Here is a 57,671-nt window from a genome sequence, read left to right as displayed (position 1 = left end):
TGCTCTGCGTGCTGACACCGTGCCGTGCGTCGTGAACGCGCAGATAGCCCTGGACGCGCCGGGCGTGGTGCACCGAGAGGGCGGCGATCCGCTCCTCGAACGGTGCCTCTGCCGGGTAGCCGCGCTCCGCGGCCAACCGCGTCAGCAGCGCCTCCGCCTCACCGAGCGCCCTGGCCGGGGACGCCACGAAGTCTTCCTGGACGGCTTTCCACTGGGCGAGGTAGCGCTCGCGCGCCCGGGACCCGAGCGGCAGAACTTCGAGCGAGCCGTAGCGCCGGAGCCGGGCGGCCAGCTCCCGCCGGGCGGCCTTGGCGTCGCCGTTGCGCCGGGCCAGGACCCGCTCGTACTCGGGGCCGAAGCGCCGCTCCATCTGCTGCCCGTCGAGGGCCGCTCGCTGCCTGAGACGGACCGCGAGGCCGAACGCGACGGCCAGGATCACGGCGAGGCCGACGGTGAGGAGGGTGGTGAACATGTGCGCCTTCTCCCGGCTCCCGGCGCGTCGAACTCGGGAGCCGTCCTGATGGGGGGCGAGCCTCGGAAGAGAGACCCGGCACAGGCCGCGTGCCCGAACTTCACGCCGATAAACCCACGGAATGGCCAATGCCGCCAACTCCCCTGGCGGCCTGATTTCCTGACGGCGCATCACCGTACCAGCGGTGTGACGCCCGGGGCTCAGGGGCACTCCCGGGGCGCTCTCGGGGGGTTCCTGGGGCCTGCCCGCCGCATCCCGCTCGCGGAGCCCGGTCGCTAAGATCCCGGGCAGGTGTCCGGGCAAGGGGCCCGGGGAGTGCGGTTTGGGGTGGATATGGTTGCTGGCCGAGTCGTCCGGTTCGACGGTGCACGGGGATACGGATTCATCGCCCCGGACCACGGGGGCGAAGACGTCTTTCTGCACGCGAACGATCTGATGATGCCGGAGTCGTTCGTCCACACCGGCGTGGCGGTCGAGTTCGAGATCGAGGACGGGGACCGGGGCCTGAAAGCCTCGTCCGTCCGGCTGCTGGAGCACCCCGATTCCCCCTCCTTCGAGTCACCGTCCGCTACCGGGAATCACGCTCCGCACGGGCCCGCGCCCTCCCGCGTGGAGGACGGCGAAGATCCGATGTGCGACGTGCTCAGCGTCGCGGAGTACACCAGGGCGGTCACGGAGCTGCTGCTGGAAGCCGGGCCGGGGCTGACCGGGGCGCAGATCCTCGACATCCGGCGCCGTCTGGTGCAGTTCGGGAAGAGCCACGGCTGGGCCGAGGACTGACCGGCCCGGCAGGCTCGGCGACAGCAGGCTGCCGTGCCCGTACGGAATGTCCCGTTCGAGCACGGCAGCACTGCTATGACTGCTGCACCGTCGCCACGGCAGCGTTGCCGTTGCCGGACGACGGAGCCGGAGCCGTCAGATCCCGAACGCGGGCGGGTACTGGATCACACCGGACGGCACCGGATCGGTGTGCTCGCCCAGGGTGAGGGCCATCATCGCCTCGTCCGGCACCTCGATCGGGGCACGGATGCCGAACCGGGAGGCCGGCCCGAACCCGAATCGCGGGTAGTACTCCGGGTGTCCGAGGACGAGCACCAGGTGCTCGCCCCGGTCCCGGGCGGCGGCCAGCGCCGCACGGATCGCCGCCGAACCGGCTCCCGTCCGCTGGAACGCGGGCAGCACCGCGCACGGGGCGAGGGTGAGCGCCGGGTGTCCTTCGACATGGCAGCGGGTGAGCAGGGCGTACCCGACGGGCGTGCCGTCGGGGGTCTCGGCGAGCAGCGAGAGACCGTCGATCCACGCCGCGGGATCGGCGCGCAACGCCTCGACGATCCCGGCCTCTTGCGGGGTCGGGAACGCCGCGAGGGTGATCCGGCGGATCGCTGCGGCGTCGTCGGCGGAGCCGGGCACCTCGGCGCGGGTGGTGAAGACAGTTGTGGATGATTGGGACAACGGGAACACCTTTGGTGAGGGGTCCCGGTGCTGGGGAGGAGCGTGGTGTGCGCCTCCGGAGTGGCGGAGCAGGCGTGTCCTTGGGCTCAGCTCAGCTCAGTTCAGGACCGGGACCCGGGAGATGGGAACTGTCCGGGCACCGCATGTCGCGGCGGTCTCCACGGCAATCATCAACTCATCTCCCCATTCGCTGTTCGCTCAGGTCAGCGGCCCCGTCGGCCCCGACGCGCGGAGGCTAGCACGCCCTTGGAACGGTGCCCATCCGTTTTCGGAAGCCACCGCCCCCGGCCCGCCGTGACGGTGGGCGGACCGGGGCCGGAACGGGCGGAGGGGCGCCTCGGGTGACGGTCAGTACCAGCCGTGCGCGTTGTGGAAGGCAAGCGCCGCCGCCCAGGAGCCGTACCGCTGCTCGACGTAGCGCTCGGCTCCGGCGTGCTGTTCGGCGACCGTGCCCCGGCCCCAGGGCTGGTCGGTCTGGAACAGCCCGTAGTACTTGCCGTTCTGGGCGTTCGGGTTGCCGCTGGACTCCCGGCGGATGATCTCCGCCTTGGCGGAGTTCTCCGCTGTCGAGGCGCTCGGGACCTGGGCCTTGCTGCGGCTCTGCGGCCCTTGCTGCGGCTGGGGTGCTGATTCCTGCGCCTGTGATGCCGTCTGCTGTTCGGCGCTGGGCGGGGCCGCGGTGTCAGGAGCCGTCGGGGCGGGCCGGGGTGCGGCCTCCCCGACGGTCAGGCGCTGCCCGGGGTAGATCCGGTCGGGATCCTCGAGGCTGTTCTGTCTGGCCAGTTCCTGCCAGTTGGTGCCGTGGTTCTGTGCGACCTCGGAGAGGGTGTCGCCGGGGCGCACCTCGTAGGTGTTGTTGGTCGTGGAGCCCTGAGCGGAACCCTGACGCTGCGTGGCCTCCGAGTGCGTGTGAGTGTCGGCTGACTGCCCCTCCTGCCCGAAGGCAGGTGCGGCCGGAACGGCAACGGCGGCCGCTGTCAGGACGCCGAAGGTGGCGATCTTGGTCTTACGCATCTGAATCAAGTCCTTACCGTCGAGCCCGGAGACTCTCTGTTGGGGTCAGAGGAAAGCCCGTCAGAGCCGTAGCAAACTCCGTCAGATGCGATCCGGGCCGACGATCCGTTCTGCTTTGCCGATCTTTCACTCGTCCAGAGGTACCGGGCGTCCCCGTTGGGCGGTACCTAGCGGGGATCGGCGCGCAACCAGTCGAGAACTCGGGCGGCGTGCCGGTCCGGAGGGAAGACGGGATAGAAGACGTGCTCGATCACGCCGTCGTGGACGATCAAGGTGAGGCGGCGGTAGAACCTCCGCCCGTCGGCCGTGAAGGTGGGCAGGCCGAGGGCTCCGGCGAGGGTCAGCGCGGGGTCGGCGAGCATCGCGAAGGGCAGCCGCAGCCGCTCGACGACCTCCCGCTGGTAGGGGCTGTCCTGGCTGGATACGCCGAACACCGCCGCGGCGCCCGCGGCGCGCAGTTGCTCGTGGTGGTCGCGGAATCCGCATGCTTCGGGGGTGCAGCCGCGTGCGCCGGGGATGCTGTCCCAGCCACGGGGCAGGTCGCGGTCCGGGCGGCCGGTGAGGGGATAGACGTAGAGGACGGTGCGCCCGGGGCCGAGCCGGTCCAGGGCCACCAACTGCCCGCCGGTCTCCGGGAGTTCGAGGTGTGGCAGTCGCATTCCTGGCAGGTGGTCCGCCGCACCGTCGTCCTCGGGCTCGGGCAGTCCTGCGGGCAGTCGCATCAGATCGTCCACAGGGGTCTCCTTCCCCGCCGCTCGGTGCCGTGCTGGTGCCGTTGCCCGAACCTAACCCGCGCGCCGAGGGTCGGAGCCAAGCCGCCGCGTGACCGTACGGCTCGGCAACGGAACGGACACCGAACGGGCGAACAGCTGCCCGGAACGGGCGGCGTCCTGCTGCGGTCGGCATCGAAAGTGCTGGTCACAAGCGCTTCCGTGCCATGCGGGAACGGGCAGAAATGGCCATGAACTCTTCCGCCGCAAGGCTGGCCGCTCCCGCCCAGGGCCTGTAGAACTCTCAACACGGGCAGGAACGGGCATGTCGGTGACCGAACGGAGAGGGTGCAGGAGTCATGAGCGCGGCGGAGCGGCAGCGGCAGATCGTCGGTACGGCACGACGGCTGGGCTCCGTCGAGGTGGCCCAGCTGGCTGTGGAACTGGGCGTGGCCAAGGAGACGGTGCGCCGCGATCTGCGCGTACTGGAGCAGCACGGGCTGCTGCGCCGGACGCACGGCGGCGCCTATCCGGTGGAGAGCGCCGGGTTCGAGACGACGCTCGCGTACCGCACCACCATGCATGTGCCCGAGAAGCGGCGGATCGCCTCGGCGGCCGTCGAGCTGCTCGGGGACGCGGAGACGATCTTCATCGACGAGGGATTCACCCCGCAGCTCATCGCGGAGGCGCTGCCGCGGGACCGGCAGCTGACCGTGGTGACGGCCTCACTGCCGGTGGCGAGCGTGCTGGCGACGGCCGGGGAGTTCACCGTCCTGCTGCTCGGCGGGCGGGTACGCGGCGGAACGCTGGCGACCGTGGAGCACTGGACGACGAAGATGCTCGCCGGGTTCGTCATCGATCTGGCCTTCCTGGGGGCCAACGGCATCTCCCGGGAACACGGGCTGACCACTCCGGACCCGGCCGTCAGCGAGGTCAAGGCCCAGGCGGTGCGGGCCGCGCGGCGGCGGGTCTTCGCGGGGCCGCACACGAAGTTCGGCGCGGTGAGTTTCTGCCGCTTCGCCGAGGTGGGTGACTTCGAGGCGCTGGTCACCTCCACGAGCCTGCCCGCGCCGGAGGCACACCGCTACGCGTTGCGCGGGCCGCAGGTCATCAGGGCCTGACCCGCGTTCCCCAGCTCGGCACGGGCGGCCGTGCCGTGCGCCCGCGAATGACCGGAATATCACGATTCGCCAGGAGTTCACATGCGCTGTCAGAGCAGTCCGCAGGGCCGGATACGTAGCCGACCACGACGGGCCGGGGCGGTCAGGGCGGCCACCGCCGCCGGCACGGCGGGCGTACTGCTCGCGCTGTCCGCCTGCGCAGGGGCAGGCGCTCTGGGCTCCGGAGGCGACACGATCAATGTCCTGATGGTGAACAACCCGCAGATGCTGGAGCTCCAGAAGCTCACCGCCAAGCACTTCACCAAAGAGACCGGCATCAAGGTCAACTTCACGGTGCTGCCGGAGAACGACGTCCGCGACAAGATCAGCCAGGACTTCGCCAACCAGGCCGGGCAGTACGACGTGGCGACGCTCAGCAACTACGAGACGCCGATCTTCGCCAAGAACGGCTGGCTGCGCTCGCTGACCCCGTACACGCGCAAGGACAAGGGTTTCGACCAGCAGGACATCCTCCCGTCCGTGCGCGAATCGCTCAGCGGCGAGAACGGCCAGGTCTACGCGCAGCCCTTCTACGGCGAGTCGTCCTTCCTGATGTACCGCAAGGACGTCTTCGAGCGGGAGGGCCTGAAGATGCCCAAGCACCCCACCTGGCCGCAGGTGGCGAAGCTCGCGGCCGCGGCGGACGGTGCCGAGCACGGCATGAAGGGCATCTGCCTGCGCGGGCTGCCCGGCTGGGGTGAGCTCGTCGCCCCGCTGACGACCGTCGTGAACACCTACGGCGGAACCTGGTTCGACAAGGACTGGAAAGCACGGCTGAACGATCCCGCGTTCCGCAAGGCGACCAAGTTCTATGTCGATCTGGTGCGCAAGCACGGCGAGTCCGGGGCAGCCCAGTCCGGCTACGCCGAGTGCCTCAACAACATGACCCAGGGCAAGACCGCCATGTGGTACGACGCGACGGCGGGCGCCGGCTCACTGGAGAGCGCGAAGTCCAAGGTGAAGGGCAAGATCGGCTACGTACCCGCGCCGGTCGTCAGGACGAAGAGCTCGGGCTGGCTCTACAGCTGGGCCTGGGGCCTCCAGAAGGCGAGCCGCAACCCGGACAAGGCGTGGAAGTTCATCTCCTGGGCGTCCGGCAAGGAGTACGAGAAGCTGGTCGGCAAGGAGTTCGGCTGGGCCAACGTCCCGGCGGGCAAGCGGGCCTCGACGTACGAGCTGCCCGAGTACAAGAAGGCCGCCGGCGCCTTCCACGAGGTCACCCGCGAGGCCATCACCGAGGCCGAGCCCCGGAACCCGGGCGTGCAGAAGCGCCCCACGATCGGCATCCAGTTCGTGGACATCCCCGAGTTCTCCGACCTCGGCACCAAGGTCTCCCATGAGATCAGCGCCGCCATCGCGGGCCGCCAGTCGGTGGACAAGGCGCTGCAGAAGGCCCAGCAGCTGGCGCAGGAGGTCTCCGACGACTACGAGGGAAGAGGCCGATGAGCACTCCGACCACCACTCCGGCCCCGGGCGCGCACGAGGACAAGCCCGTGCCGACCGCTCCGCCGGCAACCGCCGCACCGAAAGGACCGCCGAACCGGCTGCGGGCCTGGGTCACCCGGGCTCCGCTGCTGCCCGCGCTGGTCTTCATGATCGTCGTCACCCAACTACCGTTCGTGGCCACGCTGGTGGTCTCGTTCTTCGACTGGAACGCGCTCTATCCCGAAGCGCGGTCCTTCGGCGGCTTCGAGAACTACCAGGAGGTGCTCGGCGATCCCGAGCTGCGCGACTCGGTGCTGACCACCGCGCTGCTGACCGCCGTCGTCGTACTGGCCAGCCTCGTACTCGGGCTGCTGCTTGCACTGCTGCTCGACCGGAGCTTCCGGGGACGCGGACTGGTGCGCACCCTGCTGATCGCACCCTTCCTGCTGGTGCCGGTGGCCGCGGCGCTGCTGTGGAAGCACGTGCTCTACAACCCCGAGTACGGGCTGTTCAACGGTGCGCTCAACTGGCTGTTCGGGGAGAAAGCGCCGCAGCCGGACTGGGTGGCCGAAATGCCGCTGGGCGCCGTGGAAGTGGCGCTGATCTGGCAGTGGACGCCGTTCATGATGCTGATCCTGCTCGCCGGACTGCAGAGCCGTCCCGCCGACGCCATCGAGGCCGCACGGATCGACGGGGCGGGGGCCTGGCAGATCTTCCGCTATCTGACGCTGCCGCATCTGCGCCGCTATCTGGAGCTGGGGGCGCTGCTGGGGTCGATCTACATCGTGCAGAACTTCGACGCCGTCTTCACCATCACCTCCGGCGGGCTGGGCACCGCGAACCTGCCGTACACCATCTACCAGACCTTCTACCAAGGCCATGAGTACGGCCTGGCCTCGGCCGCCGGGGTGCTCGTCGTCATCGGCTCCCTGCTCATCGCCACCCTCGCGCTGCGGGTGGTCTCGTCCCTGTTCCGCGAGGAGGTCCGCGCATGAGCGCTCTGACCGCAGGCGCACCCGAGGCGGCACCGTCCGCCGCGCCGCCGAAGGCCGCGTCCGCCGCGCCGAGAAGTGTCCGCCGGAAGAACGCCGCGCTGGGCCTGCTGGCCTGGGTGTGCGGGCTGCTCTTCGTGCTGCCGATCGCCTGGATGGTGCTGACCTCGCTGCACTCGGAGTCGGACGCCGCCACCAATCCGCCCTCGCTCGCGGCGCCGCTGACCCTGGACGGCTACCGGGAGTTCTTCGGCGCGGGCGGCGGCGCCGGGCCGTGGCCCGCGCTGGCCAACTCGCTGATGGCCTCGGTCTTCTCCACCCTGCTGGTGCTGGTGCTGGCACTGCCGGCCGCGTACGCGCTGTCCATCCGGCCGGTACGCAAGTGGACCGACGTGCTGTTCTTCTTCCTGTCGACGAAGATGCTGCCGATCGTCGCCGGGCTGTTGCCGATCTATCTGTTCGCGAAGAACACCGGCTTCCTCGACAACATATGGCTGCTCGTCATCCTCTACACGTCGATGAACCTGCCGATCGCGGTGTGGATGATGCAGTCCTTCCTCGCCGAAGTGCCGACCGCGCTGATCGAGGCGGCACAGATCGACGGGGCACGACTGCCCACCGTCCTCACCCGGGTCATCGCACCGGTCGCCGCGCCCGGAATCGCGGCCACCGCACTGATCTGTTTCATCTTCTCCTGGAACGAGATGTTGTTCGCACGGGTGCTGACGGGGGTCGTGGCGCAGACCGCGCCCGTCTTCCTGACCGGCTTCATCACCAGCCAGGGGCTCTTCCTGGCCAAGGTGTGCGCCGCGTCTCTCGTGATCTCCCTGCCGGTGCTCGCCGCGGGGTTCGCCGCCCAGGACAAGCTGGTCCAGGGCCTGTCGCTAGGAGCCGTGAAATGAAGGCCGCACTCGTCGAGTCCGTGGGCAAGGTGTCCCTGACCGAGATTCCCGACCCGGCCCCCGGACCCCGCGAGGTGGTGGTGAAGGTCGCGGCATGCGGGCTGTGCGGCACCGATCTGCACATCCTCCAGGGCGAGTTCGCCCCCTCGCTGCCGCTGGTGCCCGGGCATGAGTTCGCCGGGGAAGTGGTGGCGCTGGGCAGCGAGGTGACCGAGCTGGCCGAGGGCGACCAGGTGGCCGTCGACCCGTCGCTGTACTGCCACGAATGCCGCTACTGCCGACGCGGCCACAACAACCTGTGCGACCGGTGGGCGGCGATCGGCGTGTCCCGCGCGGGCGGCGCCGCCGAGTACGCCGTCGCACCCGTCGCCAACTGTGTACGCCTCCCCGCGCACGTACGTACCCAGGACGCCGCGCTGATCGAGCCGCTGTCCTGCGCGGTACGCGGTTACGACGTACTCAAGAGCCAGCTCGGCTCACATGTGCTGATCTACGGCTCCGGGACGATGGGGCTGATGATGCTGGAGCTGGCCAAGCGGACCGGTGCGGCAAGCGTGGAGATGCTCGACCTCAACCCCGACCGGCTGGCCACGGCACGCCAGCTGGGGTGCAGCGGCGCGGCGGCCACCGCCGAAGAGCTCGACCGGCCCGAGGGCTGGGACCTGGTGGTGGACGCGACGGGCAACGCGGCCGCCATCCAGGACGGCCTGAGCCGGGTCGCCAAGGCAGGCACGTTCCTGCAGTTCGGCGTCTCCGACTATGCGACGCGGGCCACCATCGAGCCGTACCGCATCTACAACCAGGAGATCACCATCACCGGTTCGATGGCCGTGCTGCACAGCTACGAGCGGGCCGCCGAACTGTTCGCGGGTGGAATCCTCGATCCGGACGTGTTCATCTCGGACCGGATGCCGCTGGCCTCCTACCCGGAGGCGCTGGGGCGCTTCGCCGAGGGGAAGGGCCGCAAGATTGTGGTGGTCCCTTGAGAGGGTGAGCTCTCCTGATCACGGGCTGCCCCTGTCCGCCGTCCGCAGTCTGCGGGCGCGTTGTGGCCGTTCGCGCAGTTCCCCGCGCCCCTTCGGGGCGCGGGGCCCCTAGAGGCAGTCGCGGGGCACCTCTTCGTTCCAGGTGCGGGAGAAGACGCGGTTGCCGGACTCGTAGGCGTCCAGTGTGGCGTGTACGTGGAAGGCGGTCTCGGTGCAGGTCAGCACCGTACGGGTAGCGGTCTGCGTCTCCCAGCCGTCGCGCCGGAACGTCATCGTCCAGACGGACTCGCCGGCCACGGAGGTGAAGTCGTCGGCGATCGCCGTGTACCGCTCGTACGCGCGGCGGCCGACCTCCAGCCCGATGTGGTCCAGCCGCTCCGTCCCCCGGTCCTTCACGATCTCCAACTCCTGGTGGTAGCCGATCAGATCGCGCTTGACGTCCCAGCGCTCCTCCGGGGGCTTGAGCGTGGTGGTGGGCAGCGGCGGCGCCCCCTCCGGTTCGCCGAACAGACCGCGCGGTGCCTCTCCCTCCTCCTGCGGGGTGCGCACCGGCAGGGTGAGGGTGCTGGAGTTCTCGTACACGCTCAGCAGCGAGGGCCTGGGCGGCGGCCAGGCCAGCGGCCAGTACGAGGTGGACAGGGACAGCCGGATGCGGTGGCCCGGCGGGAACGCCTGTGCCACCCCGTTGAGCTGCACGGTGGCCCGGTAACGGCAGCCGGGCTCCAGCGGCTCGGGGTCGTCGGTGCCGCTGTGGCGGGTGAGGTTCAGCAGGCCGTACGTGATACGGGTGGCGCTGCCGTCGGGCGCCACATCGGACAACCGCGCGGCGACCTGCGCCACCGGCTCGCCGACCGACAGCTCCAACTCGACGCTCGGCGAGCCGAGGATCTCCAGCCGCTCGGTGAGCGGCGCCGTCTCGAAGACCAGTGATCCGCCGTCCTCCTCCCGCTGGTCGTAGGGCAGATCCGGAGGCGCGTTGTAGGAGGCCCACTTGCCCGCGAACTGGCCGACCGAAAGGGGCGAACGCACCGTCAGCGCCGCTCCCGGCACCGCGTCGTCCTGCTCCTCCGGGGAGCAGATGCGGTAGCGGGACAGCGGGTGGTCGACCTCCGTGACGTGCGGCGAAGGCCACTCCGGCTCCACCACCCAGCGGCCGGGCCGCTCTTCGTAGGCGGTGGACGGAGGCACGCTGTCCTGCATCCAGGTGCTCAGCATGGGGTCTTCCATGACGCCGTTGTCGACGCCCTTGAGCCAGCGGTCCCACCAGCGGACGACCTCCTGGAGATAGCCGATGGCCGGGCCCGGCTCGCCCAGGTGCGGGAACTTGTGCGACCAGGGACCGATGAGGCCCTTGCGCGGGACGTCGAGGTGGGCGAGGAGCCGGGTGACGGCGTTGGAGTACCCGTCGGCCCAGCCGCTGGAGGCCAGCACGGGGCAGCGCACGGCCTGGTAGTCCTCGCAGACCGAGGCGTGCCGCCAGTAGTCGTCGCGCCGCTGGTGGCGCAGCCATTCCAGTACCCACGGCTCGCTGTGCTCCAGCCGCTCGAACCACATGTCGCGCCAGCGGTCCCCGACGACAGCGGGGTCGGGCGGACAGGTGCTGTAGGCGAACATGGTGCCTGCCTCGGCCAGGTTGTCCGACAGCAGCGTGCCGCCCATGTAGTGCATGTCGTCGGCGTACCTGTCGTCGGTGAACGAGGCGATGACGATGGCGCGCAGGCTCTCCGGCCGGTGCGCCGCGACCTGGAGGGCGGCGAAGGCACCCCAGGAGATGCCCATCATTCCGGTGGTGCCGTCGCACCAGGGCTGTGCTGCCAGCCATTCGAGGACGGCCTCGGCGTCCTGCTGCTCCTGCTCCAGATACTCGTCCCCGAGCACTCCGTCGGAGTCCCCGGTGCCGCGCAGGTCGACGCGCACGCAGTTGTAGCCGTGGCCGGCGATGTAGGGGTGGTGGATCGAGTCCCGTACGGCGGTCAGGTCGCGCTGTCGGTAGGGGATGTACTCCAGCACCGCCGGCAGGGGCTCCTCGTCCGAACAGACGGGACGCCATACCCGGGCCGACAGCCGGGTGCCGTCCGGGAGCGGCACGGTGGTGGGCTCTTCCTTGGTCTCGTAGGGCAGGTTGTGCACGCTGCGCATGGCGCGGTCTCCGCTCGACGGTCGTGCTGCGGTGCGGTAGTGCTGCGGTGCGGTTACGCGGGCCGGGCCGCATCAGCATCACTGGAGGCGGTGCCGGCCGGGGCCGTGGCATGAAGGCCCAGGGCCGCGATGGCGCGGTCGTACTTCTCTCGCAGGTGGGTCTCGTCCTCCCCGGCGGTGAAGATGTGCGCGATCTCGTAGCTGTAGCTGTCCTGCTGTGCAAGGTTCCGCAGCCGCTGGCCCTCGTCGGGCACCACGTCGATGCGCACGCCGGGAATCTCCTCCTCCACCCTGGCGACCTCCTCGTCGGAGGGCACCTGCCGGGCCACACCGTCGGTGAACCAGCGGTGGTACCACTTGGCCGCGCACAGGTAGGGGCCCGCGCGGTGCGGAAGGGCGGGATCCCGGCCGAGGGCGAGGGCGAGCATGCAGTGATGGTTGGGGACGCCGTCCACATAGTCGAACAGCTCGGCGTGGGACTGGGAGTGCCGCGGGTTGATCTCCAGCAGCTTGATCTCGCCCTTCCCGGGGTCGTAGAAGAACTCGATGCTGAAGGTGGCGGCCTCCATCCCGATCTGCCGGACGACGCGCCGGGAGACCTCGGCCAGCCGCTCCTGGACGGGCTCCGGGAGCCTGCTGGGGTACTGGTGGCGCAGGAAGGAGGACGTTTCGGGGTAGTTGATGGAGTCGAGCACCCCGTAGACGGTGACGGCGCCCTGGTGCACATAGCCCTCGACGGCGACCTGGAGGCCGGTCAGCCTCTCCTCGGCGAGACAGACCATGCCGCCCACCCGGGCCATCTCCTCCGGGAGCTCGATCTGGTCGAGCACGTACTCGAACGGCTTGCCGAGCCGGGTGATGCCCTCGCGGATCTTGTCGACGGCCGCGCGGAACTCCTCCAGGTCCGCCACTCCGTAGGCCAGTTCCGAGGAGTAGGACAGCGCCGGCTTGACCCACATCGGGAAGCGCACCCCGGCGGGCGGCTCCGGCCGCGCGGTGTCCAGATCCACCGGGCCGAACCTCGGCACCTCGTCGACGACCTGCTGCTGCTCCAGCCTGCTCCAGTACTTGTGCTCGCACTTGACGACCGAATCCAGGCTGGTGCTGCGCGTGCCGTACTGCTCGGCCAGCAGCGGGATCATGGTGCTGACGGGGAAGTCCCAGTACCCGACGACGGCGTCGATGCGGCCGTCGAAGGAGTCCAGGACGCCCCGCGCCCGGTCCAGCAGCGCGGGCACCGAGATCTCGTCCCCCTGCAATTCCTCCGGGGCCAGCAGCGGATGGAAGCGGTAGCGGGCCGCGTCGGGGACCGCTTCCAGGGTGGTGCGGTTGGCGTCGTCCATGCCCAGGACGAAGATGTTCTTCTCCTCCTGCGTGGCCGCGTTGCCCGTGGTGTTTCCTGTCGCGTTCTCGGCCGTGGTGTTTCCCGTGGTGTTCTCGGATATGGACACGTGCCCTCTCCACATCAGTGTTCGGTGGTCCCGGGCGGAGCCCGGGGCCGCCGGCGCACCGGCCCGATCCCGGCAGCCGGGACCGGGTTGCCGGGCAGCGGAGCGGAGAAACGTGCGCGTCAGGCCGGGTGGTGCCTCGTTGCCGATCCGCAGCTTGATCGTTGGAGCCAGTGCGAATCCGGAGCACTGGGTTCCGGAGCGAGGAGAGGAGAACTCGTTGACACGGAGGAGTATCGCGCTGGCAGCAGCCGTTGCGATGAGCGGCGTACTGCTGGCGACCGGGCAGGCCACCGCCACGTCCCACACCCAGGCGCGGGCCGGCAAGCCGCCTTTCCCGTACGTCGACTGCATCAAAGAGGTGAAGAAGCAGCACAAGGCCAGTGACGCAAGGGCCAAGAACATTTGCGACCAGCTGGTGAAGAAGGGCTGGATCAAGCCGCCGAACGCCTGAGCCTGCCGAAGAGCCCCCGTCGGACAGCGGATGTGCTGTCCGACGGGGGCTCTTCGCGTCGCGCCCGGTCAGTGGTCAGCGGTCACCTGTCATCAGTCAGCGGTCATCAGCCGTCAGCTGTCATCGGTCGGCGCTCAGCGGTGGACGGCTGCCTGATTCACCGTGCCGCACCGGCGGGTGTCCGCCGAGCGGGTGCCTGCTGGGCGCGGGCCGCCTTGGCGACTGCTGTCTGCCAGGCCAGCAGGCCGGGGACGGCGACCAGTTCGAGGCCGAGCGCGGCGATCATCGTCGGGTACGGGCGGCCTGTCCTACGCCAGGAGACCACGCGTCCGATGCCACCGGCGAACGCAGTGCCGAGCACCAGGCGCAGCACGCCGCCGCGCTGTTCCACGCGGGGCAGCGAGGACCAGATGAGCGGTGCGGCTGCCAGCCAGAAGGCGTTGACGAAGCGGTACTCGCTGTCGAGCGTCGCGCTGACCTGCCCGCTCTGCCCGGGAAGCGCCGAGGGGCCGGCGAGCATCCCGGCCGTACCGGAAGCGAACGGGATCGCGGCGAGGGTCCCGAGTGTGAGCTGGAGGGCCCGCCGTCCGCAGTCCCCCTGTGCTGAAGAAGAAGCCATGCCCTCATGGTTGCGCACCACCTCGGCCTCCGCCTCAACTTCCGTCCCCGCCTTTACCGCTGTTTCCGCGGACCGGCGTTTCCGCGCCGGGCGGCCCCGCCTGGTTCGGCAGGGTGTCGACGAGGGTTGCCGCGCAGTCCTCGACGAGGGTCTCGGCGTGCGGGGGGAGGGTGCCGCCGCTGCGCAGATGGCGCCGGACGACGGCGAGCGGAAGGTCGATCAGGGCGAGGGTGAGGCGTTCGGCGCCCTCGGGGCCCTCCGCGCCCAGCGCCGTGGTCAGGGAGCCGATCGCGGCGAACATCCGCTGATTGCCCCGGTCGGCGCGTGATCGGTGTTCGTCCGACCAGTCCTCCCGCCCGAAGTCGCCCGGGCCGCAGAGGAGCACGGCCGCCTCGCCGGGGTGGGCACGGCACCAGACGACGACATGCCGGGTGGCGGCGCAGGCGCCCTGCCGCGCGTCGTCGTGCGCGGAGAGGACGCGTAGATAGCTCTCCTGGAAACGTTCGACGGTACGCAGCCACACCTCGGCCAGCAGCGCGTTCCGTCCGGCGAAGCGGTGGTAGAGGGAGCCGCTCGGCGCGCCCGCCTCCTTGGCGACGGCTGCCATGGTCACGCCTGCCGGACCGGATGCGGCAGCCAGCCGGACGGCGGCATCGAGGAGCTGTTCGGTATCGAATCGGGGTGGCCTCGCCATGGTCGGGAGGGTAACCTGCCCGTATTAGAGAGCCCTCTCTAAAACTGCTTCGCAAGCCCTACGGAGGTCCGATGGACGTCTACAACGTGCACGAACGGCTACTGTCCGCACCGCCGAGCCAGGTGGGCACCCTGCTCGACTCGCTGGCCGGCGACGACGACCGGCTGTGGCCGCACGGCTGGCCTGCCATGGCGTTCGACCGGCCACTGGGGGAAGGTGCCGCGGGTGGCCACGGCCCGGTGCGCTACACGGTCGCCGCCTACGTTCCCGGCACCTGGGTGCGCTTCACCTTCACCGCTCCACGGGGCTTCGACGGCTTCCACGAGTACGCGGTGTTCGCGGCGGACGGCGACCGCACGCTGCTGCGGCACACCCTGGCCATGAGGGCGCGCGGCGCCGTCCGCCTCAGCTGGCCGGTGTTCTGGGGCCCGCTGCACGACGCCTGTCTGGAGGACAGCCTGGACGGCGCGGGGCGCAGTTGCGGAGGCGAGCCGGCCCGCCCCGCGCACCACAGCGGGTATGTGCGGGCCCTGCTGCGGCTCGCCGCCCGCCAGAGCCGGAGGGAGGAGCGGCGCTACACCGGTTCCCCGTCGGCCCAGGCGGTCACCTCCACCTTGTCCCCCACCGCGAGCGTCCCGGGCCGCAGCACCGAGAACTTGGCACCGAAGGTGACGCCGCCCTCCGGGGAACGGCGGTAGGTCGCCAGCGTGCGGAGGGGCTCCGGACCCGCCTTGTTGCCTGAGCCCTGTTCGACCAGGGTGACCGCACAGCGCACGGCGAGCTTGGTGAAGCCCAGCTCCGCGTCACCGATCCGCAGCAGCCGTGCCCTGTCCTCGGCGTGCGGTTCCGCGTCCCAGCCGTCCACCACGACGTTGGGGCGGAAACGGGCCATCGGCAGCGGCGCTGCACCGCGTTCGGCGAGCCGCGCGTTGAACCGGTCCAGGGTGGCCCGGGAGAGGAGGTGGACGGCCGAACTGTCGGCGTAGCGGGAGGTGCCGGGAGTGAGACCGTCGGTGACCCTGTCGTTCCGGGGCGGGACCCGGACCAGTCTGCTGGGGGCGCCGAGCACCTCCGAGAGCCAGTCGGCGGCGTCCGCCCCCTGGTCGATACCGCGCAGCGGCTGCCCCAGCATGTCCACTTCCCGCGGCTCTCCCTCGAGCTCCACGTCGACGTGCAACGCCTCTGCGCCGGGTGCGCGCAGCGTCAACCGCTCACCGCCCGGTCCCGTTTCGCTCACCTCGGGGCGGATGACGGCGAGCTTCGGGTCCCGTCGCTGGGTACGTCCCACACCTTGCGGCGAGACCACCATGAAGCCGCGGTCGTGGGTGAGTCCGGCGGGCTGCATGACCGCGCTCCTGGTGGAGACGGCGGCACACCCCTTGACGGGGTAGTAGGCCAGCTCGACGACCTCGGCCATGTGCTGCTCCCTTGGTTGTGTGTCGGTTGGCTGTGCGCACGCTCCGTCGATTATGTGTGCGGCCCCCCGCCGCTCATCCCCCGGCCCGCTCTCGTGCACGGGCGCCGACAGGCAGGGCGATCACGACGGGGGCAGGGTCGCATAGCCTGGTCGTCAGGAGGAGAGTTCCGTGACCGACTCAGGACCCCGTCCACGCGCCGAGGGGCAGCCGGCGAGCGAGACACACCCGCGCCGGGCCGCGCCGGAGCATGTGCGCGAGTGCGTCCTGCTCAAGCACGGCGAGGTCTTTCTGCGCGGCCGTAACCGCGCCCGCTTCGAGGAGCTGCTCTACCGCAATCTGCGGGACGCGCTGCGCACGCTCCCCGGCCCGACGTGGGTCGAGAAGGGCCGCAGCGTCACCCTGGTGGGCGGCGCGCCTCCGCTGGAGGAACTCGTGGACTGCGTACGCCGCGTGATCGGCTTCAGCCTGGTGCAGCCGGCCGTGCGCATCCCCAGCACCGTCGAGGACATCGGCGCCCACGCGGTGCGTGCCCTGCGCCGGGTGCGGGACGAGCGCACCGGCGGCGGCGGAGAGGTGAGTTTCGCCGTACGTCCGAAGCGGCGGGACAAGTCCTTTCCGCTGACCTCCACCGAGCTGGCCGTCGCCATCGGTGAGCGGGTGCGGCTGGAGACGGGGGCGCGGGTCAACCTCTCGGCGCCGGACGTCGAGCTGGCGGTGGAGGTGGACCGGCACGCCAGCTATCTGTCCTGGAGCCGGATGCCGGGCCAGGGCGGACTGCCGGTGGGCTCCAGCGGCCGGGCGCTGGCCCTGCTGTCCGGGGGCTACGACTCGCCGGTCGCCGCCTACCGGGCCATGCGCCGCGGACTGGCCTGCGATTTCGTGCACTTCACCGGCGCTCCGTACACCAACGCTTCCTCCGTCTACAAGGCGTACGCACTCGCCCGCGAGCTCAACCGCTTCCAGCCGGACCGCGCCCTGTGGGTCGTCCCGCTGGGCAAGGCACAAAAGCAGCTCGCGATCGCGGGGGCCGGGCGGCTCCAGGTGGTAGCCCAGCGCAGACTGATGGCGCGGACGGCGAGCGCGCTGGCCCGGCGGCTGGGCGCGGAGGCGCTGGTGACCGGGGACAGCCTGGGACAGGTGGCAAGCCAGACGGTGGCCAATATGGCGGCCGTCGACGAGGCGGCCTCGGTTCCGCTGCTGCGTCCGCTGCTGGGCTGGGAGAAACAGGAGATCATCGACGAGGCGCGCGCTCTTGGCACCGCCGACGTCTCGGTACTGCCCGACGAGGACTGCTGCTCGCTGCTGGCCCCCCGCCAGGTCAGCACCCGGGCCCGGGTCCCGGACCTGCAACGGGTGGAGCGCCGCCTGGAGCTGGACGAACTCGTCGAGGAACTGCTGGCGGGCGCCTGGTCCCTGGAACCCGGCACGGACCCGGCGGCGACGGGCGTCGCCGCCGGGCAGGCTGTCATCACGCCGGGCACCTGATCGGTCAGCAGGCCGTGTCCGGTGGATCTTGCCGCGCCCTCGCCTGTGCCGGGAAGGGGCGCCCCTGCCTGCCGCCGCCGGGCTGCGGAGCTCGTCGTCGTTGATCGCGCCGTTCCCCGCTGGACAAGCCGCGAAGGAGTATCGCCTGTGTCCCGTTCCGGACAGCGGGGATCTGGGGCTCGGCGTGTGAACGTGACGTTTCCTGTGGGAAATTGCCGATGGCCGGCGGATGACCGACGGGCTGCCCATGCATTTCTCACATTCGGTTCATGACAGAATTGACTACCCATTCCCCTTCCCGTGCTGCACGCTTGATCCCGTGCTTCCCAGGGGAGGGAAACGATGGACAAGCGGTACGAGATTTTCTGTCTCGCCGACCCGTATTTCTACGACACGCCGGACCGCTTGTCGCATTCCGCATCGAGCACCGCACAAGGCGATGCACCGGCCTCCGCACCGGGCGACGACGACGCCCCGGAGCCGGACCCCGGAGAGTTACCGGTGGCCAGCCGCCCGGTGCCTGCCGGATGGCGGCAGACCAGGTCCGGCGACTGGCTGGAACTCCGCCCACTGACCGGCGAGTTCCCGCTCCAGGGCTGGAAGATCCACGCCTCGGCCACACTGGAGAACGCGAACGAGATCGGCACGGCCGTCCGGGACTACTGCGTACCCCGCAGAATTCCCTTCAAATTCGTACCGCACCGCACTCTGCTGTACCTGCGCAATGCCAAATACGCCGGGCGCGGCACGAGCGGGAAATTTGCCACCATCTATCCGGCCGACGAAGCGCAACTCGAAAGTATTTTGCGCGAGTTGGGGGAAATACTGGACGGCCGGCCGGGCCCGTACATTCTCACGGACCTGCGCTGGCGCAAAGGGCCGCTGTACGTACGGTACGGGGGCTTCGCACCGCGCTTCTGCGTCGACGGCCAGGGCAGGCTCGTGCCCGCCGTGGAGGACGCGCACGGTCGGCTCGTACCCGACCGCAAGGACCCCGCGTTCCGGGTGCCGGACGGTGTGGAGCTGCCCGCGTTCCTGCGCCCGCAGCTGGCGGCGCGTGCCGCGGCCAGTGTGACGGACCTGCCGTACCGCATCGAGCGGGCCCTGCACTTCTCCAACGGCGGTGGGGTGTACGGCGGTACCGACACCCGCGACGGGAGCCGGGTCGTGCTCAAAGAGGCCCGGCCGCACGCCGGGCTCGCCGCCGACGGGGCCGACGCGGTGGCGCGGCTGGAGCGGGAGAAGGCCGCGCTCGACCGGCTCGCCGGGCTGCCGGTGGTTCCGGCCATACGCGACTGGTTCGAGCTGGACGGGCACCGGTTCCTGGTGATGGAGGAGCTGGCGGGCCAGACCCTCAACTCCTTCTTCGCCAAGCGTCACCCGCTGCTGAGCGCCGAGCCCGATCCGGAAGCAGTGGCCCGGTACACCGAGTGGGCGCTGCGGATGCACCGGCTGGTCGAGCAGGCCGTAGCGGCGGTGCACGGGCGGGGCATCGTCTTCAACGACCTGCATATGTTCAACATCATGGTCGCGCCGGACGAACAGTCCGTCGCACTGCTGGACTTCGAGGCGGCGGCGCCCGCGGCGGACGATCCGCGGCAGATCGTCGCCCACCCCGGCTTCATCGCCCCGGCCGACCGTACCCGCTACGACATCGACCGTTACGCGCTGGCGTGTCTGCGGCTGGCGCTGTTCGTCCCGATGACGACGCTGCTGGCCGTCGACCGCGGCAAGGCAGCACATCTGGCCGGGATCGCGGCCGAGCAGTTCCCCGGCATCCCGGAGGGGTTCCTGGCCGAGGCGGTCGCCACCATCGAGGGTGCCCGCACGGAGGATCCGGCCTCCCGCACCGCCACCAGTGCGCGCGCCGCTGCGGACGCCCTCGCGGCCCGTTCCCCAGCGCCTCGCCGGCCGGTTCGCGCCGCTGCTCCCGTCGCACTCGGCGACTGGCCGACAGCGCGTGCGGCAATGACGCGGGCGATCCTCGCCTCGGCCACGCCCGAGCGCGACGACCGTCTCTTCCCGGGCGACATCGCACAGTTCGGCGACGGCGGCGGACTCGGCCTGGCGCACGGTGCCGCCGGGGTGCTGCACGCACTCGCCGAGACCGGCGCGGGCCGGTACCCGGAGGGCGAGGAGTGGCTGCTGCGGCATACCGATCCCCCGCCGCGCGGCACCCCGCTGGGGCTCTACGACGGACTGCCCGGAGTCGCCTGCGTACTGGCCCGGTTCGGACACACCAAGCGGGCACTGGAGCTCACCGAGCAGGTGCTGGACGAGAAATGGCAGCGTCTGGGCAGTTCGCTGCACGGCGGACTCGCCGGTCTGGGCCTCGCCCTGGAGCAGCTCGCCCACGACACCGCGGAGCAGCAGCTGCGCTCCGCCTCCGACGAGGCCGCACAGCTGCTGGCCCAGCGGCTGGACGAGCCGGACGACCGGGCCCCGGGCGTCAACAGAGCCGGACTGCTGCACGGTGCGACCGGAGCTGCGCTGCTGTTCCTGCGGCGGTACGAGCAGCACGGTGACCCCGCGCTGCTCGATCTGGCGGAACGCGCGCTCGACCGCGATCTGGCGCACTGCGTCCAGGACAGCGCGGGGACCTGGCAGGTGGACGAGGGCAGCCGCGTCATGCCGTACCTGGGCGCGGGCAGCGTGGGGATCGCCATGGTGCTGGACGACTTCCTCGGGCACCGGCCGGAGCACGCCGGGTTCGCACGCGCACGGGAAGCGATCCTGCCCGCTGCCCGGATGCGCTACTACGCGCAGCCCGGCCTCTTCCAGGGCCGCGCCGGAATGCTGCTGCACCTCAGCAGGACCAGCACTCCCCAGGTCACCGAGGCCGACCGGGAGGCGCAGCTCGCGAGGCTCGGCTGGTACGGCATGGCCTACCAGGGGGGCCTCGCCTTCCCCGGCGACCAGATGATGCGGCTGTCGATGGACCTGGCGACCGGCACGGCAGGCTGCCTGCTCGCCGCGGGGGCTGCCGCCGGCTCGGGCGGGGCAAGCCTGCCTTTCCTCGCACCGCCGTCGCCGCCCTGAGCCGTCTCCGGCGCATCTGCCGGCAAGGGGGTGCCCCTGCCCGCCCCGCGCTGCGCCGAGCTTGGGCAGTCTGCGCCAGGGGCGCCGGGTGGGCAGGCGCAGCCCCCCATGCCGGGTACGCAAGAGCCGCCGGGCAAAGCCCTGGGCGGCGCTCATAGACCGGCCTCCGGGACGGGGGCCGTACTGAACCACCACCGTCCCTGCAACACACACAACCCAACACCCCGATAGGGAAGGAAACCACCATGGCACTGCTCGACCTGCAGACGATGGAGCCCGAGGAGCGGACCGGCGGCGGCGACGACAGTAGCGCGAGCCTCCTCCTGTGCGACAAGCACAGCTCCCACAGCACGCTCCTGTGCCTGTGACCGGGTGACACAAACACCCGGTGCTCCTGGGCGGGGTTCTCCCCCCGCCCAGGGGCGCTCTTCTGTCTCCGGGCGGCGGACCGGCGGGGCCCCGGCGGCGGCCGACCGGTTGCTGCTTGCCGCGTCACGCCCGCAGCTGCGGCGTACGGTGGCGCTCTTTCTCTCGGCAACGGCCGCAGCAGGTGCCGGACTGGCGCTGCCCGCCGCCCTCGGCCGTACTCTCGACCTGCTGCTCGCCGGCGAAGGGGCCGGCAGTGCGGAAGCGTCCCGCTGGCTCGCCGGATGCGCGGTGCTGACGTGTGCGCTGGTGGTGCTGGACGCCGCCGACACCGTGCTCACCGGCACGCTCAACTCCCGTACCACGGCGCGGCTGCGCTCCCGCCTCGTCGGCCGTCTGCTGGCGGTCGGCCCGCTGCGTGCGGAGCGCTTCGCCCACGGCGACCTGGTCACCCGCTGCACCGGCAACGCGGCGCACGCGGGCACGGGGCCAAGCAGTGTTGCCTCGGCGCTGGCCGCCGCGGTGACGCCGGTGGGGGCGCTGGTGGCGCTCGCCCTGCTCGATCTGCGGCTCGCCGCCGTCTTCCTCGCCGGTACACCGCTGCTGGTGCTGCTGCTGCGCGCGTTCTCCCGCACCTCGACCGACTGTGTGGCCCGCTACCAGGAGACGCAGGCCCGGCTCGCGGGGCGGCTTGTGGAGGCACTGGCCGGGGCCCGCACCATCGCGGCGGGCGGCATCCGGGAGCGCGAACGGGCCCGGGTGCTGGAGCCGTTGGCGGAGCTGTCCGCGCACGGACACCGCATGTGGCACGTGCAGGGCCGCGCCACCGCACAGGCCGCCGTACTGGTGCCGCTGCTCCAGGTGGCTGTGGTCGCGGTCGGCGGGCTGCTGTTGAGCGAGGGAGAGCTGAGCGTCGGCGGGCTGGTCGCCGCCACGCGCTACGCCGTTCTGGCGGCGGGCGTCGGCACGCTCGTCGGACAGCTCAACGCCCTGGTGCGCGCCCGTACCGCGGCGCAGCGGCTGGCGGAGGTACTGAACGTCGCCCCCATGCCGGGCGGGCGGCGGATGGTGCCGGAGCACACCGCGGGCACCGGTGCGGGTCGGCTGGAACTGTGCGGTGTCCGGGCCTCGTACGGCGGGGAGGCGGTGCTGCGCGGCGTGGATCTCGTGGTGCCCGGCGGGACGACGGTCGCGGTGGTCGGCCGGTCCGGCGCCGGCAAGTCGCTGCTGGCGGCGGTCGCCGGGCGGCTCGTCGAACCGGAGGCCGGGCGGGTGCTGCTGGACGGCGCCGACCTGGCCGAGCTGGAACCGGCGGCGCTGCGCCGGGCCGTCGGCTTCGCGTTCGAGCGCCCCGTCCTCTTCGGCGCCACCGTCGGTGACGCCGTCGCCGCGGGTGTCCGCGCCGAAGGGGCGGCTCGCGAGGCGCGCATCCGGACGGCGGCGCGTGCCGCCTGTGCCGAGGAGTTCGTCCGCACTCTGCCGTACGGCTATGACACCCCTTGCGAGCAGGCGCCGCTCTCCGGTGGCGAGTTCCAACGTCTGGGTCTCGCCCGCGCACTCGCCCAGGGCGGCCGGGTGCTCGTCCTGGACGACGCCACCTCCAGCCTGGACACGGTGACGGAGCTGAAGGTGACGCGGGCACTGGTGGGCGCGGGGGGCGCGGACGGAGGGAACGGAGGGGCCGTGGGGCCGCGGACCCGGCTGGTCGTCGCGCACCGCGCCTCGACCGCCGCCCGCGCTGACCTGACCGCCTGGCTCGACGGTGGCCGGATCCGTGCGCTGGCACCGCACGAGCAGCTGTGGGAACGGCCCGCCTACCGGGCCCTGTTCGGCAGCGGGAGCGGCGATGGCTGAGTCCGGGAAGGGCAGCGGAGAGGGCAGGGGGAAGGCGACGGCGCGCCTCCGGGTGGCACCGCGCAGTGCTCGGCGAGGGCTCGGGCGGGCAGGGGTGGCCTTCCTGCTGCGGCGCCCCCGGGTGCTGGTGGCGCTCGCGGGCTGGTCGGTGCTGGAGGCGGCGTACACCTTCGCGCTGGGCTTCGCGCTCGCCCGCGCCCTGGACGACGGTTTCCTGGCGGGCCGCCCGGCAACGGGCCTGGCATGGCTGTCCGGCGCCGCTTCGGGGCTGCTGCTGGGGGCGTGGGGAACGGCGCGGGTCTACCGCCAGGTTGCGGCGCTCGCCGAACCGCTGCGGGACGAGCTGGTGCGCCGCGTGGTGGGGCGGGGACTGTACGAGGCCGTCGCCGCCACCGGCGCGCCGGGGCGTGGCGCGGGCGACGCGTCCGGCACCGGCGTCGTCTCCCGGCTGACGCACCAGGTGGAGATAGCCCGGGACAGCTTCGCCGGACTGGTGATGGTCTCGCGATCGTTCGTCTTCACGCTGACGGGGGCGGCCTTGGGACTGGCCGCGCTGGCGCCGGTGCTGCTCCTCGTCGTCGTACCGCCGCTGGTGGCGGGGCTCGCCGTCTTCGCGGGGACGCTGCGGCCGCTCGCCCGCAGACAGCGGGACTTCCTGGTGGCCGACGAGGAGTTGGCACGCGAGGTGGGCACGACCGTACGCGCGCTGCGGGACGTGACCGCGTGCGGTGCGCAGGAGACGGTACGCCGGTCGGTGGAGCGGCGCGTGACGGCGGAGCGGCGGGCGGCCGACGCACTCGCCCGCTGGGGCGTCACCCGCGCCCTGGCTCTCGGCCTCGGCGGGCGGCTGCCCGTGGTGCTGTTGCTGCTGCTCACTCCCTGGCTGCTGCGGCACGGGGTGAGCGCCGGGGCGCTGGCGGGAGCGCTCACGTATCTCACCCAGGCGCTGCTGCCCGCGCTGCAGAGCCTGGTGCACGGGCTGGGAGGGGCCGGTGCCCGGCTCGCGGTGGTGATCGGCCGACTGCGGGAGGGCGCGCCGGGCCCGGGCCCGGAGGCGCCGGATACGCCCTTGCCGAGCCTGCCGGGACCCCGTAGGACGGCTGCTGTTGCGGCGGCCGGGCGGGGAGTTCCCGCACTCGAACTGCGGGGCGTCACCTTCGCCTACGGCCCGGCGGCGGCGCCGGTGCTTTCGGGGCTCGATCTCACCGTCCCGGCAGGCGGGCGGCTGGCGGTCGTCGGGCCCAGCGGCGCCGGAAAGTCCACACTTGCCCTGCTGGTGGCCGGACTGCTGCGGCCCTCGGACGGTGAGATCAGGCTGTACGGGCAGCCGGTCGCCCCCGAACAGCCGCTGTTCCAGCAGCAATTGGCCGGGCAGCGGGTGCTGATCCCCCAGGAGTCGTACGTCTTCACCGGCAGCGTGCGGGACAACCTGTGCTGTCTGCTGCCGGAACGCTCCGGACCGTTGCCGTGCCCTGTGCTGCTCAGCGCCGTCGAGACGGTGGGTGCCCAGGCGCTGGTACGGCGGCTGGGCGGACTCGACGGGTGGGTGGATCCGGTGGCGCTCTCGGCCGGTGAGCGGCAGCAGTTGGCGCTGGCCCGCGCCTATCTCTCCCCCGCGCCGCTGGCCGTCCTGGACGAGGCCGGCAGTCATCTGGACCCGGCTGCCGAGGAGGTGGCCGAGAGTGCCTTCATCCGGCGCGGCGGTGCGCTGGTGGTGATCGCGCACCGGATCAGCTCGGCGCTCCGTGCCGAGCGGGTGCTGGTGCTGGACGGGGAGCGCACCTGCTGCGGCACGCATCCGGAGCTGCTGGAGTGCTCCGCGCTCTATCGCGACCTGGCGGCGGGCTGGGCCACGCGCTCCCGGGCGTAGCGGTGTTCACGGTCACTTCCGCGCCTTTGCCGTGCCCTCGGCCGGGTGCTCACAGCCAGCCGGCCCCCCGAGAGATACGGATGGCGTCCACCCGATTGCGGGCACCTGTCTTGCGGGTGATGGCGGACATGTAGTTGCGCACCGTGCCGGCCGACAACCCCAGGCGGCGGGCTATCTCGATGACGGGCGCGCCCTCGGCCGCCGCCGACAGCACGGTCAGCTCCCGTTCGCTGAGCGGGACTTCGGAGGCCCGCAGGAGCGTGTTCGCCAGCGCGTTGTCCACGAAGCGCTCACCTGCTGCGACCCGCCGGATGCCGGTCACCAGTTGCTCGGGCAGCGCGTCCTTGCACACGAATCCGCGTGCCCCCACGTCCAGTGCCCTGCGCAGGGCACCGGGACAGTGCTGGCTGACCAGCACCAGCAGCCGGTGTGCGGCACCCGTCCGGGAGAGCCCCGCCAGCTCGTCCAGCGGGGAACGCGCCGTCACATCGGCGTCCACGACACACACATCGGTGGTCCGCGTCCGCGCCAGTCGCGCCGCGTCCTTCGCGGAAGCGGCTTCGATGGCCATGTCCGGCTCCCTGCCGACCAGGGCGGCAAGCGCGCATCGCAATATGCGCACGTCGTGCACCAGCAGTACCCGGATCACACTCGGTCCCCCCTTGATGCCTGATCCCCACCTGTCAGGCGCAGTTCAATACATACAAGCTCAAGCCACCGAAAGCCGCACAGTTTTGGCCACAGATTGAGATCAAGTGTGTGCGATGTGTCATCGGGGGCGCGCGCGAGGGGCGCACTTCACCGGAGCAGCGAAGTCACCACACCAGCGCGGCCAGCAGTGCGATTCCGACGAGCGCACAGGCCACGTAGTCACCGACATGTCCGGAGTGCAGCCGGCGCAGCGGTACGGACCAGCGGGGGCGCAGGCCGCTGGGCACGGTCCGCAGCGCAGCGTACGCCGCGCCGACGGCGAGCGCGGCCGACAACAGCCCCAGCAGCACGCCTGCCGCCGACCAGTGCGGGGCGGGTGAGTGGATGCCGGGCTGCTCCGTGCCGTACAGCACGGCCATGGCATAGCCGGTGTGGTCGGTGAGCGTGTCGGCGGCGCGGCTGACGGCCGGCCACAGCGGGGGCACACACCCCACCGCGAGACCGCCCGCGAGGAGGGCGCCCGCGGAGGCGAGCATCGTGTCCGGCACCCGGGTCACCCGCCCCGGGGTCTCGGCCGGTTCGTCCGCGCCGGTCGTCTCCTCGCCTTCGCCGTCCGGTTCCTCCCCCTCCGCCGCCGACTCCGACGCCGTACGTGGTGACTCTTCCGCCGGCTTTCCCGCCGCCTTACGTACCGCACGGTTCAGCTGCTGCCCCGACGCGGGCTCCCCCAGCCCCAGGAAGACCCCGCCCGCGACCCGCAGTACGGCGGCGCCGGTGGTGGCGGAGACGAGTACGAAGACGACCGTCTGCCAGCTGCCCGCGGCCTCCTCCGAGACCGCCTTCCCCAGGCCCGTACCGAACGGCGGCAGCCCGGCGAGCGCCAGCCCGCCGAGACAGAACAGTGCTCCGACGCGCGGCAACTCCCGCCCCCTGCCGTGCAGTTCTCGCTCGTCGACGCTGCCGAACCGGTCCACCAGGATGCCCGCGCAGGCGAACAGGGCGGCCTTGACCCCGGCATGACCCAGGACGTACAGCGTGGCGCCCGAGACGGACTCCGGGGTGAGGACCGACAGGGCGACGAGGAACAGCCCGGTATGGGCGATGGTGGAGAAGGCCAGCAGCCGTTTGATGTGCCGCTGCAACCAGCACAACAGCGCGCCCGTCAGGGCCGTCAGCACGCCCAGCGCCAGCAGCGCACGGTGCACACCCGCCTCCGGGACGCCGCCGGGCCCGGCGAACACCGTCCAGTACAGCCGCGCCACCCCGTAGACGCCCAGCTCCACCATCACCCCGGACAGCAGCATGCACACCGGGGTGGGCGCCACCGTGTGGGCGTCGGGCAGCCAGAAGTGGAAGGGCACGGCAGCTGCCTTGATCAGGAACCCGGCGGCCACCAGCACGAACGCGGCCTTCACCAGCACGCCGGAGCCGTCAGGGGCCGCGTCCAGCCGCTGCCCCATCTGGGCGAGACCGAGCTCTCCGGTGTGCGAGTACAGCAGCCCGACGCCCAGCAAGGTGGCGTAGCCACCCAGCGAGTTGAGGAAGCCGAAGGTGAGCGCGCCCTGGACGGCGCGGGCCTCCTCTACCCGGTAGCCGGTCAGCGCGTAGGCGATCACGCCCATCAGCTCGAAGAAGACGAAGGCGTTGAACAGGTCGCCGGTCAGCGTGAATCCGCACATGCCCGACTGGAAGACCAGGATCAGCGCCGGGAAGGCTCCGGCCTGGCGGGGCGGCGGGTCGTCGAAGAACCGCCATGAGTAGACCAGCACGGCCACCACCAGCACCGAGACCAGCGCTGTCAGCCCCAGCCCCGTACCGTCCCCGACCAGCACGATCCCCACGCCCGAGCCGTGCCGGGGCCGCCAGCCGCCCAGCCACTCCACCGGCACCGGGCCGTCCGCGGCGGTCACCAGCAGCCCCAACGCCAGCGCGGCCGTTCCCGCGGCGACCGCACAGCCGAAGACCTCCGCGACATACCTGGGCAGCCATCGGCCGGTGGCCACCAGCAGCGCGGCACCCAGCAGCGGCGCCACGACCAGCAGGGGCAGGGCCTGAGCCGCCGTCATCCCCGCAGCTCCCGCAGCTCGTCGGGGTCGACGGTGCCGTGCCGCTTGGCGACCTGGACCACGAGCGCGAGCAGCAGCGCGGTGACCGTGGCGCCGACGACCACATCGGTCAGGGTGAGCGCCTGCACCACCGGGTCGACGACGGGCCGCGAGCCCGGCGGGATGTCGGAGTGGACCGGCGCGGTGCCGCCGCGCCGGTAGCCGACGGCCAGCAGCAGCACGTACGTCGACGCCTGGCAGACCGCCAGCGAGCCCACCGCGTGGATCAGGTTCCGGCTGGTGGCCAGCCCGTAGCAGCCGGCCAGGAAGAGCCAGCAGGCGACCAGGTACGGCAGTACGCTCACGCGCCGCTCCTCTCGCCGTCACGGCCCCCGGACCCGCCCGCCTGCTCCGATCCGTCCCCGCCCTCGATCACGATGGCCTGGTCGAGGAACTGCGCCAGCAGCACCACCACGGCGGCGGCCACCTCCACTCCGATCGCGGCGTTCAGCAGCGGCACGGTGCCGCCGGAGGAGAGCGTGTTGAACGTCCCGTACGGCAGGACGTTCTCCAGGAAGGCCGCGCCCGAGAGCACAGCGCCGAGACCGACCAGCAGATAGCCCGCCTCGCCCGCCGCGTCGGCCAGTGTGAACAGTGTCAGCGAGCGGACCCGCTGCAGGGCGCGGTAGTCGATGGCGATGTAGAGCAGATGAAGCGCTGTCGCTGCCACCACCCCGCCCTGGAATCCGCCGCCGGGGCTGAGTTGGCCGTGCGCGGCGATGTAGAGCCCGGTCAGCAGGGTGACGGGCAGCACCAGCAGCGCGTAGCGGCGTACGAGGGACGGGACGAGGGCCGGTGCGGGCTCCACCCGGCGCTCGTCGCGGGTGGTACGCAGGATGACGACGGTGCCGAGCACCGAGCCGAAGAGGACGGCCTGTTCGCCGAGGGTGTCGAAGGCCCGCTGGTCGAAGTTGACCGAGGCGACGGTGTTGGCGGTGTGCCTGTCGAGCGCGGCTTCCACCGCGTGGGCGCCGTACGGATGCCAGGCGCCGCCGAAGCCGGGCAGTGCGAAGCAGGCGGCGGCCAGCAGCGCGGCCACCCCCAGCCAACCGACGGCCATCACCCACATCCGCACCCGGCGGCTCACTGCTGCTCCTCCCGCCGCTCGCTGCGCGCGGCCTTGCGCCGCACCTTCCGTACGGACAGCAGCACCATCAGCGGGGTCAGCGCGGTGCCGACGGCGAGCTGGGAGAGCGCCACGTCGGGTGCCTGGAGCACGGCGAACAGCAGGGCGAGCGCCAGCCCGAGGCCCGCCAGGACGGTGGCCTGGCGCACCGGGTCACGGGTGAGCACGGTGGCCGTACCCGCCAGCGTCACCAGCAGCAGGGCGAGCGCCACCGGCAGTTCGCTATCCAACCGGCTCACCTCCTCCGGGAGGTGACGTCAGGGCCCGCATGCACACGGCGCTGCCCGCCATCAGCAGACATCCGACGAGGAGCAGTTTCACCGTCGTCCTGCCGGGGGTGGCCGCAGCGCACACCGGCACCACGACCAGCGGCACGGGCACCGTGCTGAGCACCGTCATGGCCCGGGTCACCGCCGCGGGCGGCCGGTCGGCCCGCAGTTCCTCGCCCAGCAGCCGCTCGTACACCAGCGTGCCGGCCGGGCCGAGTACGGCCAGGGCCAGCGCCATGTCCGTGTAGGCGGGGCGGGCCCAGCCCTGGGAGAGCAGCAGCAGGGCGAGCGCTGCGAGCACGGTGACGAGATTCTGCGCCAGGACCCGGCGCCGGACGGGGCCCGTACACACGCCGCACAGCGCCGGGAGGACGCCGCACAGCAGCAGCGCGCAGCCCCCTGCGAGCCAGCCGTTCACCGCCGCACCGCCGCCCTGCGGGCCGCCCGCCCGGCGACCGCCGCGAACAGCGCGGCCCCCGCGCCGACGCAACACTCCAGGATGTCGACCGTCTGGATGAGAACGAGCCACAGCCCGGCCAGTACCACCCACCAGGCCGCCACCTCCGAAACAGCCGTCAGCCGACTGCCCATCAGTTCGCCTCCCCTCCACGGTGCTGGAGTGCCCGGCGAGGTGCGCCGGCCGCCGCAGCACGCCGTCGGGGCCTGCCTCCGCCGCGACCCGCTCGGACGCGTCAGTGGGTACCACCGGGTCCCGGGTGGCAAACGGTGTCGCCGCGCGCGTCGTTTCGCCCGATTACCTACGGGTACCGCGACCCTCTTGGAAACGACGCACCCGACAGCGCGGCCGGTGCACCTCCGGCCCGCGGAGCGAGCGGAGTGAAGATGCGACCGACCCAGAGCAGCACGGAAGCGCCCGGGAAGCCGAGCACGCCGAACCCGGCGGACACCCCGGGCGGCCCGGCGGAGACACTGCCCACGCTGGGCGCCCGGGAGGCGGCGGGCGTGGTGGGGGACGTACTGCTGCCGGTGCTGGCGGGCGGCGTCATCGTGCGCAGGCCGCGGGCGATGTCGCTGGTGGAGCGCACCGGCTGGGACCGGCGCGGCGTCGAACGGGTGCGCGCGCTGCGCGAGCGGCACGGCCCAGGACCGCTCCCGCTGACGGTGCGGGGCCGGTCGTACGCGATGGTGCTGGACCCCCAGGACGCGCGTCGCGTCCTGCTGGAGACGCCGGAGCCCTTCAGCCCGGCGACGCCGGAGAAGCGCAGCTCACTGGCGCAGTTCCAGCCGCACGGCGTGCTCATCTCCGGCGGCGCGGAGCGGACACGGCGCCGGGAGTTCGTGGAGCAAGTGCTGGAGACGCCCCGGCCGTTGCACGACACCGCCGGGCGGCTGACCGGAGTCGTACGCGAGGAGGCGGCGCTGCTCCTGGAGGGGGCCGAGCGGTCCGGACAACTGCTGTGGGAGGAGTTCGACGCCGCGTGGTGGCGCACGGTCCGGCGCATCGTCCTCGGGGACGCGGCCCGCGACGACGCCACGCTCACCGCGCAACTGGGCGCGCTGCGCTCGGCCGCCAACTGGTCGCTGGCCGGTCCGCGCCGCAGGCGGCTGCGGAGCGCGTTCCTCTCCCGCGTACGCTCCTACGTCGCCCATCCGGAGCCCGGCAGCCTCGCGGAGCACGTCGCGCGGACCCCCGCGCCGACGGGCACCGACCGGGCGGGCCAGATCCCGCACTGGCTGTTCGCCTACGACGCCGCGGGCATGGCGACCGTGCGGGCGCTGGCACTGCTGGCCACCCACCCGCAGCCTGCCGCACGTGCCTACGAGGAGGCGACGACCGGAGATCCGGACACCCCGCGCGAGCTGCCGTTCCTGCGCGGCTGCGCGCTGGAGTCGGTACGGCTGTGGCCCACGACGCCGCTCATCCTCCGGGAGAGCACCGCGGAGACCGGCTGGAAGGGCGGCACCCTGCCCGCCGGCACGGTTTTCGCCCTCTACACGCCCTATCTGCACCGCGCCGAGCCCGCCGCACCGTACGGGGACGCCTTCGCACCCCAGCAGTGGACGGAGGAGACGGGACGGAAAGCGCGGGCCAACCCCGCGCTGATGCCGTTCAGTTCGGGCCCGGCCGGGTGCCCGGGCGAGAACCTGGTGCTGTTCACCGTCAGCACGCTGCTGGCCGCGCTGCTGGAGCGGCACGCGTACTCTCTCGCCTCGCACCCCCAGCTGCGGGCCTCCGTGCCGGTGCCCGCGACGCTGGACCACTTCTCTTTGCGGCTGCGGCTGGACCCGGCGTAGGTCCTGCGACGGGGCGCGGGCTCACATCTGCTCCTCGTCAACCGTATGCAGCGCCTGCTCCTCCGGGGAGAGGCCGGGGCCCTCGCCGGTCTCGCGGCCGTAGACGTCCTGGCGGCGGGGCGGAGCCGCTTCCGGGTCGGCGCTGAGCACTCCGGCCTGGTCGTCGGGCGGGCCGGAGACGGCCTCCCGCTCGGACTCCTCGGGCTCCTCCTCGGCGAGCCGTTCGTCCAGCGTCTCGCCCTCCCGCATCTCGGCGGGCGTGGGCGCTGAGCGGGTGACGGCGGTCGGGGTGTCGCCCGGCACCGACTCCTGCTGCGGGTCGCTGGACCGCTGCTGCATCGGGGCACCGTCCCCGAGATCGGGGATACCTTGATCCTCGGGCTCGGCGCCGGGGTCGGCGGGTTCCGCGTGCTCCTCGTCGGCCTCCGCCTGCGGGGTCAGGAACGTGGTGTCCGGGCCGCCGCTGTCGTCTCCGCTCACCCTGGGCGGCGGGTCGGATTCCACGGGTGGCTGCCACTTGCCGCGCTCCTTGCGCTCGTCCGGCTGCCTGCCCTCGACGGGGCCCGCCTGCATCTCGGCGGCGTCCTCGGTGGTGACGCCCTCCTCCGCGGGGATGTCCCTGCCGTCTCCCGTCATGGTGGCCTCCTCTCGTGCTGATGCTCCGGGTACCCCTCCGATACGCGGGCTACGCGGACGCCGCCCAGGTCAGGCTGGGCGCCGCGGGCGGGCGGCCGTCCGAGAGGGCTCTAGCGGCGGCGTTCGCGGGGCGTCTCGCGTATGACGTCCTCGGGCTTCTTGTCGTCGCGCAGCCCCAGGAAGCGGGGATGCCGCAGCATTCCGTCGCGGGTCCACTCGGTGAAGCCGATCTGTGCCACGAGCCGCGGCTCCACCCAGTGTGCGCCGCGCTCGCGGACCGGGTCGGCGAACGGGGAGCGCCGTACCTCCAGCTCGTCCAGACCGCGGCGCAGGGACAGCAGCGTGGCGTGGTCGTAGCCGGTGCCGACCTTGCCCGCGTAGCGGAGCGTGCCGCCCTCGTAGTAGCCGAGCAGCAGCGCGCCGAAGCCCACGCGCGTCCCGGCGGGCTCGGTGAAGCCGCCGATGACCAGCTCCTGGCCGCTGGCGCACTTGAGCTTGAGCCAGTCGGGCGACCGGCGCTGCAGATAGCGGCCGTCGGCACGCTTGGCGATCAGCCCCTCCCAGCCGTGCGCGCACGCCTCGTCCAGCAGCCGCTGACCGCCCTCGTTGCGGTGGGTGGTGAAGCGCAGCGGAGCCCGGAAGTCCAGCGCTCTGCGCAGCAGCGACTTACGGGTGCGCAGCGGGAGCCGGGTCAGGTCCATGCCGTCGAGCCGCAGCAGGTCGAACACGTAGTAGGTGATGGCCACGCCGCTGGCTCTGGCCTGCCGTTCGGTGCTCAGCTGCATGCGCTGCTGGAGGCGGGCGAAGTCCGTGCGGCCGTGCGCGAAGGCGACGATCTCGCCGTCGGCGGTGAAGTCGGACCGGGTCTGTGCGGCCAGTGCGTCGACGATCTCGGGGTACGTCGCGTCGACGCGCCGCCCGGAGCGGGACAGCAGCCGTTCGCGGCCGTCCTCCCGTACGGCGAGCGCCCGCACCCCGTCGAGCTTGCGCTCGAAGATCCAGCCGCCGGCGGGGAAATCCCGTCTGTCGCTCAGCTCGGCACGCATCGGCTGCTCGGCCAGCGTCGCACCCGGCGGCGACCGGCGCAGCAGCGCTCGCTGGTCGTCGGGCAGGGTGTCGAGCAGACCGCTCACGACCGCCCGCCCTCCCGGGTCCACTGCTCGGTCGCCTCCTCGGCGACCTGTTTGAGGGTGCGGTCGCTGCGGGCGGAGCGGACGCGCCACGGGTCGGGAGTGCCGCGCGAGGAGGCATGGCTGTCGTTCTTCTTGACCAGCAACCACGCCTCACGCTCGCCGTCGTCGCCGCTGCGGAAGCGGGAGAGCGCCCAGTCGCCGCGCAGCTTGCCGCCGTGCATCCGGAAGGAGATGTGGCCCTTCTCCAGCGCCTTGCCGAAGTCGCGGGAGAGCGGTTCGTAGGTGCCCTCGTCCCACACGATGACCGGCCCGGCCCCGTACTCGCCCTTCGGGATGACGCCCTCGAAGGTGCGGTATTCGAGCGGATGGTCCTCTACCGGCATGGCCAGCCGCTTGTCGTGCGGATCCGTCGAGGGCCCCTTGGGAACCGACCACGACTTCAGGACGCCGTCCCACTCCAGCCGGAAGTCGAAGTGCAGGCTCGTCGCGTCGTGGATCTGCACCACGTAGTGCGGCTCATCGCTGCGCTCTGCGCGCTCGCCCTCGGGCTCCGCGGTCCGGTCGAAACGCCGCTTGCCGCGGTATGTCCTGAGCGTGTCGTCGTCGCCACTCACGCCTGGTCCTCACCGTTTTGTGCCGCCTCGTGTGCGCACGCCGCGCTCCGTGTGCTCCGTGCGCTCTTCGCATCCCCCGCGTTCCCACTGTCGCGCGGGCGACACGGGTGCGCAGCGGGAGCGGTGCCGTGGCACAGGAGGGCGGGTCAGTGCGCGGGGCCGAGCTGGGAGGCCCAGGGGATCAGCGGGAGGGTGAGCGGGGGCGGGTGGACGGCGCCGGGGCCGACGATGTGGCTGCCGAGCCTGCCGCCGAGGTGGACGAGGCGCCCGTCGTCCTCCCGGAAGTGCCAGGCGCCGTCCCCCCGCTGCACCGCCGCCACTGCTTCGGCCAGGAATCCCAGCTCGCCGGTGTCCTGGTCGGACCACTCGTACTCGCTCCACATGTACCGGTCCACCCAGAGCGTGGCCACATCGTCGAAGTAGACGGCGATCATGGAGGAGGCGTTGCCGGGCCCGATCAGCACACAGAACTCGTCGGTCACCAGAGGGGCGAGCGGGTAGCCGGGAACGGCCCGCGCGGCGTCGTCGAAGATCTGCACTACAGGGTGCACGGGTTGCGCTGTGGTCTCCCGCCGGGTGTCCAGGCCCGGCCGTACGTGGATGTGCGGGCGGGCGGCCGTGCCGGGGGCCGTACCGGACGGGGACGTGCCGGGAGCGGTTCCCGGGGAGGACGGGGACGTACTGGGAGCCGCGCCCGGGGACGAGGACGTGCCAGGAGCCGCATCCGGGGATGTGCTCGGGGCGCCGCTCCCCGCCAGTTCTCCACCCACCTGTTCGCTCAGTTGTTCGCCCACCGTCGCGTTCCCCTCGTCGTCCGGTCCCGGCGCGGCATCTCTTGGTGACGCCGCTTCCTCGCACCGCGCCGTTGCGTTCCGCGCTTGTCAGCTGTCATTGCCGAATGTCGACGCTATGCATGTTTTGTCCGTTCAGCAGCCCGGGGCACACGGTTGGCGGCGCGACCGCTGAGCCGAACGAGCGGCGTACCCAATTCCGCGGCGGGTCAGTTGACTTCACAGGAGGCGCGCGCACCGTACCGGGCGGCCTCCGCCACCGGACACGAGGAGGGCCGCATGACGTCGACACCCAGCACGCCTGCCACCACCACCGCACCCGCGTCCACGCCGGCCCTCGAGACATCCGGCACGGTGGCACTGCCGAGCCCCCAGGACGAGCTCGCCGCCTACCTCGCAGCGCACCCGGCCCCGGCCGCCGCCGTGGACGCGGTGATCCGCGACGAGCGGGGCCGGCTCCTGGTGGTCGACCCGGTCTACAAGGCGGGCTGGGACCTGCCCGGCGGCATGGTCGACGACGAGGGCCTGGTCGACGGGCTGGTGCGGGAGCTCCGCGAGGAGCTGCGGCCCACGGCACTCCGGGTCGGCCGGCTGCTGGCCGTCGACAACGTGCCGGCCACCGTGTACGGCAGGGCGCTGACCGCCTGTGTGTACGCCGTCCATCTGCCGCACCCGGTGTCCGCCCAGGATCTTCGCCTCCAGCAGGACGAACTGCGCGCCGCCGAGTTCGCGCCCCCGGACGAGGCGCTGGCCCGGCTCCCCGAACGGTTGCGCCGCCGCACGGCCGCCGCCCTCGCCGCCGAGCGCGGTGCCCATACGGCGCACCTGCTGGACGGCCACCCGGCACCGCTGGACGAACGGGACCGCCGCGCCCTGCTGCCCGCCCCTGCGGTCGCCGCCGCGGCACTGGTCACGGATGCGAGGGGACGGGTGCTGGTACGGGAGGTACGTGACGACGATGGGGACGGCGAGCGGGACGACGGCGAGCGGCACGACGGCGGATGGGGCGGCGGCTCCTCCTGCCGACTGCCCGGAGCCCTTGTGTCGGCGACCGAGACCCCCGGCGAAGCCGCAGCCCGCGCCCTGCACACCCAGCTGGGGCGCGCGGCACGCGGATCGACGGGCCGACTGCTGGCCGTCGACAGCACCCGGTGCCCGTCAGGCGGCCGCACGCTCATCACCCACCTCTTCACAGCTCGCCTCGCCGCACCGCACCTCCCCACCACCGCCCGCTGGCTCGCCCCGGACCAGGCCCTGCGCACTCTCCCCGCTCACGAGGCCCGTCTGCTGCGCGGCACCCCGGCACGGGATGCCGGTGCCCATGGCCACACGGACGAGTGAACGGACGAGTGAGAGAAGCGGGACGCACAAGCCGTCCGGACCGGAGGGGTCCCCAGCGCTGGAGCCGTACGCCCGTGGCGGGCGTGCCCGGCCGACGAGCGCGGTGGGGGGCTCGTGAATCACCATGCGCACGGCGCGCACGGCGCGTTCAGGACGGGATAAATAGCCTGGCTCGGGGTCGGGCAGGATGAGGCGGTGACTTCCCGATCCCGTGCCATGTCGTTCAATGCGGCGGCAGATCGCTACGCCGCGTACCGGCCGTCCTACCCTTCCCAACTCTTCGGTGCCGTCGAGGAGTTGACCGGAATACCGTTAGCGGGGGCCCGAGTCGCCGATGTCGGAGCCGGCACGGGCATCTCCACCGAGCAGTTGGTCGAGCGCGGCGCCGAGGTGATCGCCGTGGAGCCGGGCGAGGGCATGGCCGCGTGGTTCCGAAAGAGCCTGCCGGACGTGCCCTTGGTGCGGGGGGACGCCAACGCGCTGCCGCTCGCGGACGGGTGCTGCGATCTGCTCACCTACGCGCAGTCCTGGCACTGGACCGACACATCACGCTCGGTCCCCGAGGCGCTGCGCGTGCTGCGCCAGGGCGGCTCGCTCGTCATCTGGTGGAACACCACCGCACACGACGTTCCGTGGATCGCCGAACAGACGGAGCGCATCACACGCCACACCGGCGCCACCTCCCCCTCACTGAGCCCCATCGACGACCCGGAGGCGGTACGGAAAGCAGGACTTGAGGGACTGCGCGTCGGCCGCCGCCATGTGCGGTGGAGCCGTACCGTCCCGGTCGAGACCCATCTGGGCAACCTCGCCAGCCATTCCGGGTTCCTCGTCATGGACGACGAGGCGACGGAGTCGTTCCTCGACGCCGAACGCGGGCGGCTGCGCCGGCTCTTTCCGGACGAGCGGGTGGTGGAGACGTATGTGGTGGACCTGTGGGTGGCGAGCGCCGGCTAACCCAGGGCCGCCCGGACCACTCCTACCAGTTCTTCGGTGCGCTCGTCGACGAAGAAGTGGCCGCCGGGCACCGGCCGGAAGGTGAAGGGCCCGGTGGTCAGATCGCCCCAAGCCCGCATGGAGCCGGGCGGGAGGGTGCTGTCGGCAAGTCCGGGTAGCGCCGTCACCGGGCAGCTCAGCAGCGGCTCGGGCGGGGGCCGATAGGTCTCGACGATGCTGAAGTCGGCGCGCAGTCCGGCCTCGGCCAGTTCGACGGCCGTCGAGTCGTCGAACAGTTCGGCGGGCACCTGCCCGTAGAGACCGAGCGTGGTCATGAATGCGGCACGCGGCAGGTCGTGGGCGGGTTCCCGGCCCAACGGCAGTTGGGGCGGGCGCTGCGCCGCGACCATCAGGGCCAGCGGTTGCAGCCCCTCGGCCTCCAGCCTGCGCGCGGCCTCGTATGCGACCAGCGCGCCGAGGCTGTGGCCGAAGAATGCGTAGCCGTCCACGCCGCGCACCTGGTGGCGCAACTGCGGCAGCAGCTCGTCCATCAGGCCGTCCATGGTGGTGTGCGGCTGCTCCATGGCCCTGCTTTCCCGGCCGGGGAGCTGTACCGGGAACGCCTCTATGCCGGGTGCGAGCAGCCGCTGCCAGGCGCGGTAGCCGGAGGCGCCCTGCCCGGCGCACGGGAAGCACAGCAGCCGCACCCGCGCCCGCCCTCCGGGCCCGGGCGGCGGAAAAGGGAACCAGGCACTGGGGCCTTCTGCCGGGATGGTGGCGCTCATGCGGTGATGATCCCTGCGATGGCTCGTACGGTGGGGTTCTCGATGAGGGCCGCGATCGGCAGATCGGTGTCGAACTCCCTGCGTACGCGGGCCGCGAGCTGTATGCCGACCAGCGAGTTGCCGCCGAGCGCGAAGAAGTCGTCGTCCATGCCGATGTCGTCGATACCCAGCGCCTCGGACCACAGCCTCGCCAGGCGCTGGTGCATATCGGCCGGTGCGGCGCCGGATTCCCCCGGCTCATGGGCCCCCGGCACGGGAACCGGACTGCTGCCGGTGGCGCCGCCGGTCGGGGGCGTGGCAGGTTGTCCCGCGTCCGCGATGACGTTCTGGGTGAGCGCTTCGACGGCGCGCAGCCGCTGGTCCATGCCTTCGGGGATGACGACGACCTGGGGCCCTACGCGGTCGCCCAGGATGTGCCAGAGCGCCTGGATACCCTCCTCCGGACGGATCGCGAACGCACCGCCGAGCCCCTGCGGGGCGGGTTGATCGGAGGCCGGGGGAAGGTCGGCGCCCCCGGTGTGCCCGGGGTCGTCCGGAAGGTCCGGAGCGGTCCGGGACGAGGCGGAGGCGATGACTCTGCGCCGGAACTCCTCCCTGTCCCAGACCCGCACGGTGTAGCCGGTAACATCCACGACCTCGCGTCCGTCGTCGTCGGTGAGAGTGATGTCGAAGGTCACCATGTTCTGGTGCGCCCCGCGCCGCCGCGAGTACGCATGAACCGTCGGGGGCAGCGGGCCCCGCACCGTGATGCTGCTGATGGAGAACGGCAGATAGCTCTCCCCCCTCGGACCGAGCTCCGGCAGGTACACGGCGTTCGAGGTCGCCGCGTCGAACAGGGCCGGGTGCAACGGGAAGTGGGTCAGCTCGCCGAGGAACGGGGCAGGCATCTCGATCCGGGCCAGCGTCGAGGAGTCGTCCCGCCGCAGCTCCGCGATGTTCGACCAGTGCGGCCCGAAGTCGATGAGGCCGAGCTCCGGGTAGAAGGACTCCGTGTCCGGCTTGACGACGGGGAAGCACTCCCGCAGCACCTCCAGGTCGTGCACCGGCGCCCGTGCCTCGGGTGCCGTACGAACCAGTCCCGTCACATGCTCCGTCCACTCCGCGCCATCCGTGGTGCTGGCGATGGCGAAGCGGTAGCCGCCACGTTCGGGGGCGAGGGTCGTCCGCAGGACGGTGCGGAAGGCCAGGGCGAGCAGCGAGAGGAAGGTGACATCGGTCAGCAGCAGCCGGCCGTCCGACGCCGGGTCCGCCGGCAGCGCTTCTGCGCCTGCCGCACGGATCATCTCCACGTATGCCGTCGCGGGCCATACGGGGATGTCCGCCACCCGGTGCTCACCGGACACCCAGTGCGTCTCACCGTCCAGGACGGCCCGGTAGACGATGCTGCCGTCGGGCCCTTCGCTGCGCTCCCCGAGGAGCGGGTGCCCCTCGGGCTCGGTGTGACTGCTGGGAACGGCATCGTCATCGAGGGCGACGGGACCGACGGGCCGGGTGCCCGCGGCGTCGGCGGCGGCCTCATCCGTGGGAGTCCCGGTGACGTCGTCGCCGTCGCTGGTGGCACTGCCGTGCTCCTCCGCCGCTCCCAGGGAGCCGATGTCTGCGGCCACGCTGCCGGTCTGGAGCGCGCGGAAGGCGGCCGGGGCGAGGGCGTCCGCCTTGGCCGCCATGCCTATCTCGGCCCAGGCGTCCCAGTTGACGGAGACGGTGAAGCCGGGGCCGTCGGCCGCACGGGCGTGCGCGTAGGCGTCCAGGAAGGCGTTGGCCGCCGCGTAGTCGGTCTGGCCGAGGTTGCCGGCGACCGAGGTGATCGAGGAGAAGAGCACCATCAGCTCCACCCGCTCCCCCAGCAGCCGGTCCAGCACCAGCGTGCCCGCGACCTTCGCCGCCATCACCCGCTCGGCCTCGGCCCGGGTCTTGAGCACCAGCAGTCCCCCGCCCGGGACGCCCGCGGTGTGGAAGACACCGTCGAAGGCGCCGAACTCCCGCTCCCCACGCTCCACCACGGCCCGCATCGCCGCCTCGTCCGCCACATCGGCCTGGCACACCAGCACTTCGGCACCGTGCTCCTCGATACGGCGCAGCCGTCGTACCGTCTCCAGCACGGAGTCGTCCGCGCCCTGCGCGGTATCCCTGAGGTCTCCGCCGAGCAGCCGGTCCCACTCCTCCCGCGCGGGGAAGGGGGAGCGCGCTGTCAGCACGAGGCGGGCGCGTACGGCCTTGGCCAGGCTCTCGGCGACGGCCAGTCCGATGCCGCCGAGGCCGCCCGTGATCAGATAGGTGCCGCGCTCACGCAGCGGACCAGCGGCGTCCCGGGTACGCGGCTCGGGCACCTGGGCGTAGGTGAGCAGCCAGCGTCTGCGTCCGCGCATCGCGATCCAGCGGTCGCCGCAGGCGGCGAACGCCGGCGCTGCCAGCCCGGCTCTGGCCAGCTCTTCCCACAGGCCCTGCTCGTAGCGGTGTTCGGCCACATCCAGGCAGCGGACGGAGATCTCGGGCAGCTCCTTGGCCATCACGTCGCACACCCCGGTCACCGCGGCCCGTGCAGGTACGACCGGTTCGGCGCCGGAGACCGCGCGCAGCCGCGAGCCGACCACGTCCCAGCGCATGCCCTGCACCTGCGCCGAGCCGCGCTCCGCGAACGCCTGGGCGAGGTGCAGCACGCTGAAGAAACCGAGGTCGAGCCACTCAGCGGTGTGGTCGAGGCCGTGCGACTGGTCCGAAGGCACCTCGCCGTCGGAGGCCGCCGGAGGACCGAACAGCCAGCCATGCAGGACGCGTTCGGGCAGCAACCCGTCGGCGATCAGTGAGTCCGCCAGCGCGTCGTAGTCGTCCCGGGCTCCGGGCCGCAGCACATAGCGGCTGCCGGTCAGCCGCTCGAACTTCTCGCCCGGTTCGGCCGTCACCACCTGGGCACCGGCGTGCCGCAGCCGGTTCACGGTGCCGTCCAGGCTGTCGCCCCTGCGGAAGACCAGCCAGGTGCCGGCCATGGCGCCCGTCCCGGGAGGCGGAGCCGGGTCCTCGCACCATTCGGGACGGAAGAGCGCCCGTTCGACGGGGCGTCGCCCCTCGTCCGTCGGCGGCTCCTGGGACGCGGCGGGGGTCTCGGGCTGCCAGACGGGGTCGAGCCAGTGCACGCTGCGCTGGAAGGGGTAGGTGGGCAGCGGCACCCGACGCCAGTTGTCGCCCCGGTAGGCGGCCCAGTCGAGCTCGGCTCCGGCCGCCCACAGTGAACCCAGGGCCCGGGCGAGACAGTGTGGGCCCTCCTCCGTGCCCTGCGGCATCGGCATCGTCGGCACAACGGTACGGTCCCGGCTGCCGGAGGCAACCGCCTGGGCGCGGGTCAGACCGGTGAGTACCTGCCCGGGGCCCGCCTCGACGAACAGCAGACCGCTGTCCTCCAGCAGCAGCGCGACGCTGGGAGCGAACCGGACGGGGGCGCGGAGGTGCCGCGTCCAGTAGTCGGGGGACATGGCCTGCTTGTCGGTGATCCACTCGCCGGTGACGTTGGAGATGAACGGCAGCTCTGGCGCTCGCAGTTCGACTTTGGCCAGCTCGGCGGCGAACGGTTCCAGTGCGGGCTCCATCATGGCCGAGTGGAAGGCGTGCGAGGTGTGCAGCCGGTGCCCGGTCACGCCGCGCTCGGAAAGGGCTGCCTGAGCGGCGTCCACGGCCTCGTCCGGTCCGGAGATCACGGTGAGGCGGGCACCGTTGTAGGCGGCGATGTCGCAGCCCGCCAGTCCCTCGACCTCCTCGGCGGGCGCCGGCACGGCCAGCATGCTGCCGCCGGGCAGCTCCTGGACCAGCGCCCCGCGCCGGACCACGAGCCGGACCGCGTCGGCCAGCGGGAAGACACCCGCGAGGCATGCGGCGACGTACTCGCCGACGCTGTGGCCGATCATGGCGGCCGGGCTCAGCCCCCACGCCAGCAACTGCCGTGCCATGGCGTACTCGACGGTGAACAGTGCGGGCTGGGCCATGCTGGTGCGGGTCAGCCGCTCGGCCGCGCCGGGCTCGTCCGCCGCGAACATCACCTCGCGCAGATCGGCCTCCAGCAGCGGGCTCGCCAGCTCGGCGCACTCGTCGACAGCCGCGCGGAAGACCGGCTCCTGCGCGTAGAGGCGGCGGCCCATACCGAGATGCTGCGAGCCCTGCCCGGGGAAGAGGAAGGCGACGGGCGCCGGGTCCGTCGGCGCCTGCGGCCTGTCGGTACGGGCGGCGCGCAGCGCGGCGGAGACGCCTTCCGTGCCGGGTACCACGGCGACGCGGTGCGGGAAGTCGGGCCGGCCCAGGCTGAGCGTGGCGGCGATGTCCGCGAGCTCCTGTTCGGGATGCGCTTCGAGGTGGCCGGCGAGGCGGCCGGTGGCTGCGGCGAGCGCTTCGGGAGTACGGGCCGACACGCCAAGCAGCAACGGGCGCTGCGCGGCTGGAGTTTCGGGCGTGTCCCGCTCAGGGAGGGCAGGTGGCTGCTCCACCACCACGTGTGCATTGGTGCCTCCGACGCCGAAGGAGCTGACGGCGGCCAGCCGGGCGGCATGGTGCCCGGGCCAGTCGGACAGCTCGGTGTTGACGTAGAAGGGCCCGTTCTCGAAGTCGATGGCGGGGTTGGGCCGGGTGAAGTTGATGCTCGGGGGGATACGGCCGGTCTGGAGGGCCAGGACGGTCTTGATGAGCCCGACGACGCCCGCGGCCGGCCCCAAGTGGCCCACGTTGCCCTTGACCGAGCCGATGGGGCAGCTGCGCACTGCGGTCATGCCCAGGTCACGGTAGGCACGGGTGAGTGCGTTCACCTCGATCGGATCGCCGACCCGGGTGCCGGTGCCGTGGGCCTCGACGTAGCCGATGTCGGACGGATCGAGGCCGTGGGTGCGCATCGCCCGCCGGATGAGCATGGCCTGCCCCTCGACGCTGGGCGCCGTGAACCCCGCCTTGAGCGCGCCGTCGTTGTTGATGGCGGAAGCGCGGACGATGGCGTGGATGTGGTCGCCTGCGGCCACCGCGTCCGCGTACCGCTTGAGGACGACGGTCCCGACGCCGGTGCCGAAGATGGTCCCGTCCGCGTCCGCGTCGAAGGGACGGACCCGGCCGGTGACGGAGAACATGCCGCCCTCGGCCGAGTGGTAGCCGGTTTTCGGCGGTAGTTCGACCTGGACGCCGCCCGCGACGGCGGCGTCGCACTCGCCGCTGCGCAGCGCCTGGCAGGCCAGGTGTACGGCGACCAGCGAGGTCGAGCAGGCGGTCACCACGTTGACGCTCGGGCCGGTGAGGCCGAGCTGGTGGGAGACGGAGGTGGTGAGGTAGTCGGTGGCGTTGGCGACGGCGACACCGACCTCGCCGAGGAAGGCGGTGGCCTCAGGGTGGGAGTTGACGTTCCACTCCCGGTAGAAATCGGGGGCACCGCCGCCGTAGACACCGACCGTGCCGGGCACCTGGAACGGGTCGTAGCCCGCGTGTTCGAGAGCCGTGTAGACGGACTCCAGGAAGAGCCGGTGCTGCGGGTCGCGGACCTGCGCCTCGCGGGGAGTGAGTCCGAAGAAGCCGGCGTCGAATTCGGCCACGTCCTCCAGGACCGGTTTGGCCCGTATGTAGTGCGGGTCCGCGAGGACGGAATCGGGTATACCGGCCTCGCGCAGCTCCTCCTCGCTGAACCGGGTGACCGACTCGACGCCGCCCGCCACGTTCGCCCAGAACGTGTCCACGTCGGCGCTGCCGGGAACCCGGAGAGACATGCCGACGACGACGATGGCGTCCTTCCCGGCCCGATCGCCCTGATCGTCTGCGGACACGCCGACAAGCCCGTTCGGCTTCGTACTGTGCACCGTGCACCCCCGTTACCTGGTGTTCGAGCATCCTGCGACGCCCCCAACTCGCCCGTCAATGCGTACAGTTCGACAACGTCGTACGGCGGTCCGTTCCGTCCGGCCGCTATCCGGCGGCCGGCCGAGGGAGGAGAGCACCGGTGCCCGAGCCCATGTCCTACCCCCCGGGAGCGCTTTGCTGGGCCGATCTGCGCACCCCCGACCCATCCGCGTCCGAGCGCTTCTACACGGCCGTACTGGGGTGGGGGTATCTGCATGCGGGGTCGACGTACGACCACTACGGATACGCCACCTGGCAGCGGCACATGGTGGCCGGTATCGCACCGTTCGGGCCCGACACCGCGGAGGACGGCGAGGAAGCGGCGAGCTGGATCGTCTTCTTCGCGACGGACGGCGCCGATGCGCTCGCCGACCGGGTGGCGGCGGCGGGCGGCGAGGTCACCCGCGGCCCCGTGGACTTCGGAGTGCTGGGGAGGTCCGTCGTGGCAGTGGATCCCGCGGGCGCGCATGTCGGCTTCTGGCAGCCCCGGGCACATATCGGCACGGGTCTCTTCCGGGAGCCGTCCGCGCTGTGCTGGGCGGAGCTTGCCGTACACGACACGGCCGAGGCGGACCGGTTCTACGAGGCCGTGCTGGGCCTGCGGGCCGCCGAGTACAGCGCCGCCGGTGAGGAGCACTACGCGGCGCTCCGGATGCCGGCCCCGCGGGCGGAGGCCCCGGCGGGGGAGCCGGTGGCGGGCGAGCCGGTGGCGGGCCGCACCGTGCTGGGCGCCGAACAGCAGGACGTGGAGCCCTTCTGGATGCCGTACTTCGGGACGCGCGACCCGGAGACAGCCGCCGGGACGGCACGGAGGGAGGGAGCCACGGTGCTGTACGAGGGGAAGAACGGGGAGGGCCGCGGGCTCGCCGTCCTCCGCGATCCGCAGGGGGCGGTCTTCGCAGTCGTCGAACTTCCTGCGTGACTCCCGGTTTCCCGCCAGGAATTTCTTGGTCAGCAGGCTGGAGCGGGCCCCGTCCAGCAAGTAGGGTGCGCGCCCATCGCCGTCGAGAGAACGGTGTGTTGAGCCGCGACGTTGTGGAGGTAGCGGATGAGCGCGGGCTCGATCTTCTTGTGGGAACTACTCGGTACCGCGGTGCTGATCATGCTGGGTACCGGCGTTGTCGCCAACAATGTGCTGCGCAAGACGAACGGCAATGGCGGGGGTGTGCTGTTCGTCAACATCGGCTGGGGTTTCGCGGTCTTCACGGGCGCGAGCGTGGCGGCGCCCAGCGGGGCGCACCTCAACCCGGCCATCACGCTCGCCCTCGCCGTCGCCGACAAGACCGACTGGTCGGACGTGCCCATATACATACTCGCGCAGATGCTCGGCGGCATCCTCGGCGCGGTGCTGTGCTGGGCCACGTACAAGCTTCAGTTCGACGACCACGACGACCCTGCGGGGACGCTGGGCATCTTCTCGACGGCGCCGACGATCCGCAACAGCCTCTGGAACACGGTCACCGAGGTGCTGGGCACCTTCGTGCTGGTGGCCTTCGTGCTGTTCTCCCCCACGTTCAAGCCGGGCAACGGCGAGGGCGCCATCCCCGACTTCGGCAACTCGGCGCTGGGTTACGCGGGCGTCGCCTTCGTCGTGCTGGTGATCGGCACCTCGCTGGGCGGGCCGACGGGCTACGCCATCAACCCGGCGCGTGACCTCGGGCCGCGGATCGCCTATGCGTTCGTCCTGCCGATCAAGGGCAAGGGCAAGGCCGACTGGGCGTACTCCTGGGTGCCGGTCGCCGGTCCGATGATCGGCGGCGTCCTGGCAGCCCTGCTGTATCTGGCCTACCCGGCGTAGACCCCTCCGGGGAGGGGCTGCCCCTGCCCGCCCCGCGCTGCGCTGAGCTTGGGCAGTCTTCGCCCTGGGGGTACCCCCTGCTCGAAGAGCTTGGGGGAGCAGGGTGGGCAAGCGCAGCCCCCGTGCCGGGTACGCAAGACCATCGGGCGGGGCCACTCCTACGGGTGGCTCACGGGCGATCCGGCGGATGCCCGGGTGGTGCGGGCGCTTTGATCAGTGACGGGTGGTGGGGCCTGAGCCCCACCACCCGTCACTGTCCGCACTCGTGAAAGGCACCCCGTGCACGGAGCACCACCGCGCCCACGCGCCCGCCTGCGCAGCCGCAGCGCTCGCCTGCGCAGCCGCAGCGCTCGCCGCCGTCTCGCCCTGGCCGGGGCGAGCACGGTCCTTCTGCTGGTACCCACCCTGTCGGCCGCCGCCGACGGCCCGTCCAGGGCCCGGCGGGGAGGGACGACGCCCGTCCAGCTCCTCGCCGTCAACGATCTGCACGGCAACCTGGATGCCGTGCCGGGCCCCGCCGGGGCCGTCCACCGCAACGGGCCGGGCGGCGAGCCGGAACAGGTGCAATCCGGCGGGGTCTCACGGCTCGCCACCCTGCTGGACCGGGCCCGGGAGAGCGCGAAAGGCGCGGAGTCGCTGACCGTCGCCGCGGGCGACATGATCGGCGGCAGTCCGCTGCTGTCGGCCGCGTTCCACGACGAGCCGACCGTCGATGCGCTGGAGACACTGGGACTGGACGTCGCCTCGGTCGGCAACCACGAGTTCGACGAGGGGCCGGACGAGCTGCGCCGGATGGACGCGGGCGGCTGCCACCCGAAGGACGGCTGCGCCGACCCCGACCAGCCCTACGACGGCGCCGACTTCCCCTACCTCGCGGCGAACGTACTGCCACGTACGGCTCACAAAGCGGCGTCCGCACGGAAGCCGATCCTGCCGCCGTACTGGATCAAGAAGTTGCCGAGCGGTGAGCGCCTCGGTTTCATCGGGCTGACCACCAAGGACACCCCCTCGGTCGTGAGCGCCTCGATGACCGAGGACCTGGTCTTCGAGGACGAGGTCGAGACCATCGACAGGTACGCCGACGAACTGGACCGCAAGGGCGTCAAGGCGGTGGTGACGCTCGTGCACGAGGGTGCCCAGCCGCCCGCCAAGACGTACGACGCCACCTGCGGCAAGGACGGTGCCCCTGGCCGGCTCGACGGGCGCATCCAGGGGATCGCCGAAAAGACGTCGCCGAAGGTGGATCTGTTCGTGACGGGGCACTCGCACGAGCCCTACGAATGCAGCGTCAAGGATCCGGCGGGGCAGCCGCGGCTGGTCACGCAGTCGGCGTCGTTCGGCCGCACCTTCACCGACCTGCGCTTCGACATCGACCGGCAGACCGGCGACCTGGTGCGCTCCTCGGCCCGCGCCGAAGGCCATATCGTCACCACCGACACGCCCAAGCAGCCGAAGGTGGACCGCGTCATCGAGAAGTGGCGCGCCCGCTCGGCCGACATGGCGAACGAACCGGTCGGCTATATCTCCGACGACATCCCCGGCCGGGGCGCGCCGGATCCGGAGACCCCGCTCGGCGATCTGCTCACCGACGCCCAGGTGGCGGCCAACCGCGAAGCGGGCGCCGAGCTGGCGCTGCTCAACTGGGGCGGGGTGCGCTCCGACCTCGCCTACCGCGCCTCCGGCAAGGAGGGCGACGGTGTGGTGACGTACGGCGAAGCCTTCCAGGTGCAGCCGTTCGACAATCCGCTGGTGACGATGACGCTCTCCGGGAAACAACTGCTTGCTGTGCTTCGGCAGCAGTTCTCCGGGGCGAACGAGGGCTATCCGCAGGTGTTGCAGATCTCCGACGAGCTGCGGTTCGACGTCGACAAGTCGCGCACGGGTGCCGACCGGCTGCCGGCGGACACCGTGCGGGTGAACGGCAAGCCGGTGGACGAGTCGCGCAGCTACCGGGTGACGGTCAACGACTTCCTCTCCCAAGGCGGCAACGGCTTCAGCGTGCTGAAGGAGGGCACCGACCGGCAGTCCGTCACACGTGACCTGGACGCGTTCACCAGCTACCTCAAGAACCACTCCTCCCCCGAGAAGCCCATCGCGCCGCCCAAGGCGGACCGCATCACCTGGCGCTGAGCAAGCACGGCTCCGCAAGGCTCTCTGCCGTCGAGAGGCTCCCTCCCCGTCGCCGGTCCCCGGCCCGTGGCAGAGAGGCCCGGCTACGGTAATGGCGCCCGCCGCGCTCCTCGCGGCGGGCGCCATTCCCCGCGCCGAGCCCGGACAATGAGAGCCGCACGCCTGGTGACCGACGTCCTTCAGCCCCGCAACGCGCTGCTCGCGGGGCTGACCGGGCTGAAGGGGTGCGGCGGCGGGGAACTGGACGGGCGTGCCGTGGGGACTGTTCCGATACAGCTCACAGGCGTGCGGCAGCAAGCTGCCACGGATTTCCGCCCGAATGCTCGGGCGACGAACGAACCCGTCGCGCTGCCTACTTCGGCTCCATCTTCTCGACCAGGCTCCGGGGCCGAAGGTCGGTCCAGTGTGTCTCGATGTATTCCAGGCAGACCTGCCGGGTGTCTTCGGGGTGCGCCACCTGCCAACCGGCAGGCACATCGACGAACGACGGCCACAAAGAGTGCTGGTTCTCGTCGTTGACCAGGACGAGGAAGCTGCCGTTCTCATCGTCGAAGGGGTTCGTCGAGCTGCTCATCAATGCCTCCCGGTGATCTGTCGAAATGCGCGACGTCCGATCGACGGGCGCGGTTCTCGTCGTGCCCGCACGCCTGCGGCTCGCCCCCGTGAGCAAGGCTTCCGCCGACTGGCATCCCCCTTCCGGACCTCCTCCACCATGGGCGGACGAGGCGGCTCGACGCTATTTCCCTTCCGATCGAGCGACAAGCCCTGCGGCCACAAGCTGCCATAGGTGTGGGCAGGGATGGCATGTTCAGGTCTCAACCACGCGGATGGCTTCGACCGGGCATCGGGCAGCGGCCAGCCGGACGTCCGGATGCAGTTGGTGTGCCGGGGCTTCGTCGACCAGGCGCGCCACCCCGTCGTCGTCCTGGTCGAACACCTCGGGCGCGACGAGCACGCACTGTCCGGCGCCGATGCAGACCGTTGGCTTCACCGTGACGCGCAAGCCGTCGCGTTCCTCCGTCACTGTGCTCGTCCCCCGGTGCCGGGCAGTCGGTCGAGGCGGTCGGCCACCACCGGCGCGATGCGGGAAAGCGCCTTGGGCAGCATTAGCTGGTCATGCCCGCTGTCGACCTCGTGCACCTCGATCCGTCCGTCGACGAACGGCTGCCACGCCCTCGATGTGCGCCACGGTCCGCTGCCGCCGCTCCCCGGTTCACCGGTCGCGATGAACAGCAGCAGGTCGCCGTGGAAGCGACCGGGCCGGTGCTCTCCGAGGGCTCGGCCGTGGCGCTCGTGGCTGCGGCAGAGGCGGTCGAGGATCTCGTCGTCGAGGGCAAACCCGCTCGGCCCGCCGGGTGCGGCACCGAGGACGTCGATGAACATGTCGCGGACGTCGCGGGGTGCTGCGGCCGGTAGTTCCCGTTGGCCGGTGGGCTGCGGGAACGCGTCGAGCACCGCGAGAAGTTCGACCTCATCGCCTTCTTCCTCCATCGCCGTCGCGATGGCGTGCGCCACGATGCCGCCGAACGACCAACCGAGCAGCCGATACGGGCCGGTCGGCTGCACAGCCCGGATACGTGCCAGGTAGTCGGACGCCATCTCCTCGACGCAGATGGGCGCGGAACGGTCGTCGGAAAGATCAGGAGCCTGCAACCCGTAGACCGGCTGCTCCGGGCCGAGGTGCGGCAGGAGCCCGGCGTACGGCCAGCTGATCCCGCCTGCCGGGTGGACGCAGAACAGTGGCCGGCTGCTTCCGGTCGTGCGCAGTGGGAGGAGAGCGTCCAGGCCGTTGCCGGCCTCTTGCGAATCCAGCCGACGGCTCAGCTCGGCCACGGTCGGTGCCGAGAAGAGCGCTCCCACGCCCAGTTGCACGCCGAAAACGCTCCGGATGGAGGTCACCAGGCGAGTAGCCAGCAAGGAGTGCCCGCCGAGCTCGAAGAAGCTCTCGTCGACGCCGACCTGCTCGACGCCCAGGGCCTGGCCGAACAGCTCGCACAGTACCTCTTCGGTTCGGGTGCGCGGCACCCTCGTCCCGGCCCCGCGCGTGAACTCGGGCGCCGGGAGGCTCTTGCTGTCCAGCTTCCCGTTCGCCGTGACCGGCAAGGCGTCCAAGGTCACGACGGCAGCGGGCACCATGTAGGCGGGCAGGCGCTCTCGTGCGAACCGCCGGACATCGTCGGCGTCAACCTCCGCGCCCGGTTCGGGCACCACGTAGGCGGCCAGCCGTTTGTCGCCGGGCCGGTCCTCGCGGACGACCACCGCGGCCCGTGCGACTGCGGGGTGTTGCGAGAGGGTGTTCTCGATGTCGCCCGGCTCGATGCGGAATCCGTGCACCTTCAGCTGGTCGTCGGCCCGCGCCACATATTCCAGTTCGCCGCCGGGATTCCACCGCACGAGATCCCCCGTCCGGTACATCCGCGAACCGGCCGGGCCGAGCGGGTCGGCCACGAAGCGTTCCGCGGTCGGCCCCGGGCGCTGCCAGTACCCGCGTGCCAGTCCCGCGCCGCTCACGTACAGCTCCCCGATCACGCCCGGCGGGGTCGGTCGCAGCCATCGGTCCAGCACGCGCAGCTGCGTGTTGGCGATGGGTCGGCCGATCGATGGTGGTCGCGTAGTGTCGCACCAGGCCAGCGTCGACCAGACGGTCGTCTCGGTCGGGCCGTACAGGTTCACGACCCGGCCGCCCCGTGCGCGCATCTCGGCGGCGAGGTCCGCGGGCAGCGGTTCGCCGCCGGAGAGCATCGTCAGTTCCCTGGCCTCCGCGCCGCAGGACCCGATCAGTACCTGCCACAGCGAGGGCGTCGCCTGCACGATCGAGATTCGCTCCTGCTCGACCAACCCGGTCAGCAGCGCGGGATCGCGCATCGCCTCCTCGTCGGCGACCACGACGGTGCCGCCCGCCAGCAGCGGGCCGAGCAGTTCCAGCACGGCAATGTCGAAGGCGAGCGTCGTGACGGCCAGCCAGCAGTCGGAGGCGTCGAGCCGTACGGCCTCGCCCACCGCGAGCAGCAGGTTTCGCAGGGCGGACTCGGGCACCGCCACGCCCTTGGGCCTGCCGGTGGAGCCGGACGTGTAGATCAGGTACGCGGGGTGCGACGGATGCGGTTCGACGGGGAGAATCTCGTTGGTGAGGTCGGTTGCGGGGAGCCGGTCGACCGCCTCGCGGACCGCACCTTCGTCCAGCAAGACCTGCGGCCGGGAGGTGCCGAGGCGCGGGGCGGTGGCGGTCGTGGTGAGCACGAGGAGGGGATCGGCGGCGTCGAGCACGTGAGCGATGCGTTCCGCGGGGTGTGCCGGATCGATCGGCAGGTATGCGCCACCTGTCTTCAGTGTGGCGAGCAATGCGACCACCATCTCCGCCGAGCGCGGTATCGCCAAGGCGACGACTCGCTCCGGTCCCGCCCCGCGGCCCATGAGATAGCGGGCGAGCCGATTCGCGCGTGCGTTCAACTCCGCGTAGGTCAGCCGCTCCTCGCCGGAGACCACCGCCTCGCCTTTCGGGGACCTGCGGGCCTGGGCCTCGAACAAGGCGGGCACCGACGATGACGGCAAGGCGACCGGGGCGCCGCTCCACTCCCCCAGCAGCTGTTCCTGTTCGGCGGCGGTAACCGCATCGACGGTCTCCACCGTCCGATCCGGCATTTCGACCACCATCCGCAGCAGTGTCTGCAGCCTGTCGAGCATGGTCTCGGCGGCCGGCTGGTCGAAGACGTCCGACCGATGGTCCAGATGCAGTTGCAGCCGCTCCCCCTGCACGACGACGAGGCTGAGCGGGTAGTGCGTGCCGGCGTGGCTGTGGGCGTCGCGAACCCGCAGTCCGCCGCCTGCCTCTTCGAGCGTTTCCCGGTCGACCGGGAAGTTCTCGAACAGCACCAGACTGTCGAACAGTGCACTGTGGCCGGTCATCCGCTGGATGTCGTTGAGCCCTACGTGCTCGAACGGTGCCATCCGCAACTGATCTTCCTGCACCTTGGACAGCAGGTCCGAAACGGGCTCGTCGGGGCTGAGACGGACACGGACCGGCAGGGTGTTGATGAACAGACCGACCATGTCCTCGATCCCCGCCACCTCGGGTGGGCGTCCGGCGACGGTCGCGCCGAAGACCACGTCGTCGCTGCCGGTCAGCCGGCCCAGTAGCAACGCCCACGCGCCACGTACCAGCGTGTTCAGCGTCCAGCCGCGCTCCCGCGCAAGAGCTTCCAGGGGCTCGGTCAGCTCCGGCGGCAGTTCACGGGAAACCCGGTGGCGTCGGCACTGCGCCTGGACGACCTCCGCTTTCGGTGCGATACGGGTCGGCGCCGGCAAGCCCTGCAGCATCTGTTGCCATGCGGCTGCGGCCCGCTGCCGGTCCTGTGCGGCTTGCCACGCCAGGAACTCCCGATACGGAGTGGGCTGCGGTAGCCCGTCCGCGCCGTTGTGTTCGTAGATGTGGAACAGATCGCGGAGCAGCACCGGCGTCGACCACCCGTCCAGCAGCAGGTGGTGGTGCGTCAGCGCCAGGAGGTGGGTCTCTTCGCCGAGCCGGAACAGCACGAACCGCAGCAACGGGGGCCGGGCCGGGTCGAACCGCTGTGACCGCTCCGCGGCCAGCAGCCGTGCCGCCTCGGCCCGCTGCTCGTCGTCACCGAGGTGCCGGAGGTCGACTTCCCGCCAGGGCAGCGTCGTGGAGCCGGGAACGATCTGGACCGGCCGGTCGACGCCGTCGAACCAGAAGCCGGCGCGGAGGTTCGAGTGGCGCTCCAGCAGGGCTTCCGCCGCGTCCCGCAGCGCCCCATGGTCCATCGGCCCGACCAGTTCCAGAGACAGCTGGAGCACGTAGTCGTCGAGGTGGCGCGCGTCGTACAGCGCGTGGAACAGCAGACCTTCCTGCAGCGGGGTGACCGGCAGGACCTCGTCGGCTCCGCCGTACCGCGCGTACTCGGCCCGCACCCGGGCGAGTTGCTCCGCGGTGAGGTCGGCCGACGGCGCTCGCGCTTCCGTTGCCACGGCCACAGGCGGGTCCTGCAACTCGGCTGTCTCGGCCAACGCGGCAACGGATTTGTACTGGAACACGTCTCGCACCGTGATCGTCAGCCCGGCCGCCTGAGCCCGGTTGACAAGCTTTACGGAAGAAATGCTGTCGCCACCCAGGTCGAAGAAGTTGTCGCCCACGCCGACGGCCGTGATGTCGAGTACCTGACCGAACAGCTCGCACAGTCGGGCTTCGAGTGGTGTCCGAGGGCCGCGCTCGGTGACGGATTTTGTGAAGTCCGGTTTGGGGAGTGCTTTCCGGTTCAGTTTCCCGCTCGCCGTCATCGGTAGGCGGTCCAGCTCCACCACGGCCGACGGCACCATGAACTCCGGCAACCGCGTACGTACGAATTCCCGCAGTCGGCCGGCATCCAGCTCGGCGTCCGAAGCCGACACGACATAAGCAACTACACGCCGGTCGCCCGGCTGGTCCTCGCGCACCACCACCGCTGCCTCGGACACCCCCGCATGCCCGGTCAACGCGTTCTCGATCTCCGCTGGCTCGATGCGGAAACCTCGCACCTTCACCTGATCATCAGCGCGCCCCACAAACTCCAGCACGCCGTCCCGATTCCACCGCACCAAATCCCCGGTCCGATACATCCGCGAACCCGCCACACCGAACGGATCCGCCACAAACCGCTCCGCACTCAACCCAGCACGACCCCAATACCCCCGAGCCAAACCCACACCCGCCACATACAACTCCCCCACGACACCCGGAGGAACCACACCCAACCGGCCATCCAGCACATAAACCCGCGTGTTGGCGACCGGACGACCGACCCTGACCGGGCCGTCCTCGGCTTCCCAGAACAGGCTGTCCGCGCTGGCCTCGGAGGAGCCGTACAAGTTGAGCAACAGCGAGTCCGGCAGGACGTCGCGGTGGCGCTCGGCGAGAGCGCCGGGCAGGGCCTCACCGCTGGTCACCCAGCAGCGCACCGACGACAGGGACCTGGACCAGGCGTCGTCCAGCAGCAGTCGGAGCAGGCTCGGGACCACGGTCACCCGCTCCACCTCGTACTCCGAGACCAACCGCACCAGACCGGCGGGGTCTCGCAGGGCGTCGTCCCCCGCCAGTACGACCTTCCCTCCGTACAGCAAGGTGCCCAGCACTTCGGTAGCGCTGTCCAGGAAGCTCAGCGAGCTGCGAGCGAGGACCGTCGAGGACTGCCACTGCGGGTACCGACTGCTGAACCACTTCCAGCGGTTCGCAAGTCCGGCGTGCAGTCCGACGACGCCCTTGGGCACACCCGTCGAACCGGAGGTGTAGATGACGTAGGCCGGATGCTGCGACGTCAGCACAGCCGTCCGCTCGGCGTCCGTGACGTTGGCGGACGACGCCGACGACTGGCCTTGCCGGCTCGCCGGATCGTCGACCAGCAGGGTGGTGGCATCGGTGCTCGGCAGCTCGGACAGCCCCGCCGAGGTCGTCATCACGACCGCAGGCTCGGCGTCGGCGAGCATGAACTCGATCCGGTCGGCCGGATATGCCAGGTCGATCGGCAAATAGGCGCCGCCGGCCTTCAACACGGCCAGGACCGCGACCACCATGTCCACCGAGCGGGGCAGCGCCAGTGCCACGACCCGCTCCGGCCCCACGCCCAGCTCTATGAGGTGGTGCGCGAGCTGGTTCGCGCGAGCATTCAGGTCACGGTAGGTCACCTCGGTGCCTTCGAACACGAGCGCAACGGCGTCCGGAGTGCCCGCCACCTGCTGTTCGAACAGGTCCGGCAGCACCGGCGACGGCGGCAGCGGCAGCGCCGTGTCGTTCCAGGAGGTCAACAGCCGGTACCGCTCGCTGGCATCCACCAGGCCGATGCTGCCGATGCTGCGATCCGGGTCGTCGACCGCCGTCTCCAGCAGGCTGCGGAACCGGGCCATGAGGTCTTCCACGGTGGGGCGTTCGAAGATGTCGGTGTTGTACTCGACGGTCAGCGAGATCCCCTCCGAGTGCGTGCATTCGCCGACACTGATCAGCAGGTCGACCCGGGAAGCGCCGACGCTGGCCGGCATCAGTCGGCCGTATGTGTTCGGCAGGCTCAACTCGGTGTCCAGCGCGTCCTGCAGCGTGAGCATCACCTGGAACAGCGGGTGGTGCGCGAGGGTGCGGGTCGGGTTCAGCACGTCGACGAGCTGTTCGAACGGAACGTCCTGGTTGTCGTAAGCCCTCAGGTCGGTGTCGCGGACGCGCCGGACGAGTTGGCGGAACGTGGGGTCGCCGGAGGAATCGACCCGGAGGACGAGGGAGTTCACGAAGAACCCGACGAGATCGTCCAACGCCTCGTCGGTGCGGCCTGCGACGACGGAACCGATCACCACGTCCTCACCGGCGTCCTCTCCCGCGTTGAGCCGCGTAAGCAGAGCCACCAATCCGGCGTGCAACACCATGAACAAGCTTGCGTCGCCGGACTTGGCCATCTGACGCAGACGTGCGCAGAGCTCGGAAGGCCACTCGACGACCAGCGTGTCCCCCCTGTGCGAGGCAACCGCCGGACGTGGTCGGTCGGTGGGCAGCGGCAATTGTTCCGGAGCACCGTCCAATTCCCGCTGCCAGTAGGCAAGCTGCCGCGAAATCAGACTGTCCGGGTCTTCCTCGCTGCCGAGATATTCGTGCTGCCACAGCGTGTAGTCCGCGTACTGCACCGGTAGCGGCGCCCAATCCGGCGCAACCCCGCCGCAACGTGCGCTGTAGGCGTCGCAAAGGTCCCGCCACAACGGCCGCAAGGACCATCCGTCAGCGGCAATATGGTGCACCACCAACACCAACACCCGCTCGGTCTCGGACACGACCAACAATCCGGCCCGGACCGGCAACTCCCCGCTCAGCTCAAACCGGTGCCGCACCAACCCGGCGACCACCTCTTCCACCTCGCCAGTCTCAACGCGGGAGACGGTCAGGCCCGGCCGCACATCCTCCAGCTCATCCGACGGCATCACCCTCTGGCACGGCACCCCGTCAAATTCGGCAAAAACAGTCCGCAAATTTTCATGCCGAGCCACCACATCACCCAACGCCGCGCCCAGCGCACCCTCATCCACCTCACCCTCCAAACCCACCACCAACGGAATGTTGTACGTCGCCGAAGCCCCCTCCAATCGATACAGAAACCACAGCCGAAGCTGCGCAAACGACAACGGCAACCGCTCAGGCCGCACCACCGGCACCAAACCACCCCGCGCCCCACGCGCACCCACCACACGCCCCGCCAACAACCCCGGCGACGGCGCGTCAAACACCGCACTCACACCCAGCTCAACCCCCAACGCCCCACGAACCCGCGACACCAAACGCGTCGCCAACAACGAATGCCCACCCAAATCAAAAAACCCGTCATCCACACCCACACCCTCAACACCCAACACCTCAGAAAACAAACCACACAACACCACCTCCACATACGACCCCGGCGCCCGCCCCCCAGAATCCCCACCGCCCGAAAGCACCGGAACAGGCAACGCCCCCCGATCCAACTTCCCATTCACCGTCACCGGAAGCCGGTCCAGCTCCACCACGGCCGACGGCACCATGAACTCCGGCAACCGCGAACGTACGAACTCCCGAACCTCACCCTCCCCCACACCCGAACAAACCACATACGCCACCAAACCCCGCCCACCAGGAAGGTCATCGCGCACCACCACCGCTGCCTCGGACACCCCCGCATGCGCGGTCAACGCATTCTCGATCTCCGAAGGCTCGATGCGGAAACCTCGCACCTTCACCTGATCATCAGCACGCCCCACGAATTCTAGAACGCCGTCCCTATTCCACCGCACCAAATCCCCGGTCCGATACATCCGCGACCCCGCCGCACCGAACGGATCCGCCACAAACCGCTCCGCACTCAACCCAGCACGACCCCAATACCCCCGAGCCAAACCCACACCCGACACATACAACTCCCCCATCACACCCGGAGGAACCACACCCAACCGGCCGTCCAATACATACACGTTCATATTCGACAGCGGCCTGCCAATGGGCGGGACCGCAGAGCCGGAAAGCTTTTCGGTCATCGTGAGGTAGACGGTCGCCTCAGTGGGCCCGTAGGCGTTCACCATCAGCCGCCCTTCCGACCACCGGTCCACGAGTTCGCCAGGGCAGGGTTCGATTCCGGTGATCAGGACGCGTAGCGCGGGGAAATCGTGGCGTGGAACGCTCGACAGCACCGTGGGGGACACAACAGCGTGGCTGATGCGCTCCTCAGCCAGGACCGCGGCCAACTCCGCGCCGATCAGCTTCCCCGTCTCGGGCACGACGAGCGCGCCTCCGGTCATGAGAGCCATGAGCAGCTCCATCACCATCACGTCGAAACCGGGCGATGCCAATTGCAGCACTCGACTTCCGGCACCGGCATCGAGCCGCTCCCGCTGCACCTCGGCGAGGTTGGCCACCGCGGCGTGCGGAACCACGACGCCTTTGGGAGTGCCGGTGGAACCGGAGGTGTAAATCACGTAGGCAGGCGACTCCGGCCTCAACAGGGCGCGTCGGTCGGTATCGGTCAGATCGTCGCTGTTGGTGACAGCGAGTTGGCGCCGGAGCTCTGCGTCGTCCAGGAGGAGGGCCGGAGTCCCCTCGGGCACCACCTGATCAGCGCTGGTGTCCGCGCCTATGACGACGGCGGGTTGCGCGTCCTCCAGGATGAACCGGATCCGGTCGGCCGGGTATGCGGGGTCGATCGGCAGGTAGGCGCCCCCGGCCTTCAACACGGCCAGCACCGCGCCCACCATGTCCACCGAGCGGGGCAGCACCAGTGCTACGACCCGCTCCGGACCCACGCCCAGCCTTATGAGGTGGTGCGCGAGTTGGTTGGCGTGGGTGTTGAGTTCGGAGTAGGTGAGGCGGGTGCCTGCGTGTTCGAGTGCGGTGGCGTGGGGTGACCGGCTCGCCTGCTCCTGGAAGAGGTCCGGCAGCGGTGCGGGGGTGATGTCGGGCCGGTGGGTGGCGTTGCACTCGGCCAGCAGTTCGTGTTCTTCGGCGGGGTCGAGGAGCTGGACGCGGCTTAGTCGCAGGTCGGGGTCTTCGGACAGTTGGCCCAGGAGGCGAACCAGATAATTCCCGAGCCGATACGCGGTCTCACGGTCGAAGAGGTCTTCGGTATACGTCAGCGAGAGCTCCATGCTGGCCGGACTCCCGGCACCACTCCGATACTCGTCGAACACGAACGACAGGTCGAACTTCGCCGGACTGAAATCAAGGGGACGCAGACCCCCGGTGGTGCCCGGCAGCGCGAAATCGAGCTCCTCCTCCGCATTATTGAGAGCAAACGCCACCTGGAACAACGGATGCTGCGCCAACGACCGAACCGGATTGACCGCCTCCACCAAACGCTCGAACGGCACATCCTGATGCTCGTAAGCCGCCACATCGACCTCACGAACCCGATCGACCAGCTCACGAAAAGTGGGATCGCCCGAAGCATCCACCCGCAAAACCAAGGTGTTCACGAAAAACCCGGCCAAGTCCTCCAGCACAGTGTCGGTCCGCCCCGCAATCGGACTCCCGACCACAACATCCTCACCCGCATTCAACCGGGACAACAACGCCACCAAGCAGGCATGAAGCACCATGAACACGCTTACCCCACTAGCAGCGGCCACCCTCGCCAAACGCCCATGCACCTCCGCATCAACGCCGAACGACACCACACCACCGCGATAACTCGCCACCCGCGGACGCGACCGATCCACCGGCAACGACAACTGCTCAGGAGCCCCCTCCAATTGCTGCT

General features: G+C 71.1%; 43 protein-coding genes and 1 pseudogene (1 of these 44 running past the window's edge). 19 read left to right on the top strand and 25 right to left on the bottom strand.

Annotated elements, in window-relative coordinates:
• Positions 1-472, bottom strand: partial view of a hypothetical protein gene (locus ACTWP9_RS25550; RefSeq protein WP_443248615.1) — the 5' portion only. It extends 254 nt beyond the left edge of the window; the window shows 472 of its 726 coding nt (coding positions 1-472); it begins with the start codon at positions 470-472; its stop codon lies off the left edge, out of view.
• Positions 473-805: 333 nt separating this feature from the next.
• Here ACTWP9_RS25550 and ACTWP9_RS25545 point away from each other — a divergent pair, with 333 nt between their 5' ends.
• Positions 806-1,252 (top strand): cold-shock protein, encoded by a 447-nt coding sequence (locus ACTWP9_RS25545; protein ID WP_443248614.1) that lies wholly within the window; start codon positions 806-808, stop codon positions 1,250-1,252.
• Positions 1,253-1,387: 135 nt separating this feature from the next.
• On the opposite strand, the gene ACTWP9_RS25540 is transcribed toward ACTWP9_RS25545, so the two are convergent.
• From ACTWP9_RS25540 to ACTWP9_RS25530, 3 genes are all read right to left on the bottom strand, one after another.
• Positions 1,388-1,924 carry a GNAT family N-acetyltransferase gene (locus ACTWP9_RS25540; protein WP_443248613.1) on the bottom strand — a complete coding sequence of 179 codons (537 nt, stop codon included), beginning with the start codon at positions 1,922-1,924 and terminating at the stop codon, positions 1,388-1,390.
• Between the two features lie 348 nt (positions 1,925-2,272).
• Complete coding sequence (locus ACTWP9_RS25535) at positions 2,273-2,938, bottom strand: LysM peptidoglycan-binding domain-containing protein (protein WP_443248612.1); 666 nt, start codon at positions 2,936-2,938, stop codon at positions 2,273-2,275.
• A gap of 167 nt (positions 2,939-3,105) precedes the next feature.
• The gene (locus tag ACTWP9_RS25530; protein WP_443248611.1) at positions 3,106-3,672 is read right to left on the bottom strand and encodes a peroxiredoxin; all 567 of its coding nucleotides are present in this window, start codon (positions 3,670-3,672) and stop codon (positions 3,106-3,108) included.
• Between the two features lie 335 nt (positions 3,673-4,007).
• On the opposite strand from ACTWP9_RS25530, the gene ACTWP9_RS25525 reads away from it, so the two are divergent.
• From ACTWP9_RS25525 to ACTWP9_RS25505, 5 genes are all read left to right on the top strand, one after another.
• On the top strand, positions 4,008-4,769 hold the full coding sequence (locus tag ACTWP9_RS25525; protein WP_443248610.1) for a DeoR/GlpR family DNA-binding transcription regulator: 762 nt from the start codon (positions 4,008-4,010) through the stop codon (positions 4,767-4,769).
• A 111-nt stretch (positions 4,770-4,880) separates the two neighbouring features.
• The gene (locus ACTWP9_RS25520; RefSeq protein ID WP_443248710.1) at positions 4,881-6,254 is read left to right on the top strand and encodes an ABC transporter substrate-binding protein; all 1,374 of its coding nucleotides are present in this window, start codon (positions 4,881-4,883) and stop codon (positions 6,252-6,254) included.
• The gene (locus ACTWP9_RS25515) at positions 6,251-7,228 is read left to right on the top strand and encodes a carbohydrate ABC transporter permease (RefSeq protein ID WP_443248609.1); all 978 of its coding nucleotides are present in this window, start codon (positions 6,251-6,253) and stop codon (positions 7,226-7,228) included. The genes ACTWP9_RS25520 and ACTWP9_RS25515 overlap by 4 nt, the downstream gene beginning before the upstream one ends.
• The gene (locus ACTWP9_RS25510) at positions 7,225-8,127 is read left to right on the top strand and encodes a carbohydrate ABC transporter permease (RefSeq protein ID WP_443248608.1); all 903 of its coding nucleotides are present in this window, start codon (positions 7,225-7,227) and stop codon (positions 8,125-8,127) included. Before ACTWP9_RS25515 ends, ACTWP9_RS25510 begins: the two co-directional genes overlap by 4 nt.
• The gene (locus tag ACTWP9_RS25505; protein ID WP_443248607.1) at positions 8,124-9,113 is read left to right on the top strand and encodes a zinc-dependent alcohol dehydrogenase family protein; all 990 of its coding nucleotides are present in this window, start codon (positions 8,124-8,126) and stop codon (positions 9,111-9,113) included. Before ACTWP9_RS25510 ends, ACTWP9_RS25505 begins: the two co-directional genes overlap by 4 nt.
• A gap of 108 nt (positions 9,114-9,221) precedes the next feature.
• Here ACTWP9_RS25505 and ACTWP9_RS25500 read toward each other — a convergent pair whose 3' ends face one another.
• Both ACTWP9_RS25500 and ACTWP9_RS25495 read right to left on the bottom strand, forming a co-directional pair.
• Positions 9,222-11,252: a CocE/NonD family hydrolase gene (locus tag ACTWP9_RS25500; protein WP_443248606.1), complete on the bottom strand. Its 2,031-nt coding sequence runs from the start codon at positions 11,250-11,252 to the stop codon at positions 9,222-9,224.
• A 53-nt stretch (positions 11,253-11,305) separates the two neighbouring features.
• Positions 11,306-12,595 carry an ATP-grasp domain-containing protein gene (locus ACTWP9_RS25495; RefSeq protein WP_443248709.1) on the bottom strand — a complete coding sequence of 430 codons (1,290 nt, stop codon included), beginning with the start codon at positions 12,593-12,595 and terminating at the stop codon, positions 11,306-11,308.
• A gap of 325 nt (positions 12,596-12,920) precedes the next feature.
• Here ACTWP9_RS25495 and ACTWP9_RS25490 point away from each other — a divergent pair, with 325 nt between their 5' ends.
• The gene (locus tag ACTWP9_RS25490) at positions 12,921-13,154 is read left to right on the top strand and encodes a hypothetical protein (protein ID WP_443248605.1); all 234 of its coding nucleotides are present in this window, start codon (positions 12,921-12,923) and stop codon (positions 13,152-13,154) included.
• 157 nt (positions 13,155-13,311) lie between these two features.
• Here the strand turns inward: ACTWP9_RS25490 and ACTWP9_RS25485 are convergent, their stop codons facing one another.
• Both ACTWP9_RS25485 and ACTWP9_RS25480 read right to left on the bottom strand, forming a co-directional pair.
• Complete coding sequence (locus tag ACTWP9_RS25485) at positions 13,312-13,773, bottom strand: DUF4345 domain-containing protein (protein ID WP_443248604.1); 462 nt, start codon at positions 13,771-13,773, stop codon at positions 13,312-13,314.
• 34 nt (positions 13,774-13,807) lie between these two features.
• Positions 13,808-14,467 carry a TetR/AcrR family transcriptional regulator gene (locus ACTWP9_RS25480; RefSeq protein ID WP_443248603.1) on the bottom strand — a complete coding sequence of 220 codons (660 nt, stop codon included), beginning with the start codon at positions 14,465-14,467 and terminating at the stop codon, positions 13,808-13,810.
• 71 nt (positions 14,468-14,538) lie between these two features.
• Between ACTWP9_RS25480 and ACTWP9_RS25475 the strand changes: the two are divergent.
• Positions 14,539-15,018, top strand: a pseudogene (locus ACTWP9_RS25475) (SRPBCC family protein); the annotation flags it as partial.
• Positions 15,019-15,041: 23 nt separating this feature from the next.
• Here the strand turns inward: ACTWP9_RS25475 and ACTWP9_RS25470 are convergent.
• The gene (locus ACTWP9_RS25470) at positions 15,042-15,884 is read right to left on the bottom strand and encodes an MOSC domain-containing protein (RefSeq protein WP_443248602.1); all 843 of its coding nucleotides are present in this window, start codon (positions 15,882-15,884) and stop codon (positions 15,042-15,044) included.
• A gap of 169 nt (positions 15,885-16,053) precedes the next feature.
• On the opposite strand from ACTWP9_RS25470, the gene thiI reads away from it, so the two are divergent.
• The 5 genes from thiI to ACTWP9_RS25445 all read left to right on the top strand — a co-directional run bounded on the left by thiI (position 16,054) and on the right by ACTWP9_RS25445 (position 24,499).
• Positions 16,054-17,370, top strand: a complete 1,317-nt coding sequence (gene thiI / locus ACTWP9_RS25465) for a tRNA uracil 4-sulfurtransferase ThiI (protein ID WP_443248601.1) — start codon at positions 16,054-16,056, stop codon at positions 17,368-17,370.
• Positions 17,371-17,712: 342 nt separating this feature from the next.
• Positions 17,713-20,409, top strand: coding sequence for a class III lanthionine synthetase LanKC (lanKC, locus tag ACTWP9_RS25460; RefSeq protein ID WP_443248600.1), 2,697 nt, complete (start codon positions 17,713-17,715; stop codon positions 20,407-20,409).
• Between the two features lie 245 nt (positions 20,410-20,654).
• Positions 20,655-20,777, top strand: a complete 123-nt coding sequence (locus tag ACTWP9_RS25455; protein ID WP_016471140.1) for a SapB/AmfS family lanthipeptide — start codon at positions 20,655-20,657, stop codon at positions 20,775-20,777.
• A gap of 4 nt (positions 20,778-20,781) precedes the next feature.
• Positions 20,782-22,629 (top strand): ATP-binding cassette domain-containing protein, encoded by a 1,848-nt coding sequence (locus ACTWP9_RS25450; RefSeq protein WP_443248599.1) that lies wholly within the window; start codon positions 20,782-20,784, stop codon positions 22,627-22,629.
• Complete coding sequence (locus ACTWP9_RS25445) at positions 22,622-24,499, top strand: ATP-binding cassette domain-containing protein (RefSeq protein WP_443248598.1); 1,878 nt, start codon at positions 22,622-22,624, stop codon at positions 24,497-24,499. The genes ACTWP9_RS25450 and ACTWP9_RS25445 overlap by 8 nt, the downstream gene beginning before the upstream one ends.
• A gap of 49 nt (positions 24,500-24,548) precedes the next feature.
• On the opposite strand, the gene ACTWP9_RS25440 is transcribed toward ACTWP9_RS25445, so the two are convergent.
• The 7 genes from ACTWP9_RS25440 to ACTWP9_RS25410 form a co-directional block, all read right to left on the bottom strand.
• Positions 24,549-25,148 (bottom strand): LuxR C-terminal-related transcriptional regulator, encoded by a 600-nt coding sequence (locus ACTWP9_RS25440; RefSeq protein WP_443248597.1) that lies wholly within the window; start codon positions 25,146-25,148, stop codon positions 24,549-24,551.
• A 166-nt stretch (positions 25,149-25,314) separates the two neighbouring features.
• Complete coding sequence (locus tag ACTWP9_RS25435; protein ID WP_443248596.1) at positions 25,315-27,216, bottom strand: complex I subunit 5 family protein; 1,902 nt, start codon at positions 27,214-27,216, stop codon at positions 25,315-25,317.
• Positions 27,213-27,560, bottom strand: a complete 348-nt coding sequence (locus tag ACTWP9_RS25430) for a sodium:proton antiporter (protein WP_443248595.1) — start codon at positions 27,558-27,560, stop codon at positions 27,213-27,215. The genes ACTWP9_RS25435 and ACTWP9_RS25430 overlap by 4 nt, the downstream gene beginning before the upstream one ends.
• Positions 27,557-28,342, bottom strand: a complete 786-nt coding sequence (locus ACTWP9_RS25425) for an MnhB domain-containing protein (RefSeq protein ID WP_443248594.1) — start codon at positions 28,340-28,342, stop codon at positions 27,557-27,559. Before ACTWP9_RS25425 ends, ACTWP9_RS25430 begins: the two co-directional genes overlap by 4 nt.
• Complete coding sequence (locus tag ACTWP9_RS25420) at positions 28,339-28,611, bottom strand: Na(+)/H(+) antiporter subunit B (RefSeq protein WP_443248708.1); 273 nt, start codon at positions 28,609-28,611, stop codon at positions 28,339-28,341. The genes ACTWP9_RS25425 and ACTWP9_RS25420 overlap by 4 nt, the downstream gene beginning before the upstream one ends.
• The gene (locus ACTWP9_RS25415) at positions 28,604-29,068 is read right to left on the bottom strand and encodes a monovalent cation/H+ antiporter complex subunit F (RefSeq protein ID WP_443248593.1); all 465 of its coding nucleotides are present in this window, start codon (positions 29,066-29,068) and stop codon (positions 28,604-28,606) included. Before ACTWP9_RS25415 ends, ACTWP9_RS25420 begins: the two co-directional genes overlap by 8 nt.
• Complete coding sequence (locus ACTWP9_RS25410; protein WP_443248592.1) at positions 29,065-29,241, bottom strand: hypothetical protein; 177 nt, start codon at positions 29,239-29,241, stop codon at positions 29,065-29,067. Before ACTWP9_RS25410 ends, ACTWP9_RS25415 begins: the two co-directional genes overlap by 4 nt.
• 252 nt (positions 29,242-29,493) lie before the next feature.
• Between ACTWP9_RS25410 and ACTWP9_RS25405 the strand changes: the two genes are divergently transcribed.
• A complete protein-coding gene (locus tag ACTWP9_RS25405) occupies positions 29,494-30,906 on the top strand; it encodes a cytochrome P450 (RefSeq protein WP_443248591.1) in 1,413 nt (470 codons plus the stop codon).
• 21 nt (positions 30,907-30,927) lie between these two features.
• Here the strand turns inward: ACTWP9_RS25405 and ACTWP9_RS25400 are convergent, their stop codons facing one another.
• From ACTWP9_RS25400 to ACTWP9_RS25385, 4 genes are all read right to left on the bottom strand, one after another.
• A complete protein-coding gene (locus ACTWP9_RS25400; protein ID WP_443248590.1) occupies positions 30,928-31,542 on the bottom strand; it encodes a DUF5709 domain-containing protein in 615 nt (204 codons plus the stop codon).
• 110 nt (positions 31,543-31,652) lie between these two features.
• Entirely contained in the window at positions 31,653-32,675 is a 1,023-nt protein-coding gene (gene ligD, locus ACTWP9_RS25395; RefSeq protein ID WP_443248589.1) for a non-homologous end-joining DNA ligase, read from the bottom strand.
• A complete protein-coding gene (locus ACTWP9_RS25390) occupies positions 32,672-33,289 on the bottom strand; it encodes a DNA polymerase ligase N-terminal domain-containing protein (protein WP_443248588.1) in 618 nt (205 codons plus the stop codon). Before ACTWP9_RS25390 ends, ligD begins: the two co-directional genes overlap by 4 nt.
• Positions 33,290-33,435: 146 nt before the next feature.
• Positions 33,436-33,840 (bottom strand): hypothetical protein, encoded by a 405-nt coding sequence (locus tag ACTWP9_RS25385; protein WP_443248587.1) that lies wholly within the window; start codon positions 33,838-33,840, stop codon positions 33,436-33,438.
• 519 nt (positions 33,841-34,359) lie between these two features.
• Here ACTWP9_RS25385 and ACTWP9_RS25380 point away from each other — a divergent pair.
• Together ACTWP9_RS25380 and ACTWP9_RS25375 are read left to right on the top strand one after the other, a co-directional pair.
• A complete protein-coding gene (locus ACTWP9_RS25380; RefSeq protein ID WP_443248586.1) occupies positions 34,360-35,421 on the top strand; it encodes an NUDIX domain-containing protein in 1,062 nt (353 codons plus the stop codon).
• A gap of 195 nt (positions 35,422-35,616) precedes the next feature.
• A complete protein-coding gene (locus ACTWP9_RS25375; protein WP_443248585.1) occupies positions 35,617-36,378 on the top strand; it encodes a class I SAM-dependent methyltransferase in 762 nt (253 codons plus the stop codon).
• Here the strand turns inward: ACTWP9_RS25375 and ACTWP9_RS25370 are convergent.
• A complete protein-coding gene (locus ACTWP9_RS25370; RefSeq protein ID WP_443248584.1) occupies positions 36,375-37,142 on the bottom strand; it encodes a thioesterase II family protein in 768 nt (255 codons plus the stop codon). The two genes, ACTWP9_RS25375 and ACTWP9_RS25370, sit on opposite strands and share 4 nt — an antisense overlap.
• Positions 37,139-42,925 carry an SDR family NAD(P)-dependent oxidoreductase gene (locus ACTWP9_RS25365; RefSeq protein ID WP_443248583.1) on the bottom strand — a complete coding sequence of 1,929 codons (5,787 nt, stop codon included), beginning with the start codon at positions 42,923-42,925 and terminating at the stop codon, positions 37,139-37,141. The genes ACTWP9_RS25370 and ACTWP9_RS25365 overlap by 4 nt, the downstream gene beginning before the upstream one ends.
• Before the next feature lie 173 nt (positions 42,926-43,098).
• On the opposite strand from ACTWP9_RS25365, the gene ACTWP9_RS25360 reads away from it, so the two are divergent.
• The 3 genes from ACTWP9_RS25360 (at position 43,099) to ACTWP9_RS25350 (ending at position 46,926) form a co-directional block, all read left to right on the top strand.
• Positions 43,099-43,920, top strand: a complete 822-nt coding sequence (locus tag ACTWP9_RS25360) for a VOC family protein (RefSeq protein WP_443248582.1) — start codon at positions 43,099-43,101, stop codon at positions 43,918-43,920.
• A 126-nt stretch (positions 43,921-44,046) separates the two neighbouring features.
• On the top strand, positions 44,047-44,796 hold the full coding sequence (locus tag ACTWP9_RS25355) for an MIP/aquaporin family protein (RefSeq protein WP_443248581.1): 750 nt from the start codon (positions 44,047-44,049) through the stop codon (positions 44,794-44,796).
• A gap of 279 nt (positions 44,797-45,075) precedes the next feature.
• On the top strand, positions 45,076-46,926 hold the full coding sequence (locus ACTWP9_RS25350) for a bifunctional metallophosphatase/5'-nucleotidase (RefSeq protein WP_443248580.1): 1,851 nt from the start codon (positions 45,076-45,078) through the stop codon (positions 46,924-46,926).
• 352 nt (positions 46,927-47,278) lie between these two features.
• Here ACTWP9_RS25350 and ACTWP9_RS25345 read toward each other — a convergent pair whose 3' ends face one another.
• The 3 genes from ACTWP9_RS25345 to ACTWP9_RS25335 all read right to left on the bottom strand — a co-directional run bounded on the left by ACTWP9_RS25345 (position 47,279) and on the right by ACTWP9_RS25335 (position 57,663).
• Positions 47,279-47,500, bottom strand: coding sequence for an MbtH family protein (locus ACTWP9_RS25345; RefSeq protein WP_443248579.1), 222 nt, complete (start codon positions 47,498-47,500; stop codon positions 47,279-47,281).
• Between the two features lie 234 nt (positions 47,501-47,734).
• Entirely contained in the window at positions 47,735-47,929 is a 195-nt protein-coding gene (locus tag ACTWP9_RS25340; RefSeq protein WP_443248707.1) for a ferredoxin, read from the bottom strand.
• Between the two features lie 17 nt (positions 47,930-47,946).
• Positions 47,947-57,663 carry an amino acid adenylation domain-containing protein gene (locus ACTWP9_RS25335; protein WP_443248578.1) on the bottom strand — a complete coding sequence of 3,239 codons (9,717 nt, stop codon included), beginning with the start codon at positions 57,661-57,663 and terminating at the stop codon, positions 47,947-47,949.
• Positions 57,664-57,671: the final 8 nt, after the last annotated feature.

Origin of the sequence: Streptomyces sp. 3N207 (assembly GCF_052246355.1) — a bacterium.
Taxonomy (GTDB): Bacteria; Actinomycetota; Actinomycetes; order Streptomycetales; family Streptomycetaceae; genus Streptomyces.
The sequence above is the reverse complement of the archived record's forward strand: the minus strand, read 5'-3'. Positions and strand labels throughout refer to the sequence as shown.

Excerpts from the sequence above, each read along its gene's own strand:
- ACTWP9_RS25495 (WP_443248709.1), bottom strand. The coding sequence starts at position 12,595 with ATGGACGACGCCAACCGCACCACCCTGGAAGCGGTCCCCGACGCGGCC.
- ACTWP9_RS25380 (WP_443248586.1), top strand. The coding sequence starts at position 34,360 with ATGACGTCGACACCCAGCACGCCTGCCACCACCACCGCACCCGCGTCC.
- ACTWP9_RS25345 (WP_443248579.1), bottom strand. The coding sequence starts at position 47,500 with ATGAGCAGCTCGACGAACCCCTTCGACGATGAGAACGGCAGCTTCCTC.
- ACTWP9_RS25400 (WP_443248590.1), bottom strand. The coding sequence starts at position 31,542 with ATGACGGGAGACGGCAGGGACATCCCCGCGGAGGAGGGCGTCACCACC.
- ACTWP9_RS25525 (WP_443248610.1), top strand. The coding sequence starts at position 4,008 with ATGAGCGCGGCGGAGCGGCAGCGGCAGATCGTCGGTACGGCACGACGG.
- ACTWP9_RS25515 (WP_443248609.1), top strand. The coding sequence starts at position 6,251 with ATGAGCACTCCGACCACCACTCCGGCCCCGGGCGCGCACGAGGACAAG.
- ACTWP9_RS25485 (WP_443248604.1), bottom strand. The coding sequence starts at position 13,773 with ATGGCTTCTTCTTCAGCACAGGGGGACTGCGGACGGCGGGCCCTCCAG.
- ACTWP9_RS25535 (WP_443248612.1), bottom strand. The coding sequence starts at position 2,938 with ATGCGTAAGACCAAGATCGCCACCTTCGGCGTCCTGACAGCGGCCGCC.
- ACTWP9_RS25545 (WP_443248614.1), top strand. The coding sequence starts at position 806 with ATGGTTGCTGGCCGAGTCGTCCGGTTCGACGGTGCACGGGGATACGGA.
- ACTWP9_RS25470 (WP_443248602.1), bottom strand. The coding sequence starts at position 15,884 with ATGGCCGAGGTCGTCGAGCTGGCCTACTACCCCGTCAAGGGGTGTGCC.
- ACTWP9_RS25405 (WP_443248591.1), top strand. The coding sequence starts at position 29,494 with ATGCGACCGACCCAGAGCAGCACGGAAGCGCCCGGGAAGCCGAGCACG.
- ACTWP9_RS25410 (WP_443248592.1), bottom strand. The coding sequence starts at position 29,241 with ATGGGCAGTCGGCTGACGGCTGTTTCGGAGGTGGCGGCCTGGTGGGTG.
- ACTWP9_RS25510 (WP_443248608.1), top strand. The coding sequence starts at position 7,225 with ATGAGCGCTCTGACCGCAGGCGCACCCGAGGCGGCACCGTCCGCCGCG.
- ACTWP9_RS25435 (WP_443248596.1), bottom strand. The coding sequence starts at position 27,216 with ATGACGGCGGCTCAGGCCCTGCCCCTGCTGGTCGTGGCGCCGCTGCTG.
- ACTWP9_RS25370 (WP_443248584.1), bottom strand. The coding sequence starts at position 37,142 with ATGAGCGCCACCATCCCGGCAGAAGGCCCCAGTGCCTGGTTCCCTTTT.
- ACTWP9_RS25505 (WP_443248607.1), top strand. The coding sequence starts at position 8,124 with ATGAAGGCCGCACTCGTCGAGTCCGTGGGCAAGGTGTCCCTGACCGAG.
- ACTWP9_RS25355 (WP_443248581.1), top strand. The coding sequence starts at position 44,047 with ATGAGCGCGGGCTCGATCTTCTTGTGGGAACTACTCGGTACCGCGGTG.
- ACTWP9_RS25500 (WP_443248606.1), bottom strand. The coding sequence starts at position 11,252 with ATGCGCAGCGTGCACAACCTGCCCTACGAGACCAAGGAAGAGCCCACC.
- ACTWP9_RS25445 (WP_443248598.1), top strand. The coding sequence starts at position 22,622 with ATGGCTGAGTCCGGGAAGGGCAGCGGAGAGGGCAGGGGGAAGGCGACG.
- ACTWP9_RS25455 (WP_016471140.1), top strand. The coding sequence starts at position 20,655 with ATGGCACTGCTCGACCTGCAGACGATGGAGCCCGAGGAGCGGACCGGC.
- lanKC (WP_443248600.1), top strand. The coding sequence starts at position 17,713 with ATGGACAAGCGGTACGAGATTTTCTGTCTCGCCGACCCGTATTTCTAC.
- ACTWP9_RS25480 (WP_443248603.1), bottom strand. The coding sequence starts at position 14,467 with ATGGCGAGGCCACCCCGATTCGATACCGAACAGCTCCTCGATGCCGCC.